We start from the raw sequence: 56,539 nt of genomic DNA, 5'->3' as shown, positions 1-56,539 counted from the left end.
AGCGCGATATCGGCCCAACCGAGCTTGGCCAGATGATAAAGGACCGAGCAACCGACAACACCGCCGCCGATGACGACCACCCGATAATGCGACTTCATGGCGCGTCCTTCCCAGGGTCCGGACCAGCGTGCCGGCAATCTACCCTAACCGACGAGGCTGAATGGACAGGCAAATCGACAGAGCTGCCGAGACCCGCCCAGCGATGGTCAGAAATCCGTTCCGGGTCGAGATTGCCAGCGCGCGTTCACGCCTTCACCCGATCCCCAAGTGCTTGCCTTCATGCGCAAACGGCTCGATGACTTTCTGGGGATTGCCGAACAGCATCTGCTCGAGCGCCTCGTCGGCGAGCGCAGATGCGGCCAGGAGCATCAGGCCGCCATAACGGATACGGGGGCGGCGTATGGCACAATTGCCAATGCAAAGAGCGTGGCGGCAGCTAACTTGTCAAGCCCATCAACGGGAGAACGCCAACGCCCCGGCTGTGAAGCCGCGCGGATAGTCGTTGATCCCAAACGGCTCGGCCTTGACATGGGTATCGTCCAGCATCTGAACGAGCAAGTAACCGAGCGGCGCGCCCACAGCAGGCAAATTCGTTCGGGCGCTGGTGAGCGTATAGACAATCGGCCCGGAAGCCGCCGATATGTCGCTTGGCTGCGGATCGCCGGGATCTACGGAGGCAACGCCACCCTCGACGCCGGGTTTCATGCCAAAGGGAACAGACAAGCGTATCTGTGTCGGGTCGTAGGTGTCGCCGACAAAGGAGAGCGTCGTAGTGCCGGAAATCGTGTACCAGTTTCCGCTCAGCCGCCCGGCGATATCGTAGTTGATCTTACCGTCGCATTCCGGCTGGAGGCGGTGGGTCTTCAGATAAAGCAGGCTTTGAAGCACGCCGCCGTAATATTTCAAAGGGCCGTCCGCATGCAGGGTATTGTCGATATAGCGCGACGGATTCACAAAACTCTGCGTCACGTTCCGATTGATCACACCTAGGTCCATCGCATAAGCGGTGCCCGTGGTGCCGATGTGTTGTCCAGCCTGCAGGACGGTGCCGATGGCGATCTGAATATCGGGTATCACATGGCCGAGATAATAGGTGATGTCGGCACTGACGGAGACATAGATCCCGGTATCGGGCACGCCCGAAAGGTCCCGGATGATTGCGCTCACGGTACCGGCACCAGGGGCCACGACCTCAGTGCGCAAATCGATCGGAGATTCCCGCTCGTCGGGATCGGCGATATAGAAATAGATATGATCCGTCGGCAAGGCATGGTGGGGCGGATTGAGATTGCCGAGCGGCGTGATCCATCGAATCGCATTCGGGTTGATCGGCGAAGCGGTGAGGACCGTCGGAGCGGCGGCGATCTGAGGGGCGGCGCAGAAAACCGCCAGCGGCCCATCGCCAAATTGCAGTGGAGCGATGGTCCATTGCTTCGTTGCTCCGTTCAGCGTCGATATGAGCGTCGCTTGATCGTGGCTGGCGTCGACCGTGACATTGCCGACCATCGACGAGGTAGCCCCGCTCGAATCGAACGGCGAGCTGGGAACATAAGGCCCGCCCGAGAAATAGAGCGGCACCGAAAAACTGCTCCCTCCGGAAAGGGCCGCACCGGGAAAGAAATACCAGTCCGGGCTGCCATAGGCGCCGTAGCTGTACCAGACGCCGAAGACTGCGTCGCCGTGCTGAGCCAGCGCAATTCCCCAGTCCGACCGAGTTTGGCTGCTCCACAGGTCGGTATAGTCTGAACCCCAATTCGCGGGCGCGTTGCCGAATGGGAAGCGCTGAACCGTTTTCGTATAGTTGATTCCCGACAGCGTGATGTTGAAGAGCGCCGTCCCTGGCGGCAAACCGGGCGGCATGAAATCCAGGGTCACGGAGCCGTATCTAAAGATCGACGCCTGATTGGGATTGCGCGGTGCGGTTAATGGCGATCCCCAGGTGTAGTAGATATCGCCGGAGAAAAAGCGCTTATCCTGGCTGAACGTTCCAGCCGGAATCAGGTACCAGGTGGCCCGACCGTTGGGGCCGTAAGCATACAAGACACCCGAAAGCTGCGTCCCGTGATCCGCCAGGCTCAAGCCCCAGCCGCCTTCGGAAGGATCCCACCATATGTCGGAATAATTCTGAGCCAGCACGGCACGCGGAAAGGCCGCGAGGACGAGTAGCATGTGAACCACGACGACCAGGCATGAACGCCGCCGCAGCCACGCCATTGCATGATCAATATGCCGCGCCGCTGCCGCTCCGGTTTTCGATTGAGCTATGCCGGCCAATGAACACCTGAAGGAACGCGACCAATTGCTAAATTTTAATATGGTTTGTTTGAAATGCGTTGTGACGAGGATCACACTGCAGAGCGAATTCGCCTCAACGTTCCGCTCTACGAACCGCCCCACGAAAGCGCCTATGGACGGATGTCGGCGTCTGAGGCTGCGTCGGATGGGTTACCCGACCGGCCTAATGACCGCTTCGGGTAATGAGCGTTGATCGACCGACATTTCTGGTTTGACTGCTTGACTCCAAAAAGCGGAAAAACCCTCATTCCGGCAGTTCTCCAGCCTCGTGCCATCAGAAGCGGACATTCACGGAGCGCTTGTTGGAGGCCGGCGCAGATTCTAGCTCGGCGTCCGTCAAGATTTTCGCGGGCATGCCGGGTGCCGGCGCGGATCCGGAACCGCACGCCACGTCACGGATCGCGGCCGTGCCAATGGCGGCTGGTGCGCCGCGGCAGAGGAGGAAACATGCCATCGACACACCGCGTGATCGACATCCCGGTTGCCAACGGCCGGCTGGACGCACTGGTGCTGGCCGAGCGGCCGATGCCGCTTCCGGCGGCCCATGAGGTGCTGATCGAGGTCCACGCGGCCGGGGTCAACCGCGCCGACGTGATGCAGCGCTACGGGACCTATCCGATGCCGCCGACAGCCACCACGGTGCCCGGGCTCGAGGTCGCCGGCGTGGTCGCCGGCTGCGGGGCCGGGGTTGCGCGCTGGCAGGTCGGCGACCGTGTCTGCGCGCTGGTGTTCGACGGCGGCTATGCCGAGTACTGCATCGCCCCGGCGGTCCAGTGCCTACCGGTGCCGGCGCAGCTCAGCCTGGTCGAGGCGGCGGCTCTGCCCGAGGTCGTGCTGACCGTCTGGATCTCGGTCATCGAGCAGGCCCAGCTTCTAACCGGCGAGACGCTGCTGGTCCACGGCGGCGCCAGCGGCGTCGGCAGCATGGCGATCCAGATCGCGTCGGCCTATGGCTCGCCGGTAATCGCGACTGCCGGCTCGGCCGAACGCTGCGCCGCCTGCCTCGGCTTCGGGGCGGAGCTCGCCATCAACTACCATGCCGAGGAATTCGTGGCGGCGGTCCGGGCTCACACCGCGGGCCAGGGCGTCGACGTCATCCTTGACATGGTCGGCGCCAGCTACGCCGCGCGTAACATCGCGCTCTTAAAGATCGCCGGGCGCCTGTGCTACGTCGCCTTCCCCGAGGGTCATGCGGCGACCGTCGACTTGCGCGAAGTGACAATGCGCCGCCTCAAGATCACCGGCGTCAATCTGCGTCACCAGCCGATCGCCGAAAAGGGCCGGCTGATCGAGGCGGTCGAGAAGCGCGTCTGGCCGTTGATCGAGCGCGGCCGCGTCAAGCCCGTGGTCGGCGTGACCGTACCATTCACCGAAGCGGCGCGCGCCCACCAGATGCTGGAGGCCAGCCAGGTGATCGGCAAGGCGATCCCGGTGATGCGCTAGGTTGCGGCGATCCCCGATAGGAGATCGATCATCGCGACCGATCGATCGTGCGTGATGACCGCTCTCTGAGTTGTTTGAGAATCCAGGTTCCAGGAAAGGACGGCTCCCGTATTCCGGGCATTAGGACGCGTTCCTCCCCTCCATCGCTCTTGACCGCATAACGATCGAATGGCTCGCGCCGGCGCAAATTGCTGCCTGCTGGCTGATATCCAGCGGTGAGTATTGATTGCGAATAAGCCAGCGCGCGAGTCTCTAAGGAGTGGTTTTCTGCGCTCCATGGTATCCGCGCCGAGCCAATCACCACATCACATCGCCGCCATTGGGCGAGACGCTCTGGCCGATCATGTAGGAGGCCTGCTCGGATGCGAGGAAGGCGTAGGCGGCAGCAACTTCCTCGGGCCTGCCGACACGCTTGATCGGGAGCTGCGCCTCTTTCCACGCATTCCACGCTGGATCGCTCGCGCGCCACATCGCCGTGTCGGTGGGGCCGGGGCACACACAGTTGACGGCAATGCCCTTCTCGGCGACCTCCATGGCGACCGAGACGGTGAGCGCCACGACCGCGGCTTTCGAGGCGCAATACGCGCCGCAGAACGGCGCGGGCTTGTGGGCGAGCTGGGAGGCGGTGTTGACGATCCGGCCGTAGCCTCGTTGGAGCATCGGCGGCAGGCCATGCTTCATTCCGTAGGCCACACCTTTGAGGTTGATGTCGAAGATTCGATCCCAGCCACCCCAGTCCTGCTCGTAGAACGGCTGCGCGGCGCTGCCGACGCCGGCATTGTTGACGAGGATATCGAGCTTGCCGAAGCGTTCGAGCGTTGCATGGATCGCCGCCGCCACCAGGGCTTCTTCGCGCACATCGCATTCTATGTCGATTGCATCGGCCCCGCGCTCTCGCAAGCGTGCAACCAGCCGGGCCCGCTCATCCTCATGCCCATGATCCGCCACCACGACCGCGGCACCCTCGGCAGCGAAGATCTCCGATACAGCGCGACCAATTCCGGTGGCGGCGCCGATGACGAGTGCGGTTCTCCCGGCAAGGGATGGCATGGGATCCGGCTCCATTCATTGGTTCAGGGGGCGTCGGGCGGCCTATTCCTCCGGCTCGGTCGTAAACAGGAGCGGATAGCCCTTGCTCCGACCCGCCTCCGTTGCTCTCGTCGCCTTGGTCTCGGCAACCTCCCTCGTGTAGACGGCAACAACACAGGTGCCGCGCTTGTGCGCCGTTATCATCACGCGATAGGCTTGATCCTCATTCATTCGGAATTCCGCCTTCAGGACCGTGACGACGAACTCCCGGGGCGTATAATCGTCATTGACCAGAATGACCTTGTGCAGGCGCGGCCGTTCCGTTTTCGGCCGAACCTTGGTGCGTGGCGCGGAAACGATGTCGCTCATCCGAGGTGCTACTCCCACCCGCCGAGCGCTAATAGGCGAGCGCCCAGCCGTCGCGGCGCGGATCGGATCCGGCCATGCGCACGCCGTTCTCCAGCACGCAGATCGCCTCGACGCTGCAGGGGCCGTCCAGATCGCCCACCACGCGCACGGGATGGCCTTTCGTCTTGAGCGCCTCGATCGTCTCCTTGGCGAAGCGGCCTTCCATCACCAACGCATCCTCGCCGGTGTGCGGATAATTGGCGGCCTGTCCCGGCTGCATCGAGGTCCAGCGCGGCATCTCGAGGGCCTGCTGGGGATCGTAGCCATGCTCGATCATGGCGATCAGCACCTGAAAATTCACCTGCACCTGATTGTCGGCCCCAGGTGTGCCGAAGACGCACCAAGTCTTGCCGTCCTTGACCACCAAAGGCGCGTTCATGGTGTGGCGCACACGCTTGCCCGGCTGCAGCCGGTTGGCGTGGCCTTCCTCCAGATGCCAATAGGCCATGCGGTTGTTCAAGAGGATGCCGGTGTCGCCCGCGGTGACCCCGGAGCCGAAGGCGGAATTGATGCTCTGAATCGCCGAGACGGCGTTGCCCTCGCCATCGACGACACAATAGTAGGTGGTATCGCCGCCGGCGGCAGCGAAGCGGAGCGTCGGCTCGGCGCGGTTCCTGTCGATCGCCGCGGCGCATTCATCGGCATAGGCATCCGACAGCAGCCGGTCGAGCGGCACATCTCCGTGGCGCGGATCGGTGCCGTAGCGCTCGCGATCGAGGAACGCGCGTTTTCGCGCTTCCACCATGATGTGGACGAGCTCGGCTGAACCCGGCCGCAAGCTCTTCAGATCGAAGCGCTCGGCGATCTTCAGCTCCTGCAGCAGCACAAAGCCGGTCGAATTGGGCGGGGTCTGCCTGACCTCGTAGCCGCGATAGGCGATGGCGACCGGCGCTTGCCTCTCGGCCTGGCAGGAGGCGAGGTCGCGCTCCGACAAGAGCACGCCTCGGGCCTGGCAAGCGGCGGCCAGACGCTTGGCGAGCCGGCCGCGATACATCGTCTCGGCGCCGTCGGCGGCGATCTCTTCCAGGCTGCGGGCCAAATCCGGCTGCACGACAACGGCGCCCGGCGCCGGCGCATCGCCGGACTTTGCGTCAAGGAAAACCTTCCGGCTTCTGGGATCGTCGGAGAGGATCTTGCGGTTATCGCCGGCGGAGCTCGCGTAGGCATGGGTCACGGCGAAGCCGTTGCGGGCATGCTCGATCGCCGCATCGAGCAGCTTCGACCACGGACGCTTGCCATGCGCCCGGTGCATCATGCCCACGCCAGCGACCGTGCAAGGGATGGAGGTGCTGAGCGGCCCATGCTCGGGGATGCCGCCCTCCTTGCGGTAGCGCTCGACGGTCGCTCCCTCCGGCGCAGCACCGGTGCCGTTGTAGACGATGCTCTGGGAAGAACCGGCGAGGGCGACATGGTAGAAGCCATCGCCGCCGATGCCGGAGCTCATTGGCTCGACCACCCCCAGGGCGAACGAGATCGCCACCGCGGCATCGATCGCATTGCCACCGTCGCGCAGCACGTCGAAACCAGCCTGGGTGGCGAGCGGATGGTTGGTCGCAACCGCACCGCGACGTCCCATGATGAGCGGACGATAGGATCGGGGAGAGGATCGCATGGGGCCTCGGATCGGGTCGATGGGGTGGGCGGGTCCATCCTAACCCGCAATATATGCGTCCGTGCAGGGGATTCGCGCCGCTGTCCACGCAATCCCAGCGCCGGATGCGCCCTGTGATAAGCTATTTCCGACGTGTCTGGCGACTTGCCCAATCAAAATAGAAATAGGGAGGAAACAATGGTGCGCCGACGTCGTTGTTGGTTGCGGTTTCCGGCCGTCGCTGTCGCCTCGATCGCCGCCGCCCTGGCCGCGGCCACGGATGCTAAAGCGCAGCGGCAGGGTGGCGATCTCGTCTACCTGCAGCAATCGACCCCGCCGACGCTGGATGCGATGACCTCGACCCAGCAGGCCACGCGCAACATCGCGATGAACGTCTTCGAGATGCTGGTGGCCCGCGACGAGGGTGCCAATCCCGTACCGGATCTCGCGACGAGCTTCAGCGAAAGCGGCGACGGCCTGGTTTACGAGTTTCGCCTGCGCTCAGGCGTCAAGTTCCACAACGGCAAGACGATGACAGCCGCGGATGCGAAGGGCACCTTCGAGCGCTATGGCCGCGTCGGCTTCGACCGCCAGGATTTCTCCACGATCGCGGAGGTCACGGCGACGGACCCGCAAACCCTTCGCGTGACGCTCAGACGCCGCGTGCCGAGCTTCATCGAGCAGATCAGCTCGCCCAGGGCACCGATGGTGGTCATTCCGGCCGAGCAGGCAGGCAGCGACACGGGCAAGCTCGAGATCATCGGCACCGGGCCGTTCCAGCTCGTCGAGTGGTTGCCGGATTCCCACGTCAAGCTCAAGCGTTTCGATGGCTACGTGCCGAATCCCGCCTATCAAGGCATCGACGGACTCGCGGGAAAGAAAGTCGCCTATGTCGACAGCGTGACATTCCGCACCATGCCGGAAGCGAATGCCAGGGTGGCCGCGCTGGAGACCAAGGCGGCGCATTTCTCCGAGCAGATTCCGAACCAGGCGGCCAAGCGGCTCAAGGACAGCCGGGACGTCAAGATCATGCCGATGGTTCCCTGGAGCATGGCCATCATGATCCTCAATGCCGGCCATGGTGCGACCGCAAACCTCGCCGTGCGCCGCGCCGTCCAGATCGCCATCGACGCCGATGAGGTGATGGATATCAGCACCGACGGCGTCTATCGCCTGGACCACGGCTTCAACTATCCCGAAAGCCAGTATTGGAACGGCGACATCGGCAAGGATCGCTACAACCGAGCCGACCGGGCCAAGGCGAAGGCGCTCTTGGCCGAGGCCGGCTATAAGGGCGAGGAGATCGTCATCCTGTCGAATTCGCAGGAAGCCCAAATCAATCCTCAGGCCGTCATCGTCTCCCAGCAGCTCAAGGCCGCCGGCATCAATGCGCGCGTCGAGGTCTCCGACACGCCGACCTACATCGCGCGCGCCGAGCAAAGCGAAGGCTGGGGCATCTATGTCGGCGAGTTCGGCCTCGCCCCTTGGCTCGGACCCTATGGTCTGCCCAACTTCTGGACCGGCGCGAAGAACTGGCAGAAGAAGAGCGATCCCGAGCTGGATGCGATTTTTACCGACCTCAAGTCGAAGTCGTCGCTTAAGGAGCGCCAGGAGGCCGGCAACCGGTTCTATGCGCGCGTGTATGACCAGGTGTATGCGGTGAAGCTCGGAGACAATGGGATGCTGCAGGCGGCGCGAAGCGAGCTTGCGGGCTTCAAGCCCTACCGTGTGCCGCGCGCCTGGGGCGTGTCGTTGCAGTAGCGCGAGCCCCGGAGGAGCGCCCCCCCGTGACCAAGCCGAACATCATCCTCATCATGGCCGACCAGCAGCGCGCCGACTCGCTCGCCTGCTACGGGAATATGTTCACGGTAACCCCGCATCTCGACCGGTTGGCACGAGGAGGCGTGCGCTTCACGCGCGCCTTCACCAACTGGCCGGTGTGCACGCCCGCTCGCGGCACCATGTGGACCGGCGTCTATCCGCATGCCCACGGACTCATCGAAAATGTCTACGGCATCCCCGATGCCTTCCAGTCCGTGGCCAAGGTCCGCACTACGCTCTTTCATCATTTGAAGCGCTTGGGCTATGTGACGGCGCATTTCGGCAAGTGGCATTTGGGCGAGGCCAAACCCGACTATTTCGATGTCTGGGAAGCCTCGTTCAACTCGCGGGTGCATCATTGGGTGGGTGGGCTCGACAGCGGCAAGTACCGGCCGGAGCTGCAGACCGATCGCGCCATCGAGTTCTTGCGTGGGCGCAAGCCCGGGGATGCGCCATTCCTCATCGTCCAGGGCTTCTACCCGCCGCACGATCCCTATACCGCGCCGCAACGTTTCTACGCACCCTATCGCGGCCGCGGCATCCACTGCGCCGGCTACTACGCCGCGGTCACCGCGCTCGACCATGAAGTCGGACGCTTGCTGGCGGCACTCGAGGACACCCAGCAAGCCGATGACACCGCGATCCTCTATTTTGCCGACCACGGCGACACCTTCTTCTATCGCGAAGACGGCGAGCACAAGTTCGTGTGCTTCGAGGAAGCGATCCTCATCCCGTTCCTCATGACCTGGCCGAAGCACTTGCCGGAGGGCCGCGTCGTCAGCCAGCCAATCACGCTTGCCGACCTCCTGCCGACCGTCGTTCAGCTTGCAGGCGGCACGGTGCCGGAATCGGCGCATGGCCGTAGCGCCTTGGGGCTGGCCCGAGGCGAGGCCGTCGCTTGGCCGGATCATGTTTATATTCAGAACACCACGCACAAGCGCCGGCTCCAGCAGCGTTGCTACCGCACCGAACGCTGGAAGCTCATCGCCAGCCTCAACGGGCCGCATAGCCTCTACGATCTAGCGCGCGATCCGGAGGAGGAATTGGACCTGTTCGAATTGCCGCGCGAGGATGAATACAGCCGGTTCAAGAACGAGCCCAGTCACGCGGTCGTCGCCCGGGACTATGCTCACAAATTGCAGGAGGCAGCCGCCGCCATCGACGATCGCCAAGGCATCGCCATTGGCGATCAAGTCATCGCGTCGCTCGCCCGGCCATAACGTCGATTAGGGAGGTCAGAATGAAAATCCGTGACTTGCTTTTCCTCGCGGCCACGAGTGTGGCGCTGGCCCTCGCCGCGTTTGCGGCTGCGGCGCAAGGCTATCCCCAGCCGAAGGAAGGCGATTGGGTCGCGCGGAACTTCAAGTTTCACACCGGCGAGACCTTGGCCGAGTTGCGCCTGCACTACACCACGCTCGGCGATCCCTCGAGCCAACCCGTGCTGATCCTGCACGGCACGACGGGTTCGGCCGCCAGCATGCTGACGCCCGCCTTCGCGGGCGAGCTGTTCGGCCCCGGCCAGCCGCTGGATGCGAGCAAGTACTTCATCATCCTGCCGGACGCCGTCGGCCACGGAAAGTCATCCAAGCCTTCCGACGGCATGCGCGCCAAGTTCCCGCAATACAATTACGACGACATGGTCGCGGCCCAGCACATGCTGGTAACCGAGGGCCTCGGCGTCCGCCACGTGCGTCTGGTGCTGGGCAACTCGATGGGCGGCATGCACACCTGGATCTGGGGTGTCGCCTATCCGGATTTCATGGACGCCTTGGTGCCCATGGCCGCGCAACCCACCGCCATGTCCAGCCGCAACTGGATGATGCGGCGCCTGATCATCGATGCGATCCGCACCGATCCGGAGTGGAACAACGGCAACTATGCCGCACAGCCCCGGGGGTTGCGGGCGGCCAACGTGTTCTACGGCATCGCCAGCAGCGGCGGCACGCTGGCCTACCAGAAGCTGGCTCCGACGCGCGAGCTGGCGGACAAGCTGCTCGACGACCGCCTGGCGCCGCCGTTCACCGCCGATGCCAACGACACCCTCTATCAGTGGGATTCCTCGCGCGACTACAACGCCGCCCCTGGCCTCGAGCGCATCCAGGCGGCGCTGCTGGCGATCAATTCGGCGGACGACGAGCGCAATCCGCCGGAAACCGGCATCATGGAGCGCGAGCTCAAGCGGGTGAAGAGCGGCAAGCTGTACCTGATCCAAGCCAGCGAGGAGACCCGCGGCCACGGCACCACCGGCATGGCGAAGTTCTGGAAGCAGCAGGTGCAGGACCTTCTGCAGACGGTCCCTCGGCGCGCGATGTAGGCGGCCGGCGCCCGGCGGACGAACAGGCCGATCGCGATGACAATTTCCTTGTTTCTCGTATTTCGGCACCCCACAAGGCCCGCGGCGCGCCTCAGCGAGACCGAGATTGCACACGCGGCTGAGATCGTCGGATCCGCATCGGGTTTGCGGAAGGCACTGATCTTCACCCCCGAACGAGCGCACGACCCTTACCTCGATGACGGGCCGCCGCCTCTCCTCGCCCTGCAACTCTATTTCGATGAGATCGCCGACCTCGAAGCAACGCTGGTTCCATCCGGTTCTCTGCAGCATCTCACCTCGGCGCGAGACTTGCCCAGTCTCCTCGATGCCGAGGCTAGCCAGCAGGCGATGTTGACCCGCATCCTCCCCGTTCCCGATCCAGAGTTTCGCACGCCGCCGGCGGCATCGCCCTGCACTTATCTAGTCGCCTATGATGGGCCGGCAGACGACCTCAATGCCTGGCTTGGCTACTACATCCGGCATCACCCCCCGATCATGGCGCGGTTCCCAGGGATCCGGCAGATCGAGATCTACACTCGGATCGACTGGTGCAGCGCTCTGCCGTGGCGTCGCGCCGATTGCATGCAGCGGAATAAGGTGGTCTTCGATGATGCAGCCGCACTCACGGCGGCGCTCAACTCGCCGGTGCGGCACGAGATGCGGGCGGATTTTCACAACTTGCCGCCATTCAGCGGACCCGTATCCCACTACCCGATGTCGACGATGACCCTCGGAGGCAACCAACCGAGATAGTTCGTTGTCGATTTGGGACCGCCTGGGTCCGAAATGTGCCGGTTCCGGACATCGGGATCATGCCCGCACGTAGGCATCGGCTCTTAACCGCGATCGGTGGCTCGGGGCCATCATCCGTGCGCCACCGGCTCGGGCGAGTTCTCACAGCGATCAGCAAACAGAGCATTAGATCTTAGTGTGCGGCATGCGCAGCTCCGGCGGCAGCGCGCCACCTTCGACCAGCAACCCGATGTACCGCGCGCCGATTTCGCGATGATGCCGGATCGCGCGGTAGGCCGGGCTGTCGTACCACGCTTTGGCGACCTCAACCGATGGAAACTCGACAACGGCGACGCCTTCCACTTTGTCGCCTTCGAGCTGCTCGAAAGGCGTATAGGCAGCGAGCTTCTTGGGTTGATAGCCTTCCAACGTCGGACCGACTTTCGACCAGTAGGTTTCGAGCTCCTTCCGGTCGACAACTTCCTGACACACGTAGACGAAATAAGCGGGCATGGCTTTCTCCGTTTGGGCAGACTAGGCGAGCGCTAGGTCGCCGGTTTGTTGTGAACAATGATGAGCTGGACGATTCGCTCGCCGCTGACCGAGAAGTAGAACGTCAGCACAAGCGGGTGGGGCAGACCGGTCTTGTCGAAATTGCCGTCGATGTTGGCGGTGATCGCCGCGGTATCGCCGCGACAGGTCGAGCCGGTGACTTGCATGGTCACACGGTCGTCAACGATCTCGCGCTGGGCCCAATTGCGAATCGCGTCCCGGCTGTCGAATTCGTCGCGATGATCGTTGACGAGCGCGTCGTCGGCGAAGGTCGCCATGAGCGCTTCGATATCGAAATTGTTGGTTGCAGCGATAAAGGCCGACACGGGCTGGGAAAGCTTGGACAGGGTCACTGGCTTGCCTCCTTGATTGGTGGCGCTAGACCTATCAATTCTCCGCAGCGGCTAGTAGACAACCAGTCGGAATACAATCTATTCCTGTAAGCGGCATAATGCGCTGATGGGTACGCCCGAGGAGCCGATCCATGGACCAGATCGCCGCGATCCGAATGTTTGTAAGGGTGGTCGAAAGCGGCAGCTTTTCTGCCGTCGCGCGTGAGGCCGGCGTTGGCCAGCCCGCCGTCAGCAAGCAGATCACGGCGCTCGAAGCGCATCTCGGCGCCCAGCTTCTGAGGCGAACCTCCCGCAGCCTCAGCCTTACGGAAGCGGGGCAGGACTTCTATGAATCGGCGGTGCGATTGATCGACGATCTGGAAGCCGCCGAGTCCCGGGTGGGGCGTGGCCAGACGTCGCCATCGGGATTGATCCGCGTGACCGTGGCACCCGTGTTCGGTCGGCTTTATCTGGTGCCACGGCTCCAGGAATTCTTCGCGCACTACCCGGATCTCATCGTCGAACTCGTGGTGGCTGATCGCATCGTCAATCTCGTCGAGGAGGGCATTGATCTCGCCATCCATAATGGTGAGTTGAAGGATTCGACCCTGATCGTCAAAAAGATCGCGACCACGCCGATCATCACGGTCGCCAGCCCCTCCTATCTGAAGAAGCATGGCGAGCCGGCGAGCCCGAGCGAACTGGACGAACATCGCTGTGTGGTCTTCGCGCCGCAAGGCGTGCCCAGAGCGTGGGGGTTCAAAGGCAAGTTCGGAGACATCGACTATCCGCCGAAAGGCAATTTCCGGACCAACGACGCGGATCAGATCCGCGTGGCCGTCCTCTCCGATCTTGGATTGGCGCACACGCCCGGCTGGCTTTTCGCGCCGGAGATCGCGTCCGGTGCCGTGCGTCTCGTGCTGCGTGACTACGAGCCGGCGCCGCTCTCGATCAGCGCGGTCCATTCTGCAGGGCGGCGGCTGGCGACCAAGGTTCGGGTCTTCATTGATTTTCTAGCCGAAATTTTTGCCTAACAACCGAGCTTGGCGATCTGCCAGCCGGCCTAACCCTGAAATTGCGGACACCCGGAAGTTCCGCCTTGGGTCAGAGCAGCATTCGCGACCCTATTGAAGCTTGGTCCGCTCTGCCCGGGATAGCCGACATCGAGAGTCCCGCTTCTTACGGCGGCTCTGTGCCATGGGACTGTTGCGACCACAAGCAGAAGGTCTCGTTTCGACCCGATCCGGACCTTGTCCGGATGCGCCTCTCATCGCCGCATTGACGCGTAGGCCGGTTCCTGAACTACGATCTTTGCTGTAAAGAATGCGCGCAACGGACCGGTGGAAACGTATCCGAAGGGAGGGGCCATGACTGCAGCCCAGACCAAGATCAATCTTCTGGAACTGCCTCTCGAGCACTCGCAAGCGGGCTCGAGATTTGAGGTGAGTACGACAATATTCGGCGTGCAGCTGGGTCTCTTTGGGCTGGGCGCGACTCTCCATGAAGTGCCGCCAGGCAAGACGGCGTCGCCCTTCCACCGGCATCACACCTCCGACGAGATGTTCTTGGTGCTGTCGGGCACCGGTATCTACCGTTACGGCGATGCCCGACTTCCCATCAAAGAGTGGGACTGCCTCGGGGCTCCTGCTCCGGGCGAGGGTCACCAGATCATCAACACCGGTGACGTTCCGCTCCGGTATCTTGGATTCTCCAACAACACCAATGCCGACGTGGTGGAGTATCCCGACAGCGGCCGCATCCGCATCGACATCGGCGCGACCGGCCACCATCGAGAGAATGCGACCTTTGGCGCAGGAGGTCGCTTGGTACCGATGGGCTTCTGGGAAGGCGAGCAGCTCGACTGATTGCAGGCGATGTCTGCGTGATCATCGGTACGATATGGCAGCTCCCCACCCAAGACGGTCATTGCCGCACCGGAGGGACAAGTCCGCAATGGGTAACGGTCATACGCTCCCGAATACCCGCAGATGGTGCTGCAGCACCTATTCCACCAGAAACACCGCTTCGACCGAGCAGGCGAAGTCCATGGGGCCGATGGTGCCGATGGCGAAGCGGGGCGCCGGCCGGCGGCAGCGTGAGCCCCAGCTCGGCCAGCCTCGTCTCGATCCGTCCCGCCATTGTTGCCTCCTTAGCGTTATCCGGAACACTAATCGCCGAGCGCCACGCCGTCGCGCCGGGGATCGGCCCAGCCTTCGAGGCCGTTGGCGGTGATGTGGATCGCCTGCACGCCGGCATTCATCTCCAGGATCTTGGGCGTGTGCCCCATCGTGCGGAGTGCGTCCGCCAGAGATGCCGCCTGCGTGCCGGCCTCCAACTCCTCCTCGCGGTTCTGCCCGCCGATGCGCGGCTGCTCGATCGCGGTGGCGACGTCCATGTTCCAGACGATGACGCCGAGGATGGTGAGCGCCACCGAATCGATGATCCGGGCGCCGCCGCCCGCACCCACGACCAGGAGCGGCGCGTCGCCTTCGCCGAAGACGATGGTGGGTGCCATGGCGGTGATCGGCCGCTTCCCCGGCGCAATCGCGTTGGCGACGCGCTTGCCGTCCACCTCGCTCTTCTCGGCGAAGTTGGTGAGCGCGTTGTTCAAGACCACGCCGCCGGCCAAGATGTCCGAGCCGAAGTTGAGGTTGATCGTGGTGGTGAAAGAGACGGCGTTGCCCCAATCGTCGACCACCGAGACATGGGTGGTGGCGGGCAGCGCGATCGGATCGGAGACGGGCAAGGCCCCTTGGCGTCTTGCCGGTGACCCCGGCTCGACCTTGGCGATTGCGTGTCCGGGCTCGATGAGCCGGGCGCGCGCGGCGATATAGTCCGCCTCGATCAGGCCGGCCACCGGGATCGACACCTGGTCCGGATCGCCGAGCCAGCTTCGCCGATCGGCTTGCGACAGCCTTGCCGCCTCGATGAAGAGATGCGCGGAGCCGGCGCTCTCCGGGGCAAGATCGGCATAGCCGGCGCGCTCCAGGATCATCAGCTGCTGCAGCAAGGCGATGCCGCCGGAGACCGGAGGCGGCGCCGTGCAGATCCGGTGCTGGAAGACGGTCGCGCAAACCGGCTCGCGCCGCTTGGCCTCGTATCTCGCCAGATCGCTGTAGGTGATGCTGCCGGGATAGGCCGAGCCGCCGATGGCGCCGACGATGTGCTCGGCTTGGCGGCCGGTATAGAAGGCGCCGACGCCCTCGCCGGCAAGGCCACGCAAGGCGATCGCCAGCACCGGATTGCGGACGGTGGCACCGACCGCCAGCGGCTTGCCATTGGCGAAGTAGAGCACCGCCAAGGAGCGCTTCTCCGCCAGCTCCGGCCGGGCCGCCAGGACGCCGTGGAGATAGGGCGGCATCGGAAATCCGTCCTCGGCCAGCCGGATGCCGTCCCGGAACAGCCGCGCCCAGGGCAGCTTTCCATGCGCCGCATGCGCCATCGCCAGCACCCGAGGCGTGCCGGGCACGGCGACGGCGCGGGCGCTGCGCTCGAGCGCCTTCAGCGGAATGGTGCTGCCATCCGCCGCCCGGCCGAGCTCCGCCGGGACCGCGGCCGGCGCGCTGGCGAGCCCCTCATAGAAAAGCAGCGCCTTCCTAGCGGCGTCCCAAACCATGAGCAGCGAGCCGCCGCCCAAGCCGGAGGATTGCGGCTCCACCGCCGCCAGAACCATCTGCGCCGCGATCGCCGCATCGACGGCGCTGCCGCCGTCGCGGAGCACGGAGAGCGCGGCCTCGCTCGCCATCGGGTTGGCGGTCGCCACCATGTGCTTCTTCGCGGTAACCGGCTGGGCTCCCGCCGACGCCGGGAGGAGAAGAAAAAGCGCCAGCAGCAGCCGAAGCAAGGTCATCGCAGCATCCGATCTTCGGAGGGCTCTTTAGCCTAACGATCTCCCAATGAGGAGGGAACCGCTGCAACCACACAGCGTCATGCCCGGCAATGACGATTTAGGAGTTTCGCCACGGAGACACAGAGGACACGGAGAAGATGCTGATTGTGGTGCGCTCCGCGCGAATGGTTTGTCTCTTCTCCGTGCCCTCTGTGTTTCCGTGGTGCGCCTCTCTTTTCCGTCAAGCCCGGCCGTGACGATGAGATGCGTTCGAGCGACGCGTCGCCTACAGATGAATCGTCCGCCCATCGACGGCGAGCGCCGCTTCCTTGACCGCCTCGTTCAAGGTCGGATGGCCGTGGCAGGTCCGCGCGATGTCTTCAGCCGAGCCGCCGAACTCGATCGCGATGACGCATTCATGGATGAGGGTGCCGGCATCGGGCCCGAGGATGTGCACGCCCAGCACGCGGTCGGTCTTGGCGTCGGCCAGGATCTTCACGAACCCGTCGGTGTTGGCGTTGGCCCGCGCCCTGGCATTGGCGGTGAAGGGGAACTTGCCGACCTTGTAGGCGGTTCCGGCGTTCTTCAGCTCTTCCTCGGTCTTGCCGACCGCGGCCACCTCCGGCCAGGTGTAGACGATGCCGGGGATGGCCTCATAGTTCACGTGCCCGGCCTGGCCCGCCAGGAGCTCGGCCAAGGCGACACCTTCGTCTTCGGCCTTGTGCGCCAGCATGGCTCCGGCGATGACGTCGCCGATGGCATAGATGCCCGGCACGCTGGTGGTGAAATGCGGATCGGTCTTGATGCGGCCCTTCTCGTCGAGCGCCACGCCGGCCTCTTTGAGGCCGAGGCCCTCGATGTAAGGCCGCCTGCCCACCGCCACCAGCACCACCTCGGCTTCCATGGATTCCGCGTTGCCGCCGGCGGCGGGCTCGAGGGTGAGGCTGACGCCCTTCTTGTTCGCTTTCGCTTGCGTCACCTTGGTCGAGAGCTTGAAGGTCATGCCCTGGCGCCCGAGGATGCGCTGGAACTGCTTGCCGATCTCGCCATCCATGCCCGGCACGATGCGGTCGAGGAACTCCACCACCGTCACCTCGGATCCCAGCCGCCGCCACACCGAGCCCATCTCCAGGCCGATATAGCCGCCGCCGATCACCACCATGGATTTCGGCACCTTGGCCAAGGTGAGCGCCCCGGTGGACGACACGATCTGCTTCTCGTCGATAGCGATGCCGGGCAATGGCATCACATCCGAGCCGGTGGCGATGATGATGTGCTTTGCCGCCAGCGTCTGGCTGCCGCCGGCCGCCAGCGCCACTTCGACCGTGCCTGCCGCCTTGATCCGTGCCGCGCCGGCGATCCAGGCGACCTTGTTCTTCTTGAACAGGAACTCGACACCCTTGGTGTTCTGGTCGACGACCTTGTCCTTGCGCGCCAGCATCCGGGTGAGGTCGAGCCTGACCTCGCCCGGCTCGACGCCGTGCTCGGAGAGCGAATGGCGCGCCTCGTCGTATTTCTCCGAGGACTGCAGCAGCGCCTTCGAAGGGATGCAGCCGATGTTGAGGCAGGTGCCGCCCAAGCGCTCGCGCTTCTCCACGCAAGCGACCTTCATGCCGAGCTGGGCGGCGCGGATGGCGCAGACATAGCCGCCGGGCCCGCTGCCGATGACGACGACGTCGTAGGATTCCGCGCTTGCCATCGTCATCTAGATCTCCAAGAGGAGCCGGCCGGGGTTTTCGATCGCCTCCTTCACGTGCACGAGGAACATCACCGCCTCGCGGCCGTCGATGATGCGGTGGTCGTAGCTGAGCGCGAGATACATCATCGGCCTTACTTCCACCGTGTCGCCGACCGCCATCGGCCGCTTCTGGATCTTGTGCATGCCGAGGATGGCCGATTGCGGTGGGTTCAGGATCGGCGTCGACAGCAGCGAGCCGTAGATGCCGCCATTGGAGATGGTGAAGGTGCCGCCGGTGAGGTCTTCCAGCGTGAGCTTGCCGTCCCGCGCCTTGCGGCCGAGCTCGTTGATCGCCTTCTCGATGCCGGCGAAGCCGAGCTGGTCGGCATCGCGCACCACCGGCACCACCAAGCCCTGCTCGGTGCCGACGGCGACACCGATGTCGTAGTGGTTCTTGTAGATGATGTCGTCGCCGTCGATCTCGCCATTGACAGCCGGTATCTCCTTGAGCCCGGCGATGCAGGCTTTCACGAAGAAGGACATGAAGCCGAGCTTGACTCCGTGGCGCTTGTCGAAGGCCTCCTTGTGCGACTCGCGGATCGCCATCACCCGGCTCATATCCGCCTCGTTGAAGGTGGAGAGCATGGCGGCGGTGTTCTGTGCAGCCTTGAGCCGCTCGGCGATGCGCTTCCTGAGGCGTGTCATCCTGACCCGCTCCTCGCGGGCCCCGAGCGCGCGGGGCGCATGCGGGCCAGCGGGGGCGGCAGGCGGGCTCGGCTGCGGCTTTTCGAGCGCCGTCAGCACATCGCCTTTGGTCACCCGCCCGTCCTTGCCGGTGCCGGGGAGCTTGGAGACGTCGAGCTTCGTCTCCTCGGCGAGCTTGCGCACCGCGGGCGAGAGCGATTGCTGGGCGGGAGCCTGCTGCGCGGGCCTGGGCGGGGCGGCCGGTTTCGCCGGCGCGGCGGCGGCCGCTTGCCTCGCCGCGGCGGCCGGCTTCGCTGCGCCGGCACCGCCGCCATCGGCGATCGAGCCCAAGAGCCCGCCCACCGCGACATTGCTGCCGACGGGTGCGGCGATCTCGGCCAAGGTGCCGGCGCTCGCCGCATTCACCTCGAGGGTTACCTTATCGGTCTCGAGCTCGACCAAAGGCTCGTCCTGGGCGACGGCATCGCCCACTCCCTTCAGCCATTTGGCGACGGTCGCCTCGCTCACGGACTCGCCGAGGGCCGGAACCCTGATCTCGCTCGCCATGCTGTCTCCCCTAGCTCATTCGCACAGGTCAGTAACGGCGGGTTCGCGACATTCCGACCCTCACCCGCCTCGCTGACGCTCGGCACCCTCTCCCGCATTGCGGGAGAGGGAGGGACCCGCGCATCGCGCGGGAGGGTGAGGGTCTGCGTGCCACGACCTTTCCAAGTCGGCCTCTGGTCTCAATCCACGGTCAGCGCTTCGCCGACGATTTTCGCTTGCTCGCGATTGTGCCGGCGCAAGAGCCCGGTCGCGGTCGCCGCCGCTTCCGGCCGGCCGACATAGCGCACGCGCTTCGACTTCGAGCCGGCGGTCGCCATCGACTCCTCGATGCGGCGGTCGATGAAGTTCCAGGCGCCGGTATTCTGCGGCTCCTCCTGGCACCAGACGATCTCCGCCTTCGGGAAGCGCTTCAGCTCCTTCGCCATGACGTTGAACGGGAACGGATAGAGCTGTTCGACGCGCATCAGGTATACGTCCTTGATGCCGCGCTTCGCCCGCTCTTCAAAGAGATCGAAGTAGATCTTGCCCGAGCACAGGACCACCCGCTTGATCTTCTCGTCGGGTAGCTGCTGCGCGTCGTCCCAGAGCACCCGGTGGAAGGTGGTGCCGGTCTGCATCTCGGCCAGCTTCGAGACCGCGAGCTTGTGCCGCAAGAGCGACTTCGGCGCCATCACGATGAGCGGCTTGCGGAACGCGCGGCGAAGCTGGCGGCGGAGCGCATGGAAATAGTTGGCGGGGGTGGTGATATTCACCACTTGCATGTTGTCCTCGCCGCAGAGCTGCAGATAGCGCTCGAGCCGGGCCGAGGAGTGCTCGGGCCCGGCGCCCTCATAGCCGTGCGGCAACAGCATGACCAGGCCCGACATGCGCAGCCACTTGATCTCGCCGCAGGCGATGAACTGATCGATGATCATCTGCGCGCCATTGGCGAAGTCGCCGAACTGCGCCTCCCAGAGGACGAGCGCGTTGGGCTCGGCCAGGGTGTAGCCGTATTCGAAGCCGAGCACGCCCGCTTCCGAGAGCGGGCTGTCGATGACCTCGAACTTCGCCTGGTCCGGCTTGAGATCGGCGAGCGGCACGTAGCGGTCCTCGGTCACCTGGTCGACGAGGATGGCGTGGCGCTGGCTGAAGGTGCCGCGGCCGGAATCCTGGCCCGAGAGCCGGACCGGATTGCCTTCGATGAGGAGCGCACCGAAGGCCAAGGCTTCGCCGGTCGCCCAGTCGATCCCTTCGCCGGTCTCGAACATGCGCCGCTTCGCCTCGAGCTGGCGCACCAGCTTCGGGTGGATGTGGAAGCCTTCGGGATAGTGCGCGAGCTTGCTGCCGATCTCCTTCAGGGTCTCGATCTTGACCGCGGTCTCGCCGCGGCGCTCGTCGCCCGAGGCGACCTCGAAGCCCGCCCACTTGCCCTCGAGCCAATCGGCCTTGTTGGGTTTGTAGCTGGTGGCGGCCTCGAATTCGAGCTCGAGGGAGTGGCGGAAGTCGGCGGACATCTTGTCCGCCTCCTCCTGGGTCATGGTGCCTTCATCGACCAGCCGCTTGGCGTAGATCTCGCGCGTGGTCGGGTGACCCGCGATCGCCCGGTACATCAGAGGCTGGGTGAAGGAGGGCTCGTCGCCCTCGTTGTGGCCGAAGCGGCGATAGCAGAACATGTCGATGACCACATCGGAGCCGAATTGCTGGCGATACTCGGTGGCGATGCGGGCGACATGGACGACAGATTCCGGATCATCGCCGTTCACGTGGAGAATCGGCGCATCGACCATCTTCGCCACATCGGAAGGGTAGGGGGAAGAGCGCGAGAAGCGGGGCGAGGTGGTGAAGCCGATCTGGTTGTTGACGATGAAGTGCATGGTGCCGCCGGTTTTGTAGCCGCGCAGCTCGGAGAGCCCGATGGTCTCCGGCACCAGACCCTGGCCGGCGAAGGCGGCATCGCCGTGCATCAGGAGCGGCATCACCGCCTTCCGCTCGCTGTCGCCCAATTGCTGCTGCTTGGCCCTGACCTTGCCCTCGACCACCGGGTTGACCGCCTCCAGATGCGAGGGATTGGCGGTCAAGGAGAGGTGCACGGTGTTGCCGTCGAACTCCCGGTCCGACGAGGTGCCGAGATGGTATTTGACGTCGCCAGAACCCTGCACCTCCTCGGGCGTGGCCGGGTTGCCCTGGAATTCCGAAAACAGCGCCTTGAACGGCTTCTTCATGAAGTTGGTGAGCACGTTCAAGCGGCCGCGATGCGGCATGCCGAGCACCACCTCTCTGAGACCGAGCTGGCTGCCGCGCTTGAGGATCTGCTCGAGCGCCGGGATCAGGCTCTCGGCGCCGTCGAGCCCGAAGCGCTTGGTGCCGACATATTTGATGCCGAGGAACTTCTCGAACATCTCGGCCGCGGTCAGCCGCTCCAGGATCGCCCGCTTGCCCCTGGAGGTGAAATCGGTGTGGTTGCGCTCGCCCTCGATGCGGTCCTGGATCCAGTTGCGGCGAGCGGGGTCGGTGATGTGCATGTATTCCACGCCGACATGGCCGCAATAGGTGGCCCGGCCAGCGGCGAAGATCTCCGCCACGGTGCCGACCTCGATGCCGAGCGGACCGCCGATGAAGATCCGCCGGTCCATGTCTTCCGGCCCGAAGCCGTAGGTCGAGGGTTCCAGCTCGGGGTGCGGGGTCGGCTTCTCCAGCCCCAAGGGGTCGAGATTGGCGAGGAAATGCCCGCGCTCCCGGTGCGCCCGCACGATCAGGCGGCCGCGCACGGTGTCGAGGGCCGCCCGGCGGATCTCGGCCTCGCTGGCGCCGGCGCCGATCACGCCCGCCTCCTGCTGCGCCCTGCCGTTGATGATCCGCTCGGTGCGCGGCCGCCAGCTGGCGCCCTGGAGATCGCCCTCGACCGCGCCCTTCTCGTCGCTCAAGCCCCGGAAGAACTCCTGCCAGCTCGGATCGACCGCACCTGGATTCTCCAGGTAGCGGTAGTAGAGCTCGGCGATGAAGGGCGCGTTGGCGCCGTTAAGGAAGGTCGGTTCGCTTGGAGCGGCCATGATCGTCATCGGCGTGGGGTTCGCCCGCGCCGCCCTGGTGATGCATTGCTAATATATCGCCTCGCCGGCGACTTTCACGCTTACATGCACTGGCCGCATGCCGGCTTCCCGACCGTCCCCCCGCGTCCCGGGCAGGGCCACCGGAGCGGCTAGCCCTTCATCACCTTCAGCATGGACGAGCCGAGGGTCGCCGGGGAGTCGGCAACGGTGATGCCGGCCGAGCGCATCGCCTCGATCTTGTCGCCGGCCCCGCCCTTGCCGCCGGAGATGATGGCGCCGGCATGGCCCATGCGCCGTCCCGGCGGTGCGGTCAGCCCGGCGATGAAGCCAACGACCGGCTTCTTGACCTTGCTCTTCTTGAGGAAGAGGGCGGCATCCTCCTCGGCCGAGCCGCCGATCTCGCCGATCATGACGATGCCCTGGGTCTCCTTGTCGCCGAGAAAGAGATCCAGGCAATCGATGAAATTCGTGCCGTTGACCGGATCGCCGCCGATGCCGATGCAGGTGGTCTGGCCGAGGCCGGCAGCGGTGGTCTGCGCCACCGCCTCGTATGTCAGCGTGCCCGAGCGCGAGACGATGCCGATCTTGCCGCGGCGATGGATGTGGCCGGGCATGATGCCGATCTTGCACTCCTCGGGGGTGATCACCCCCGGGCAATTCGGTCCGACGAGCCGGGTCTTGGAGCCGGCGAGCACGCGCTTGACCGGCAGCATGTCCAGAACCGGGATGCCCTCGGTGATGCAGACGACGAGCCGGATCCCGGCGTCGATCGCCTCCAGGATGGCATCGCCGGCAAAGGGCGGCGGCACGTAGATGACCGAGACGTCGGCCTCGGTCTTGGCAACCGCGTCGGCCACGGTGTCGAACACCGGCAGGCCCAGATGCTTGGTGCCGCCTTTGCCGGGGGTGACACCCCCCACCATCTTGGTGCCGTAGGCGATCGCCTGCTCGGAGTGGAAGGTGCCCTGGGCGCCGGTGAAGCCCTGGCAGATGACCTTGGTGTTCTTGTCGACCAGGACCGCCATCAGGCCGCCTCCTTCACCGCCTTCACCATCTTCTCCGCGGCGTCCGCAAGATTCTCGCCGGAGATGATGGGAAGGCCGGAGTTCGCCAGGATCTTCTTGCCGAGATCGACATTGGTACCTTCGAGCCGCACCACCAGCGGCACGTGCAGGCTGACCTCGCGGGCCGCCGCAACCACGCCCTCGGCGATGACATCGCAGCGCATGATGCCGCCGAAGATGTTGACGAGGATGCCTTCGACGTTCGGGTCGGAGAGGATGAGCTTGAAGGCGGTGGTCACCCGCTCCTTGGTGGCGCCGCCGCCGACATCGAGGAAGTTCGCCGGCTCGCCGCCATAGAGCTTGATGATGTCCATGGTCGCCATGGCGAGACCGGCGCCGTTGACCATGCAGCCGATATTGCCGTTGAGCTTGATGTAGTTGAGCCCGTGCTTGGCGGCTTCGCGCTCGGAGGGGTCTTCCTCGTCCTCGTCGCGGAGCTCGGCCACGTCCTTATGACGGTCAAGCGCGTTGTCGTCGAAGTTCATCTTCGCATCGAGCGCCAGCACCGCGCCGGCGCCGGTCACCACCAAGGGGTTGATCTCGACGATGGAGCAGTCGAGCTTGGTGTAGGCCTGGTACATGCCGAGCATGAACTTGACCGCCGCGCCCACCTGGTTGCCCTGGAGCCCAAGGCCGAAGGCGAGCTTGCGGGCATGGAAGGGCTCGATGCCCGACGCGGGATCGATGGCGACGCGCAGGATCTTCTCCGGCTGCTTGGCGGCGACTTCCTCGATCTCCATGCCGCCTTCGGTGGACGCCATCATCACCAGGCGGGAGACGGCACGGTCGAGCAGCATGCCGAGATAGAGCTCGCGCTTGATGTCGCAGCCCTCCTCGACATAGACCCGCTTTACTTCCTTGCCGGCGGGTCCGGTCTGCTTGGTGACCAAGGTGGCACCCAGGAGCTTGGCGGCGGTGGTGCGCACATCCTCGACCGACTTCACCACCTTGACGCCGCCGGCCTTGCCGCGGCCGCCGGCATGGATCTGCGCCTTCACCACCCAGACCGGCCCGCCCAGCTCGCGGGCGACCTTCTCCGCCTCCTCGGGCGTGTAGGCGACACCGCCCCGGGGCACCGCCACGCCGAACTTCGCCAAGAGCTGCTTTGCCTGGTACTCGTGAATGTTCATGGAGTGCCTTTGCCCCCTCCCTCACCCTCCCCCAGCCTTGCTGGGGGAGGGAAGGGGTGGGGGCTTTGCTGGGGAGAGCAAAGGAGAGAGGACATCGTGCACGCGCGTGCCGAATGATTTCTTAAGACGCCGAGGCGGGCAGCTTCTTGACGACGTCGATCAGCCCTTTCACGGCATTGATCGAGTGATCGAACATCTTGCGCTCCTCGGCGTTGAGCTCGATCTCGACCACGCGTTCGACGCCGCCGGCACCGATCACCACCGGCACGCCCACATAGAGATCCTTGATGCCGTACTGTCCGGTCAGATTGGCCGCACAGGGCAGCACCCGCTTCTTGTCCTTGAGGTAGCTCTCCGCCATCTGGATCGCGGCCGCGGCCGGGGCATAGAAGGCCGAGCCGGTCTTGAGCAAGCCCACGATCTCCGCACCGCCGTCGCGGGTGCGCTGCACGATCTTGTCGATGCGCTCCTGGGTGCTCCAGCCCATCTTGATGAGGTCGGGCACGGGGATGCCGGCGACCGTCGAGTAGCGCACCAGCGGCACCATGGTGTCGCCATGGCCGCCCAAGACGAAGGCGGTCACGTCCTCGACCGAGACCTTGAACTCCTCGGCCAGGAACGCGCGGAAGCGGGCGGAGTCGAGCACGCCGGCCATGCCGACCACCCGGGCATGGGGCAGCCCGCTCTGCTCGCGCATGACCCAGACCATCACGTCCAAGGGATTGGTGATGACGATGACGAAGGCATTCGGGCAGTGCTGCTTGATGCCCTGGGCCACTTGGGTCACGACCTTGGTGTTGACGCCGATGAGATCGTCGCGGCTCATGCCGGGCTTGCGGGCGATGCCGGCCGTCACGATGACCACGTCCGCACCCTTGATGTCGGCATAGCTCTGGGTGCCGGTGATGGCGGCGTCGAAGTCCTCGATCGGTCCGGCCTGGCGGATGTCGAGCGCCTTGCCCTGGGGAATGCCCTCGACCACGTCGAACATGACGACGTCGCCCAGATCCTTGAGCCCGGCCAGGAGCGCCAGTGTGCCGCCGATGTTGCCGGCGCCGACAAGCGCAATTTTCTTGCGTGCCATGATGCTCACCTTGACTGGAGTTGGCCTGGGAAGCGCCCCCGGAGACGTTCGCGTTCGTACCCCGATTTGCCGGGAAGGGCAAGGGTTTGGGCCGGTGCGGAGGCCCTCTTGCGGCGGTTAGCGATTGGCGAACATGGTCTTGAGGGCAGCCGCGATCAGCACCATTCCCAGCAGAAGCTTGAGAAACCCGATCGGCGCATAGGCGACGGCCAAGCCGCCGATGAGGGCGCCCAGGATCGAGCCGGCACTCATGGCCAGGGTCATGCGCTGGGCACCCCGGGAGCGGGGAATGGCGTCCAAGCGCCAATAGCGCCACAAGCCCATGGCCACCACCCCAAGGGAGATGAGGATGCTGGCCGAGCCCGCGGTCTTGATGTCGGCGCCGAAGAGGAAGATCAGCGTCGGGATCAGCAATTCGCCGCCGGCGACACCCAGCATGCTGCTGACGAGGCCGATGGCAAGGCCGATGCCGGCACCCGCCCCAAGGCGGACGGCCGGGCTTTCCGGCAGCAGGTCCAGGCGCTGGAAGGGCGAGGCCGCTTCCGTCATCAAGAGGGCACCAAGGACCGCCAGCAGGATCGCGATCACGAGCACCAGGCGCTTGGAGCTGATGGATCTGACCAGGCCCGCGCCATAGAAGGCGCTGGCCGCGCCGCCGAGCGCCAGCCCCACCACCTCCGGCAGATAGGGGACGATCTGGACGACCGCGATGCTTTGGCTCCTGACGATCATGGCGAAGGCGAGCGTGATCAGGCTCACCAGGAGGTTGAGGGGAATGGCGGCCTTGGCCTCGAAGCCGATCGCCTGCATCAGCACCGGCAGGCGAAACTCGCCGCCGCCGAGCCCGATGAGCCCGCCCAAGCCGCCGATGGGAATGCACCAAAGAACGGCCTTGCGGAAATACGGGCAGGACAGCGTGCGCGGCATCGGTGACCCCAAGCGATATGTCATATTGGATATATCGCGTGATCCGTGGGCCGGCAATCGCCATGGCGCCGCGGCCGGCGATTGTCGCGTAGGATGCGAACAGCCATGACCACACTCGGCCTCTATCTCTTCGCAGCGCTGGCCGAGATCAGCGGCTGCTTTGCCTTCTGGGCCTGGCTCCGCCTCGACCGCTCGCCCTTCTGGGCCGCCGCCGGCGTCGTGGTATTGGTGCTGTTCGCGTTCACCTTGACCCGGAGCGAGGTGGCGTTCGCCGGCCGCGCCTTTGCTGCCTATGGCGGCATCTATATCGGCGCCTCGCTGGTCTGGCTGTGGCTCGTCGAAGACACGGTGCCGGACCGGTGGGACCTGGCCGGCGTGAGCCTGTCCATCATCGGGGCGGCCGTCATCGTGCTCGGGCATCGCACCGGCTGACCGCTGAAAGGGCGGCAATTGTCATTGTCCTGCAATATATTTTGATTATTATCGAAAGATGGAAATAGAAAACGCGGTCGCCGCCTTGGCATCCCTCGCCCAGGAGACGCGTCTCGGCGTCTTCCGGCTTCTGGTGAAGCAAGGGCCGGCCGGTTTGGCCGCGGGCGCGATCGCCGAGCGGCTCGGCACCCCGCCGGCGACCTTGTCGTTTCATCTGACCCAGCTTCGCCATGCCGGGCTGGTCAGCTTTCGGCGCGAATCCCGCAGGCTCATCTATGTCGCCGATTTTGACGGCATGCGGGCGCTGCTCGGCTTCCTCACCCGGGACTGCTGCCAAGGGCGTCCCGAGATCTGCGGCTCGCTGGTCGCCTCGCTGGCTTGCCCTCCTCCCGATCGCCCGTGCCCATGAGCAGCAAGATCTACAACGCGCTGTTTCTCTGCACCGGCAATTCCGCGCGCAGCATCATGGCCGAGGTTCTGCTGAACCATTGGGGCAAGGGGCGGTTTCAGGGCTACAGCGCCGGCAGCCATCCACGCGGCGCGGTGCATCCCATGGCCTTGGCGCAGATCCGGCGGATGGGGCTTTCCGGCGACGGATTGCGCAGCAAGCCCTGGGATGAGTTCGCCGCACCAGATGCGCCGGTAATGGATTTCGTCTTCACCGTCTGCGATCAGGCCGCAGGCGAGGTTTGCCCAATCTGGCCGGGTCAGCCGATGACCGCCCATTGGGGCATGCCGGATCCGGCCGCGGTCGCCGGAAGCGACGAGCAGAAGCGGAAGGCATTCCATCGGGCCTGGCTCGAGCTCGACGCGCGCATCAAGATCTTCACCAGCCTCCGCGTCGACTCCCTCGATCGCCTCAAGCTCAAGCGCGAGCTGGACGCCATCGGCAAGAACCGCATAGAGGCTTGAGCGGCATCCATGAGCGAGCTCAGCCTGAGAATCCGTGTCCTTGCCGAGGGCGTCGGCACGGCCTTTTTGCTCGCGGCCATCGTCGGCTCCGGGATCATGGGCGAGCGCCTGGCGGCGGGAAATGCGGCGGTGGCGCTGCTCGCCAACACGGCGGCGACGGCGGCGGCGCTGTTTGCGCTCATCGTCTGCCTCGGGCCGGTGTCGGGTGCGCATTTCAACCCCGCCGTCACCTGCTTCATGGCGGTGCGCCGCGAGCTCCCCTGGAGCGAGGTGCCGGCCTATGTGCTGGCGCAGATCGTGGGCGCGCTGATCGGTGTGGCCGCAGCCCATCTCATGTTCGAGCTGCCCGTCTTCGTCCCCTCGACCCATGATCGCGGCGGGCTTGCGATGATGGGGAGCGAGATCGTGGCCACGGTCGGGCTCCTGGCGGCCATCTGTCTTTCCGCGCGATACCGGCCGCCTTCGGTTCCCGCCGTCGTCGCCTGCACCATCGCGGCAGCTTATTGGTTCACCGCCTCCACCTCTTTCGCAAACCCGGCGGTGACCATTGGCCGCTCCCTCACCGACACCTTCTCCGGCATCCGTCCGGCCGACGCTCCGGGCTTCATCGCCGCGCAAATCCTGGCGACGCTCATCGTGATCTTCTTGTCGAAGCGGCTTTCCGCCGATGCCGCGGCGAGCGAACCGCGGGGATCTATGCCGCAGGCCTCGCGTTCGCCGACGAGCGATGGCGCCACCATAGGCTCACGACCAGCGCAACCTTGAAGACCGCCAGAGCGGTCAGGGCCGCCAGCAGCACGTCCGCGCCTTCCTGCTGCAGCAGGAAGGCGCCGATAGTCGGCGAGATCGACTGGGCAATCAGGCTTGGCATTGCCAGCCGACCCATGAGGCCCGCATATCCTTCCGCGCCGAAGAGCGCCAGCGGCACGGTACCGCGCGCGATTGACTCGATGCCGATGCCGGCGCCGTAGATCACCAACCCCAAGGCCAGGAGGGGCAGGCCGAGGGCCAGAATCGCCAGGCCAGTGGACATGAAGAGGGCGGATGCGATCATGGTCCAGATCGGGTGATGGTAGCGGCCGATCAGCATCTCGATGAGCCGCGCGCCAACCTGCGCGGGCCCCACGATCGCGCCCAGCGCCACCGCGGCAGAGAACGCGATGCCGCTTCCTTCGAGGATCGTGAGCAGATGCACGCTGATGACCGAGGAGATCGTGTAGCTGAGCGTGAGCGATAGGGCGAGCAGCACGAACAGCACGGCTGCATCGGCGCCACTCGCCCTCGCACCGGGCGGTGTGTCGCCGGCAATGGCTGATGCCTTTGCCACGGGCCGGTTCGGGCGTTCCGCTTCGCGCGGCAGCAGGAAGAGGTAGGACGGCATCACCAAGAAGAAAAGCAGCGCCGCGTAGACGAGGCAGGCGCCGCGCCAGCCAAAGTGATTGGCGAGGAACGCGCTCAGAGGCCAGCACACCGTGCTGGCGAAGCCGCCCCACAGGGTCAAGGCGGCGATCGCACTCCGTGCGGTCTCGCCATAGATCCGGCCGAGGGTCGCAAAAGCGGCATCGTAGAGGCCGGCGCCCATGCCCAGACCCACGACAAGCCAAGCGCCGACGTAGAAAGCGATATGCGTCGAAAGCGACAGGCCGACAAGACCGATCGCGAGCAGAAGGGCGCTGAACGCGAGTACCGGCCGGCCGCCCCATCGCTCGATGGTGCGGCCGACGCGGGGCGAGATCAGTCCGGAGGTCAACAGGCCGAGGGAGAGACCTCCGACGATCCAGCCAGGTGGCCAGCCCATCGTCTCTCCGATCGGCTTCGCCAAGACCGCCACGAGATAGTAGGAGGAGCCCCAGGCCAGGATCTGGCCGGCGCCGAGAACGGAGACGACACGGATTCGGTGCGGCTCCTTCGGCTGAGGCCCGTGGATCGAAGCGGCGCCGGAAACCACCCGCCCGGCTCAGGCTGCCCGAGCGGTCGTGCCGTCCGTGGGCGTGTCGTCGGCGAAGGGCGCGAGATAGCGCTGGAGCTCGGCGAAGGCCGCGCGCGACAGGCTGTAATACATCCAGCGGCCGGACTTCTTGGCCGCAACCAGGCCGGCCTGCTGCAGGCATTTCATGTGATGGCTCACCGTCGGCTGCGACAGTTGGGCGATCTTCTCGATGTCGCAGGCGCAGACATGGCCGGGAACGGCGCAGCAGCTACGATCGGCGGTCATCAGATAGTCGAGGATCTTGAGCCGGATCGGATCCGACAGCGCCTTGAAGGCGAGATCGGCGGCGGCGTGCGGGCCGGTCATTGCGCCGGCTCCAGCACCTTCGACGGCGTGGCCTCGACCGCGGCGCCGGCATCGCAGCAGCTGGGCGCGCAGCAGCCCGCCGCCTCCGCCTTCGGCGCCGGGCCGGAGCAGACGCCGGTCGCCGGCAAGGTGAGCTCCACGCGCCGGGCGGCTTCGTGGTCGCCCATGATATGCGCCACCACCGAGCGCACCTGCTCATAGCCCGTGCGCATGAGGAAGGTCGGCGCCCGGCCATAGCTCTTCATGCCGACGACGAAGAAGCCCGGCTCCGGATGGCCGAGCACGTCGGCGCCGTGCGGCGGCACGGTGCCGCAGCTATGGACATTGGGATCGATGAGCGGCGCCAACGCCGACGGGCATTCCAGGGCCGGATCGAGCGCCAGGCGCAGCTCGGAGAGGAAGGACAAGGCCGGGCGAAAGCCGGTCGCGACCACCACGCGATCGGCGTCGATGCGCCGGCCGTCGGCGCTTGTCAGCGCCAGACCATCGCCCGCCGCGTCGACCTTCTCGACCCGGAACGACGGCACCAGCTCGACCTGACCTGCCTCGACCAGAAGACGGATCTGGCTGCCCAGCGCGCCCCGCTCTGGGAGCGCGTCGGCGTCGCCGCCGCCATAGGCGCGCGTCGGATTGGCGCTGCGGATGAGCCAGCGAATGCGTCCGCTGCCCTCCTCCTTGGCGAGCGTTGCCAGATCGACCAGCGTGCCGATAGCCGAATGTCCGGCGCCGGCAACGGCAACGGATTTGCCGGCATAGCGCCGGCGATCGGCGCCGAGCACATCGGGAATGCCGTAGCTGAGCCGCTGCTTCAGCCGATCCTCGCCGATCGCGGGCAAACCGTCGCCGCCGAGCGGGCTGGGCTCGGTCCAGGTGCCGCTGGCATCGATGACGGCGTCCGCCTCGATCTCTTCCTCGGCCCCATCTTGCCGCCGCACGCGCAACGTGAACGGGCGTTCGCCGCGGCCCTGCGTCTTCAGCTTATCGACGCCCCGGCGGGCGACGGCGGTGACCTCATGGCCGAAGCGGAGATGGGTTGCCAGCGCCGGCAGCTTCGACAGCGGCTCGAGATAGTGCCGCACCAGCTCGCCGCCGGTCGGAAAATCCTCGGCATGCGGCTCCCGCCAACCCGAGGCGAGGAGCAGGCGACGCGCCACCGGATCGATGTTGTAGGACCAGGGCGAGAAGATGCGGACATGACTCCAATCCCTGACCGAGGCGCCACTCGCTCGCCCGCGCTCCAGCACGATCGGCCGGCCGCCCGTGGCGAGCACATGCGCGGCCGCAGCCAGACCGATGGGACCGGCGCCGATGATGGCGATGCGCGAAGCGGGCGTAGTCACTGGGAAACTCCTCGGTGTTATGCATCCAACAATACATCGATGGATTTCGATTTGTCAATGCATAAGTTTGAGCTCACTGTATGCATGTATGCATACAGACCAGCAAATTCTCGACACCTTCCGGCTGGAGAGCAGCGGCGTGCCGATCTATGTGCAGATCCGCGAGCAGATGCTGCGGGCGATCGGCGCCGGCCGCATGCAGCCGGGCCAGCAGATGCCGACCATGCGCCAGGTCGCCGTCGCACTCCGGGTCGATCTCAACACGGTGCGCCACGCCTATGACGAGCTCGAGCGGGCGGGTGCCATCACCATCTTGCGGGCGCGGGGAAGCTTCGTCGCCGAGCGACCGCCGCCGCTCGATCCGATCCGGGAAGCCGCAAGGCTGAACGACCTTGCCCATCAAGCGATCGCCGGCGCCGCCGCCCTGGGCGTCGATCCGGCCAGGCTCGGGCGGCGCATCATCGACATCGCAGCGAAAAAGGCAGGTGGACAATGAGAGGATTGATCCCACGGGGGACGAACCCGCTGGCCCGCGTGCTCGCCTCCCTCTTGCTGCTGGCGGCCCCGGCCGCGGGCGGTCTCGGCTACTATCTGGGCGCTTCGTCGGCCTATGTCCTGGCCGGGCTTCTGCTGGTGCTGGCCTGGCTCGTCCCGCTCTCGCTGATGATCGCCAACCAATGGGAGAAGGCGATCGTCTTGCGCTTGGGCAAGCTCTACGCGATCCGCGGACCCGGGCTCTTCCTCATCGTGCCCTTCGTCGATGCGGTGGCGATCAGGATCGACCAGCGCATCCAAACCATCGAGTTCAACGCCGAGCAGACGCTGACCAAGGACACGGTGCCGGTCAATGTCGATGCCATCGTCTTCTGGCAGGTGCACGACGCCGAACGCGCCGCCCTCGAGATCGCGGACTATGCCGGCGCCATCATCAGGGTCTCGCAGACGTCGCTGCGCGAGATGATCGGCGCCTCGCCGCTTTCGGCGCTGTTGTCCGAGCGCAAGCAGGCGGATGAGCAGCTGAAGGAGGTGATCGGCCACAAGATCGCCGAATGGGGTGTCGCGGTGATCTCGGTCGAGATCCGCGACGTGCGCATCCCGGCCGGGCTGCAGGACGCCATGAGCCGCCAGGCGCAAGCCGAGCGGGAAAAGGAGGCCCGCGTCATCCTCGGTTCCTCGGAGGTGCTGGTGGCGCAGAAATTCGTCGATGCGGCGGTGCTCTACGGCAGCAATCCGATCGCGCTCCAGCTCCGCGCCATGAACATCATCTACGAAACCACCAAGGAGCGCGGCGCCACCATCCTCATCCCCTCATCCATGGTCGACAGCATGAACCCCGGCTCGGTCCTGGGCTTGGTCGCCGCCACCGCACCGAAGGCTGCGACCGTGGCAGGGTGAGAGAAGCCTCACAGGAACCGCTGCGATGGACACGGTCTATCTCGTCGGCTTCCTAGTCCTCATTGCCCTTCTGTTGATCCGGCTCGGGGGCAGCAAGTTCCGACGCCGCCTCGACGACAACGATCCGTCCTACGACCGGCGTAGAAGTCCCTGGACCGATGTGCATTGATGCAAGCCTGAGACCGATGCCACCCACGCTGGTTTCGCGCGACTAATCCTGGGCTAGAATGACCCAGCCACTGCATCGATCGAGGGACACGGGATGTTCGCGCTGAAAGCATCCGAGGCCGGCAACAAGACGTCGCTCTATGGCGATCTCGCCCGCCAGCTTGCCGCGGTGATGGAAGGCGAGGGCGATGCCATCGCCAATGCGGCGAACATGGCGGCACTCGTCTATCATGGGCTGCCGGAGCTCAACTGGGCCGGGTTCTATTTCATGAAGGCAGGCACGCTGGTGCTCGGGCCCTTCCAGGGCAAGCCTGCCTGCATCCGCATCGCCCTCGGCAAGGGCGTGTGCGGCACGGCAGCGGAGCGCCGGCGTTCGGTCATGGTCGAGGACGTGCATGCCTTCCCCGGCCACATCGCTTGCGATTCCGCTTCCAATGCCGAGCTGGTCGTGCCGCTGATCGAGGCGGGCGAGCTCATCGGCGTGCTCGACCTCGACAGTCCGCGGACGGCGCGCTTCGATGCCGTGGATCAGGCCGGTTGCGAGCGTTTGGTCGAAGTGTTTCTGCAGCATCACCGGCGCCATCCCGGCGCGTTGGCGCAGCTCACCCGTTAGCTCAGGCCAGGTGCGGCAGCTCGAGGTAATCCGCCGATTGCATTTCGTTGAGGCGCGAGACGGTGCGGCGGAACTCGAAGGTGCCATCGCCTAAGGGATAGAGCGCGTCGGGCGGCACGGCGGCCGACGCGATCAGCTTGGCGCGGCGCTCATAGAGCGTGTCGATGAGGGTGACGAAGCGTTTTGCTTCGTCGCGCTTCTCCGGCGACAGCAGCGGGATGTCGGCGAGCACGACGGTGTGATAGTGCCTTGCGATGGCGAGGTAGTCGCCGGGGCCGAGGGCTGCGCCGCAGAGATCCTGGAAGCCGAAGCGGGCGACGCCGCGCGCCGCCAGCGGCACCGCCAGCGCCCGGCCCATGACGGTAAGCGTCTCCGGGCCGGGGCGCTGGCCGTCGGCCATCGTCTGGAAGGCACGATCCAAGGCTTGGGCGGAGTCGGCCCCCAAGGGCGTGTGGAAGACGCGCTGGCCGGCGATGCGCTGGAGGCGGTAGTCGCGCCCGTCATCGAGGCCGAAGACTTCCAGTCGTTGCTTCAATAGGCCGATGAAAGGTAGGAACAGCTCGCGCTGCAGGCCATCCTTGTAGAGATCGTCCGGCTGCAGATTGGAGGTGGCGACCACCACCACGCCCACTTCGAAGAGAGCATAGAAGAGCCGGCCGAGGATCATCGCATCGGCGATGTCCTGCACCTGGAACTCATCGAAGCAGAGCAGCGAGGCCTCGTCGGCGATGGTGCGGGCCAAGGGCCGGATCGGCTCGGAGGTCTTGCTCACCTTGTTGGTCTGGCGCCAGGCGTGGATGCGCTGATGCGCCTCCTGCATGAATTCGTGGAAATGCACCCGCCGCTTCTTGGCCACGGTGGCGCCGGCGAAGAACAGATCCATGAGCATGGATTTGCCGCGGCCGACGCCGCCATGGAGATAGACGCCGGACGGCACGCTCGCCGGACGCTTGCCGAGATGGAGGCTTTGACGCCAGCCCGATTGGGCGGCGGCGGGCGTGTAGCCGATGAGGTTCTGGTGCAGCCGGTCGAGGCGACGGGCGGCCTCTTCCTGCGCCGTGTCGGCGTGGAGCCCACCCGCCCTTACCTGCGCCTGCCAGACGGCGAACGGTCCGGCGGCGTGGTCATTGGTTGCTTGCATCGGGCTCGCCTATAGCGGAAAGCCGGGCATTGGTGAAGGGCCGCTCGTGTCCCACCCCCGAAAATCGTCAGCGAATTTCAGGGATAGGCGGGCCACCAATCGATTGAATCTAGCGCCCGCCGGACACGTCGATGAGCGCGCCGGTCAGGTAGGAGGAGGCCGGCGACAGCAGCCAGACGATGGTTTCCGCCACCTCCTCGGGCGTTCCGGCGCGGCGCATCGGCACCAGGGGCGCCAGCCGCTGGAGCCGGTTCGGGTCGCCGGCGCTGGCATGGATTTCGGTCTCGATCAGCCCGGGGCGGACCGCGTTCACGCGGATGCCCTCGGCGGCCACCTCCTTGGCCAGCCCGATTGTGAAGGTATCGATGGCGCCTTTCGAGGCGGCGTAGTGCACCCATTCACCCGGGCCGCCGAGCCGGGCGGCGGCCGAGGACACATTCACGATTGCTCCGCCCTTGCCGCCCTTTGCCGTCGACAGCCGACGCACCGCTTCGCCGGCGGCGAGAAAGGGGGCGACCACGTTGATCGCCATGAGCTCTGCCAGCATGGCTCCGTCGACTCCATCCACGCGGCTCATGGGGCCGGTGACCCCGGCATTGTTGACGAGCCCGCCCAGCGGACCGAGCCCGCGTTCGGCCGTCTCGAAGAGGGAGACGATGTCGGCCTCCCGCGCCATGTCGGCCTTGACCGCGAGCGCCCGGCCGCCCTCCTCCTTGATGCGGAGCACCAAGGTCTCGGCGGCGTTGGCGCTCGCATTGTAGTTGACGGCGACCGCCCAGCCCTGCTTGGCGGCGATCAGCGCGGTGGCGGCGCCGATGCCGCGGCTGCCGCCGGTGACGACCAGGGTTCCGGTCATTCCGCGGCGCGTGCCGTGGTCGAGGAGAGGCGGGCCTCCTCCTCCATGGCGCGGCGAAAGGCGATGGCGGCGGCGAGCGGTGCCTTCGCTTCGCCGACGGCGACATCGGCCCAGGCGAGGGTGCTGCCGGCGGCGACCGGCCGGGTCAGCTTGAGGCCATGGGCGAGCCCGATCGGCAGCGCGCCCAAGGCGAGCGAGCGGGACGCCGGCATGAGCTTGCCCCAGACCGTGTAGCCGCCCTCGCCGTCAAGCGTGTCGCCGGCCTTGAGGTCGCGCTTGGCAGTGGCCACCGCATCGGCGCGGAACCCCGTGGGCTGGCCGGTGGGTTCGCCGCGCAAGCCGGCCGAGGCGACGCTGATGGCGAGCTCGAGACCAATGAGATGGAAGGGCTTGTAGAGCGCGGTGTAGCGCCCGGAGCTGTCGGTCACCAGCCCGTACTGCTTGAAGCAGTCCTGCACATAAGCGCTGGCACCCTCGAAGACGACATAGACGCCCCAGCGGAGATCGCGCTCAACCGGCCTGCCGTCGCGCTCGAGCGAGGAGATGACCTCGACCTGGCCGTCATGCTCGAGGCTGCCTCCGGCCGCGCGCGGGCGCAGCACTTGCGCCAGCGCATCGACGCCGCAGGGCGGGAAGCCCAAGCCTTCCTCGGGTGCGGCCAAGCCGGTTGAATTTGCTACTGCCGCCATCTCGATCGCCGACTTGGTGCCGTCGAGGAAGGAGTTGAACATCTGCGCGTTGAAGTCGCCGGCGGCCACCTGCTCGGGGGTGAATCCATAGTGGCCCCACACCGTGTCGGGCGTGGAGGCGTGATAGGCGGGGAGATACTTGGTGCCCTTGCCGGCGGCCACCACGCGGAAGCCCGACGCTCTGGCCCAGTCCACCATCTCGGCGATGAGGGCGGGCTGGTCGCCATAGGCGAGGCTGTAGACGATTCCGGCGCGCCTGGCTGCCTCGGCCAGCTTCGGCCCGGCCAGCGCATCGGCTTCGACATTGACCATGACGATATGCTTGCCGGCGCCGGCGCAGGCCAGCGCATGGCGAATGCCGGCGGGCGGGCTGCCGGTCGCATCGATCACGATCTCGATGGGCTCGGCCTTGATGAGCGCATCGGCGTCCTCGCAGAGATGCGTGGTGCCGTGGGCGAGCGCATCGGCAAAGCTCTTGGCCTGGGTGCGCTCCTTCGGCCAGCCCACCCGCGCCAGCGCCGCCGCGGCCCGGCTGCTGCTCAAATCGGCGATGCCGACGAGGTGCAGGCCGGGCGTGGTCAGCACCTGGGCCAGGAACATCGAGCCGAACTTGCCGGCGCCGATGAGGCCGACGCGCAGCTTCCGCTTCGCCGCGTCGCGCTCCATGAGCATGCGATGGAGGTTCATGGCCTTACTCCGCCGCGGCGGGCTTGGCCGCAAATTGCGTCAAGCAATCGTCTCCCAAGGCCAGGATCGGCCGGAAGTCGCGATGGGCGATGTGCTCCGGCCGCTTGAAGCGGCGGATCGCGTTGTCGGTGCGGTTGGCGGAGATGTAGACGATCAGCCGATCCCAGGGGCTCATATTGCTGGTCGAGCCATGCACCAGATTGCAATGGAAGAAGAGGCCGGACCCGGCGGGGCCCTTGGGGGCGACGATGCCGCCCTCGGCGACGAGACGGCGAATGGTCGCCTGCTCGATGGTCCATAAGGGATAGCTGGTGGTGGTGACGTCGTGGCCCGCCGGCAGCTTGCCGACCCGGTGGCTCTTCGGGATGAACATGAGCGGGCCGTTGAACTCGTTCACCTCGTCCAGGAAGAGTGCGAGGTTCATCGCCCGCGGCGCCGGCATGTCGTCGTCGGCGGCCCAGGTGCCGTAATCCTGGTGCCACTGCCAGACGTCGCCGTCGAAGGCGGCCTTGCCGTTGATCTTGAACTGATGGATGTAGATCGGACCGGCCAGCATCTGCATGGCTGGACCGACGAGGCGCGGATGGCGGGCGAGCGCGCCGTAGACCGGGTTGTAGGTGTGGGCGGCGAAGCTGGTGCGCACCACGTCGCCGGTCCGCTCCCGCACATTCTCCTGCCGGCGCTCGGCAAACAGCGCCGGCACCTCGGCTTTGAGGATCGCCACCTCCTCCGGCCGGAACAGGTTCGCCAGGAAGACGTAGCCTTCCTCGTCGAATTGCTTCAATTGGGCATCGCTGAGCTGCATGGGGTGCCGCTCCCGGATTTGCGCTGTTCGTCTATAGCTTAGCGCCGCACGGAGGGGGCGGGGAAGCGGCGGATGAATGCTGGTAGAATGTCGTCGGAGACCAGGACGATGGCTGACCTGAGACCGATTCGCGCGAAGTCGCAGTATGAAAGGGCGCTGGCTGAGGCCGGGCGCCTTTGGGGAAGCAAGAGCGGAACGCCAGACGGCGATCGCTTGAACGCCTTGGCGACGCTCATCGACGCCTATGAGGCGGAGCACTATCCGATGGATCCGCCCGAGCCTGTCGAGTAGCCCGTCAGGCTGGCGGCTAACGCGGCTGCCATCTATGCTTGTATCGCGGCATGGGGGGTTGGTTGGATCTCGAAGAATTCATCGAGAAGTGGCGGCTATCTGAACTCAAGGAGACGGCCGCCTACCAGTCGCACTTCATTGATCTGTGCGCCGTTCTTGGCGAGAAGGCCCCGACCGAGGTCGATGCCGACGGGGTCGACTACTGCTTCCAGAAGCATGTGACCAAGACCGTCGGCAGCGCCGGCTTCGTCGACGTCTGGAAGCGCGGGCATTTCGCCGTCGAATACAAGGGGCCCGGCGCCGATCTCACCAAGGCCTATGCGCAGCTCGCGGAGTATGCGCCGGATCTCGACAATCCGCCGCTGCTCATCGTCTGCGATACCAAACGATTCGCCATCTACACCAGCTTCACCAACACGCCGCGGGTCGTCCAGCGCTTCCGCTTGGCCGAAATGCGCGCGCCGGAGAATCTCCGCTGGCTTCGGCTCGCCTTCAAGGATCCGAACTCGCTCAAGCCGGACCTGACACGGGAAACGCTGACCGAGGCCGCCGCCACGCGCTTTGCCGAGCTCGCCGAGCAGCTTCGCGAGCGCGGTTACGATGCGGAGCGCGTAGCGCATTTCGTCCATCGGCTGCTGTTCTGCATGTTCGCCGAGGACATCGGCTTGCTGCCGGGCAAGCTCGTGTCCCGGCTCCTGGAGAGCTGCCGCTACGAGGCCGAGCAGTTCGAGGGCCGGGCGCGCGAGCTGTTCAAGGCCATGGGCACCCAGGGCGGCGGCTGGTTCGGCACCGACCGCATCAAATGGTTCAACGGCAAGCTATTCGACGACGATGAGGCGCTGCCGCTGCGGCTCGCGGACATCAAGCTCGTCCTCGACGCTTCGGATCTCGACTGGAGCCATATCGAGCCGTCGATCTTCGGCACCTTGTTCGAGCGTGGCCTCAATCCCAATAAGCGCAAGGAGCTGGGCAAGTTCTATACCGATCCCGGCACGATCATGAAGATCGTCGAGCCGGTGATTTTGCGTCCGCTCCACGCAGAGTGGGAGGTCGTCAAGGCGGAGATCGAGGATCTTCAGCGCAAGACGAAAGCGGCGAAAAGCTCCGGAGCTGCGACAAAGCTCGTGAGCCAAGCCCGAGACGTGTTCGCGAAGTTCCGTGACCGCTTGGCCCGTGTGCGCGTGCTCGACCCCGCCTGCGGCTCCGGCAATTTCCTCTATTTGGCTCTCCGCGGCCTCAAGGAGCTGGAGCACAAGGTCATCAACGAGGCGCGTGCGCTCGCCATGCCGCATCAGGAACCGAGAATCGGCCCCGAGGCTCTGTTTGGAATCGAGATCAATCCATTCGCAGCAGAGCTCGCACGAGTTGCCGTGTGGATCGGCGAGATCCAGTGGATGCTCGACCACTTCTATGGCCTCAACCGCACGCCGATCCTCCGGCCGCTCGATCAGATCGCGTGCCGAGACGCGCTCGTCAGCGGGGACGGCAGCGAAGCCGAATGGCCGGAAGCGGAGTTCATCGTCGGCAACCCGCCCTTCGTCGGCAACAAGCGGATGATCGCGGCGATGGGAGAGGCTGCGGCTACACGGGTGCGAGAAGCCTTCGACGGGCGCGTACCGGCCGGTGTGGATCTCGTCTGCTATTGGTTCGAGAAGGCGCGAAGCGCGATTGAGTCGGGCGTAACTAAGCGCGCTGGTCTTGTCGCAACTCAAGCAATCCGTCAGGGAGCCAACCGCAAGGTACTTGAGCGTGTTCGCGACACGGGCTTCATCTTCGAGGCGTGGTCAGATGAGCCTTGGGTGCTGGACGGGGCTGCTGTTCGTGTCTCAATGATTTGCGTTGCGCCAAAGCAATGCGGGGATCAAGCGCACGTCGACGGTAAGCTCGTGGACGAAATCTATGCTGATTTGTCGAGTTCTGCCGGCGGCAATGCAATAGATCTTACGATGACGGTACCCATCGATGGAAATGACAAGTTTATTTTCATGGGAACGACGAAAGGCGGGGCATTTGATGTGCCCGGAGATATAGCGCGCCGTTGGCTTCTTCTCCCAAAAAACCCAAATGCCCGGCCGAACAGTGATGTGGTGAGACCGTGGGTGAACGGAATGGATTTAGTTCGTCGGCCATCAGACAAATGGATTGTCGACTTTGGCACTGACATGGCCGAATCGACAGCGGCACTCTACGAAGCGCCCTTTGAACATGTACGGCGTGAGGTTCAGCCAGAGCGCGCGCAAAACCGTCGAGAAGCATATCGACAGGTGTGGTGGCGATTCGTCGAAGCTCGGACTGGTATGCGACAATCGCTAAGATCACTCACTCGCTTCATCCTCACGCCCCGCGTATCCAAACACCGGATATTTGTTTGGCAAGATAGATCGGTTATGCCCGACAGTCGTCTTTACGCAATTGCAAAAGATGACGATACGACATTTGGTGTTCTGCACTCCCAATTGCATGAGATTTGGAGCCTCGCGACATGCTCATGGCACGGCAAAGGGAATGACCCGACGTACAACGCTCAATCGTGTTTTGGTACATTTCCTTTCCCAGAAGGATTGACCCCGAACGTCCCCGCAGTCGCATACGCTGACGACCCACGCGCGAAGCGCATCGCCGAAGCGGCACGCGCCCTCGTGGAAAAACCTGACCTCTGGCTGAATCCGCCCGAGCTGGTGCGGCGCGAGCCCGAAGTGGTGCCGGGATTTCCCGATCGGATTCTGCCGGTCGATACGAAGGCGGCGGCCGAGCTCAAAAAACGGACCCTGACCAATCTCTACAACCAGCGCCCGACATGGCTTGCGAACCTGCACCGCGCGCTGGACGAAGCGGTGGCGTCCGCCTATGGCTGGCCGGCCGATCTCTCCGAGGACGAGATCCTGGCGCGTCTCTTCGCCCTCAACCAGGCGCGCGCCGGCAAGGCAACCTGACTACGCCTTGAACGCCTCGCGCGCCGCTTCGACCAGAAAAGGAACTGCATCGCGGTTGAACCGGTCAGCCATGATCCGGTCGAGCGTGCTCGCCTCGGGCAAGGCCTCTCCATCGGCGAGCATGCCTTCAACATGAAAGGCGAGCGCCTCGGCAGCCATCGTTCGCGCCTGCTCGAGCGTCGACCCTGCGGTGATGCATCCAGGAAAGTCCGGGAAGTCCACGCCGTAGTCGGTATCAGGATCTTTCCGCAAGAGGGCGATGTAGGCGGTCATCGGCACGCACCTCCCTCTCAGGCAGCATCGATCATTTGCAGGCGAATCTTCTTGCCGACGACGCGCGCAGCCCGTGCGATCGTTTCCAGGTGAACCGCCGGGTTCTCCGGATCGAGAAGGCGGTCGAGCTGCGAACGGCTCGTGCGCATCAGCCGGGCCATTCGAGTCTTGGTAATGTGCTGTGCCCGCATCGCCTCGATCAGCTGCCAAGCGATCACCCGCTTGATGGCAGCGGCCTCGACCTCCTCGAGGATGCCTTCCTCGGCGAGCAGGCTGTCCAGGGAAGAACCACTAAAGTTCTTCGCTCGCGCTTTCTGCTTCGTTCTCATGCGAGGCTCCTTGCGTGCTTGCGCTGATTCGATCGCGTAAGGCTCAAATCTGCCGTCATCGTCCGTCTCGTCTTTTTAACCATGCCGTGCAGCAGCACCAAGCGCTGACGTCGATCGATGTAGAAGAACACGCGCGCAATCCGGTTGCCGGAAAGAACCGTCCGCACCTCATGCAATCCGGCGCCCATCGGTCGACACAGCGGCATACCGATCGGCCAGCCGAACTCCGCCGTCTTGATGTCCTCGCCGATGCGCCGCCGATCTTCCGCACTCATCGCCTTCAGCCAATCGCGGACCGGCTCGTTTCCGGCCTCCGTCCGATAGAAGATTGCGGGGACCCGTTTCATCGGGGGAGCCAGCGTTCGCGGCGATTATTCGGCAATGTCGGAATGAACGTACCATCTGTGGTACGTTCGAGTCAACCGATGCCACAGGCGCGGCTGAGGACTCAATGGGTCCTCCCCGGAGCATTCTCCAGCCGCCGGAGCGCCAGCGCGAAGAGGATCGAGACGGCGGCGCTGGCGATCAGCACGGCGGGCGACCAGGTCCAGCTTCCCGTCGCCGTCGCCAGGGCGGCCACCGCGGGCGGACCCAGGGACTGGCCCAGATTCGAGCCTTGCATGATGAGCCCGTTGGTGGTGGCGACGAGATTGGGCCGGGGCGCGTGCGGGGCCGAGCCGGAGAGGACTGCCGTCGGCAGCACGCCGCCGATGGCGGAGAAGGCAAGGCAGGCGAGATAACGCCAGGTGACCGAGAGGAAGGGTGAGTAGATCGCCAGGGCGGCAACCGCCATCAGCACCGACGTGCCGGCGATCAGCTGCCAACGCGGCCAGTGATGGTAGAGGAGCCAGCCGCCCAGCAAGGTGCCGATCACGTTGACGGCGACCGCGAGCGCGGTCAGCGCCGCGGCGAGAGCCGGTGAGGCGCCGGCCTCGTCGGCGAGGATGATCGGAAGGAAGCCCATGACGGCGAGGAATTGCAGGGTATAGGCGGCAAAGCCGAGGGCCAGAAGCCAGGGCCCGCGCGCCTTCAAGGTGAGCGCCAGGCCGGACCAATCCGCCGTACTGCCGCCGCGGCCGAGGCCGCGAGTCGAGGCCGCAAGCACGATGGCAAAGATCGTCATCAGCGCGGCATTGACGAGCCACAGGCCGCGCCAGCCGATAAGGTCGATGAGGGCGGGCGAGGCCACCAGCATGCTCGCCATGCCCGTCGGCATGTAGCTGCCCCAGAGGCCGAAGGCGAGGCGGAGGTCGCGGGGCGTGGCCGCGCGCACCAGCACGCCCGGACCGCCGACGACGACAATGGTGAAGCCGAGCCCTTCGAGGCAGCGGCCGGCGAACAAGAGCGGCGCAGCCGGGGCCAGCGCGCCCAAGACGCCGGCGAGCGCGATGAGCAGGAGGCCGGCGATGATCATGCGGCGGTGGCCGGCGCGGTCGATGAAGGCCCCCAGCACCATGCCGCCGAAGACGCCGATGACATTGAAGATCGACAGCACCCAGCCGGCGCCGACGAGACCGAGGGCGAATTCCTCGCGGAGGACCGGCAACGCCGCCGGCACCTTGCCGATCTGAAAGGCGGCGACCACGCCGGCGGCGACCGTGAGCCAGACGATGCGCCAATCGGTGGCGGATGGCGGTGAGGCGGGAGTCATCTCACAGCGGTATCGGTGGATCGAGGCCCCCACCCCGGCCCTCCCCCGCTTTCGCGAGGGAGGGAGCACGAGCACGAAGCTTCGGTTCCCTCCCCCACGCATGTGGGGGAGGGTTAGGGTGGGGGCAAATCACGGGAGGCAGATCGCGCGCCTAGGCCTGCCGCGCCACCATCAGCTTCTTGATCTCGGCGATGGCGCGGGCGGGGTTGAGGCCTTTGGGGCAGGTCTTGGTGCAGTTCATGATGGTGTGGCAGCGATAGAGGCGGAACGGATCCTCGAGCGCGTCCAGGCGTTCGCCGGTCGCCTCGTCGCGGGAATCGGCGATCCAGCGATAGGCCTGCAGCAGCACCGCGGGGCCGAGATAACGATCGCCGTTCCACCAGTAGCTGGGGCACGAGGTGGTGCAGCAGAAGCAGAGGACGCACTCCCACAACCCGTCGAGCTTGGCCCGCTCCTCGACGCTCTGCCGGCGCTCGCGGTCGGGCGGCGGCGGCGATTCCGTCGTGAGCCACGGTTTGATGGACGTGTACTGGGCGTAGACGGTGGTGAGATCGGGCACCAGATCCTTGATCACCGGCATGTGGGGCAGCGGATAGACCCTGACGTCGCCCTTCACCTCATCGATCGGCTTCAGGCAGGCCAGCGTGTTGGTGCCGTCGATGTTCATCGAGCAGCTGCCGCAGATGCCCTCGCGGCAGGAGCGGCGGAAGGTGAGCGTGGTGTCGATCTCGGTTTTGATCTTGATGAGCGCGTCCAGCACCATCGGCGCGCAATCGGCGAGGTCGATCTCGTAGCTGTCGAGCCTGGGGTTGGCGCCGGCCTCCGGGTCCCAGCGATAGATGCGGAAGGTCTTCGGCCGCTTGGCGCCGGCAAGCGCCTTGTAGGCCTTGCCCTCGGTCACCCGGGAATTCTGCGGCAGCGTGAATTCGGCCATGTTGCTAAGGATCCTGACCCCTGATTTCTGACATCTGATCCCTGATCAGTACACCCGCGCCTTCGGCGGGAAGACCTGCACCTCGTTCGACAGCGTGTACATGTGCACCGGGCGGTAATCGAGCCGGACCTTGCCGCTCGCATCCTGCCAGGACAGAGTGTGCTTCATCCAATTGACGTCGTCGCGGCTGGGAAAATCCTCGCGCGCATGGGCGCCGCGGCTCTCGTGGCGGGCCTCCGCGGACACTAGCGCCACCATGGCTTGCGCCATGAGGTTCTCGAGCTCGAGGGTCTCGACCAGGTCGGAGTTCCAGATCATCGAGCGGTCGCCGACGCCGAGATCGGCCATGCTGGCGGCGACCTCGCCGACCTTGGCGATGCCGGCGCGGAGCGTCTTTTCGTCGCGGAAGACGGCGGCGTGGGTCTGCATGGCGCGCTGCATGTCGAGGCGGATCTTGCCGGATTTGAGCGGGCCTTTGGCGTTGCGCAAGCGGTCGAGCCGGGCCAGACCCGCATCGCCGGCGCCCGCCGGCAACGGCTTGTGCTGGGTCCCGGGCTTCACCAGCTCGGCGGCGCGATAGGCCGCCGCGCGGCCGAAGACGACGATGTCGAGGAGCGAGTTGGTGCCGAGCCGGTTGGCGCCGTGCACCGACACGCTAGCCCCCTCGCCGATCGCCATCAGCCCTGGACAGACCGCATCGGGATTGTCCTTGGTCGGGCGCAGAGCCTCGCCGTGATAGTTGGTGGGGATGCCGCCCATGTTGTAATGCGCGGTCGGCAGGACCGGGATCGGCTCCTTGGTCACATCGACGCCGGAGAAGATGCGCGAGGTTTCGGAGATGCCGGGCAGCCGCTCATGCAGCACCTTCGGATCCAAGTGCTCCAGATGCAGGAGGATGTGGTCCTTCTCGGGCCCGCAGCCGCGGCCTTCATTGATCTCGACGGTCATCGAGCGGCTGACCACGTCGCGCGACGCCAGATCCTTGGCCGTGGGCGCGTAGCGCTCCATGAAGCGCTCGCCCTCGGAGTTGGTGAGATAGCCGCCCTCGCCGCGCGCACCCTCGGTGATGAGGCAGCCGGCGCCGTAGATCCCGGTCGGGTGGAACTGGATGAACTCCATGTCCTGCAGCGGCAGCCCGGCACGGAGCACCATGGCGTTGCCGTCGCCGGTGCAGGTATGCGCCGAGGTGCAGGAGAAATAGGTGCGGCCGTAGCCGCCGGTGGCGAGCACGGTCTGGTGCGCGCGGAAGCGGTGGATGCTGCCGTCCTCCAGGTTCCAGGCGATCACGCCGCGGCAGGCGCCGTCCTCGTCCATGATGAGGTCGAGGGCGAAATACTCGACGAAGAACTCGGCGCCGTGCTTCAGGCTCTGCTGGTAGAGCGTGTGCAGGATGGCATGGCCGGTGCGGTCGGCGGCTGCGCAGGCGCGCTTGGCGAGAGCGGCACCGTAGTTGAGCGTGTGGCCGCCGAAGGGCCGCTGGTAGATCTTGCCCGCCTCGGTGCGGCTGAACGGCACGCCGTAATGCTCCAGCTCGATCACCGCTGGGATGGCGTTCCTGCACATGTACTCGATCGCGTCCTGGTCGCCGAGCCAGTCCGAGCCCTTGACCGTGTCGTACATGTGATAGCGCCAGTCGTCGGCATCCATGTTGCCGAGCGCGGCGCCGACGCCGCCCTGGGCGGCGACCGTGTGGCTGCGGGTCGGAAACACCTTGGAGATGCAGGCGGTCTTCAGGCCCTCGATGGTCATGCCGAGAGTGGCGCGCAAGCCGGCGCCGCCGGCGCCGACCACGACCACGTCGTAGTCGTGCTCGATGATGTTGTAGGAAGGCGCCATGTCTCAGCCTCCGAACGCGATCTTGAGCACTGCGTAGAGCGCCGTGACGGCGAGCGCCACGCAGGCGTATTTCTCGATGACGACGAGCGCCAGCTTGGTACCCTCGTGGTGCACGTAGTCCTCGATCACCACCTGGAGCCCGAGGGCGGCATGATAGAAGGTGGCGCCGATCAGCAGCACCATGGCGACCGCGACGAAGGGCTGCGACAGCCAGTCGACGGTGGCGTCATGGCCGGCGCCGGCGAGCGAGACCACGCCCGCCACGAACCAGAGGGTGAGCGGCACCAGGGCGACGGCGGTCAGGCGCTGCGCCCACCAATGCTCGAAGCCGCGCTTGGCGGAACCCAGGCCGCGCGCGCGGCCGAGCGGGGTGCGCATGCTCATGCGTTGCCTCTGCTCATAGATTGCCTCCGAGGGCGACGAGCCCGACCACCCAGGCGAGCACGGTCAAGCCGACCGCCGCACCCACCACCACCCAGCCCGAGGCGTAGACCTGATCCAGCTCGAAGCCGAAGCCCGCATCCCAGAACAGATGGCGGATGCCGTTCGCCAGGTGGAAGAACAACGAGAGGGACCAGCCGAACAGCACGAGATAGCCGAACCACGAGCCGATCAGCGCCTGGGCGTCGGCGAAGCTCTCCGGACCGAGTGCGGCCGCCAGCAGCCAATAGACCAGGAGCAGCGTTCCAGCGGTCAAGGCGATGCCGGTCCCACGATGGATGATGGAGAGCACCGAAGTGAGCTGCGGCTTGTAGATCTGCAAATGGGGCGACAGCGGCCGCTGGGCGGGAGGCATGGCCGTTTACCTTATGGAATTGCGCAGGAATTCGGCTCGGGATGGGCGGACCGGCTCAGAGTTAGACCCGGGCCGGCGCCAAGTCAACGCCGGCAATGCAGAGCCGATCGAGGCCGTCGCCGTCGCCGCCGACAGGCGGTCGCACCGGCGCTTCGACCGCCGCCGCTGCCGAGGACGGACACGGAGGTGAGCGCGCCGTGAGCCTCGTTGGGTCATCCGAGCTGGGCGTCCAGCCATGAATATGGATATCTAGCCCATAAGATCGTAGGCTGAACACATCAAACGGCTTCGACCAAGCATGATAAGTGCCGGTCAATTACGTGCCGCTCGAGCCTTGCTGAGCATCGACCAGCGAGAACTGGCAGAGTTGTCGCGCCTTTCGGTGCCGACGATTCAACGCATGGAAGCCAGCAACGGCGTGATCCGCGGCAACGTCGACTCGCTGATGAAGCTGGTCGCCGCACTCGATGCCGCCGGGATCGAGCTCATCAACGAAGGGGCCGCGAGCCAGGGCGGCGGCCGCGGAGTGCGGCTGCAGTCGCCGGCTCCGGGCCGGAAGACCAACAAACCTAAAAGCAAGAAGGTGCCGGTGCATCGAGCGGCCTAGCCGGTATTTCTCCCACGGATCGGGGCAGCGATGGGACTCATGAGCTCACAGGCGAGGAAAGCCGCGAAGAGCGATGCCCAGCATCGGGGGTGGGATTTAGGAGGGGGTGGAGACCACCCCCTCCTCGCTCCTCCCCCGGCGAGCGGCTTGACGCGGCATGTGAGCTCAGGAGCCCATCCCTTCGGGTCGCGCCGCGCGGGGCGCCCGACATCGTCGCGGGTCTCAACCGTAGCTCTGCTACGCTTTTCGACCCGCTCCTTGCGGGGCGCCTCGCGCAGCGCGACGCTGCTCCCGATCCGTGGGAGAAATACTGGCTAGGGTGGGGCGCGATGTCGGCCGTGGTCGTATTGTCGTGCGTGGCGGTCATGCTGGGCGTTGCGGCATCGGCCGTGGCGATCGGGCGATCGGCCGTTGCGAGGCCGATCGTCTATGGGGCGAGCTTCCTTGCCTGCGCGCTCGCCGGCACCGCGGCACTCGCTCACCTCCTCGGCGATGCGCCTGAGGCAGGGCTGGTCCTGCCGCTGGGCCTCCCCTGGCAGGGCGCGCATTTCCGTCTGGACGCGCTCGCCGCCTTCTTCCTGATCGTGGTCGATCTCGGCAGCGCCGCGGCCAGCCTCTACGGGCTCGGCTACGGGCGCCACGAGACCGCTCCGCACCGGGTGCTGCCGTTCTTTCCGGCATTCCTCGCGGGCATGAACCTCGTCGTCCTGGCCGACGATGCGTTCACGTTCCTCATGTCCTGGGAGTTCATGTCGCTCACGTCCTGGGCCTTGGTGATGACCCACCACCGCGTCAGCGAGAACGCGCGGGCCGGCTACATCTATCTCCTCATGGCGAGCTTCGGCACGCTCTGCCTCCTGCTCGCCTTCGGGCTCCTGGCCGGCCCGGAAGGCGCCTACGACTTCACCCAGATGCGCGCCAACCATCTCGCCCCGGCGTTCTCGGGGCTGGTGCTGGCGCTGGTCCTCCTCGGCGCCGGCTCCAAGGCGGGCCTGGTGCCCCTCCATGTCTGGCTGCCGCTCGCCCATCCGGCCGCACCCAGCCACGTCTCGGCCTTGATGAGCGGCGTCATGACCAAGGTCGCGGTCTACGGGTTCGTGCGCATCGTCCTCGACCTTCTCGGACCGCCGGAATGGTGGTGGGCGATGGTCGTGCTGGCGCTCGGCGGTGCCACCTCGGCGCTGGGCGTTCTCTACGCCCTCATGCAGCACGACCTGAAGCGCCTGCTCGCCTACCATACGGTCGAGAACATCGGCATCATCTATATCGGCCTCGGTCTCACCTTGGCCTTCGAGGCAAACCACGTGGGCTGGGCGGCGGCCCTCGCTCTGACCGCGGCACTCTTCCACGTATTCAACCACTCGATCTTCAAGAGCCTGCTCTTCTTCGGCTCGGGTGCGGTGCTGACGGCAACCGGCGAGCGCGACATGGAGCATCTCGGCGGCCTCATCCACCGGATGCCACACACGGCCTTCGCGTTTCTGGTCGGCTGCGTGGCCATTTCAGCCCTGCCGCCGCTCAACGGTTTCGTCTCGGAATGGCTGACGTTCCAGGCGATCCTGCAGAGTCCCGATCTGCCGCAGTGGGGCCTCAAGGTGCTGGTCCCCGCCGTCGGCGCGCTGTTGGCGCTGTCGGCCGCCTTGGCCGCGGCCTGCTTCGTCAAGGCGTTCGGCGTCACCTTTCTCGGCCGGCCGCGAACGCCGGCAGCCGCCGAGGCACATGAGGTCGACCGGTTCTCGCTCGCCGCCATGTACGCGTTTGCGGCACTCTGCCTCTTTGCCGGCGTTCTGCCGGGCCTCGTCATCGACGGCCTGAGGCCGGTCATCCAGGCCCTCGTCGGCGATCAGATGCCGGTCCAGAGCGTGGTGCCGTGGCTCTCGATCGTGCCGATCGCCGAGGCCCGCAGCTCCTACAACGGCTTGCTCGTCTTTGTGTTCATCGCCGTGTCGGCTTCGTTCGCGATCTATGCCATCCACCGCATCGCCTCGCACGCGCTCCGCCGTGGTGCTGCGTGGGGTTGCGGTTATCCAGGGACCGGCCCAATCACGCAGTACACCTCGGGCAGCTTCGCCCAGCCGATCCGGCGCGTGTTCGGCACGGTCGTCTTTCGGGCCCGCGAGCACGTGGAAATGGCGCCCCCCGGCGATCGCCGGCCGGCGCGGATGCATGTCGATCTGAGAGACCTCGTCTGGGACGCGCTCTACGCGCCGGTGGCGACCGGCGTCAGCGCCATCGCCGATCGCCTCAACTACCTGCAGTTCCAGACCATCCGCCGCTACCTCAGCCTCGTCTTCGCCGCCCTCATCGTGCTCCTCCTGGTGGTCGGGCTATGGCCGTGATCGTCGACCTCGCCGTCCAGGGCGCCCAGATGTTCCTGGTGCTCCTGCTGGCGCCGCTGCTCACCGGCTTTATCCGCAAGGTCAAGGCGCGTCTCTTGCGCCGGCAGGGCCCGCCGATGGTTCAGCCCTATCTGGATCTCGTGCGGCTGCTCAACAAAGAGGTCGTGCTCGCCGACAACGCTTCATGGCTCTTCCGGGTGACACCCTACCTGATCTTCGCTGCGACCTGGGTGGCGGCGGCTCTGGTGCCGACCTTCGCCAGAGGCCTCATGTTCAGCTGGGCCGCCGACCTCATCGCCATCGCCGCCCTCCTTGGCAGCGTTCGCTTTTTCCTGGCGCTCGCCGGCATGGACGTGGGCACGAGCTTCGGCGGCATCGGCTCCAGCCGCGAGATGATGATCGCCTCGCTGGCCGAGCCGGCGATGCTGATGATCATCTTCACCCTGGCGCTGATCGCCCGGTCGACGCAGCTCTCCACCATTTCGACCGTGATGCTGTCGGCGCATGTGGGCTTGCGCATCTCGCTCGGCCTGGTGCTGGTCGGCCTGATCATCGTCGCCATCGCCGAGAACGCCCGCATTCCCGTCGACAATCCGGCCACGCATCTCGAGCTCACAATGGTGCACGAAGCCATGGTGCTGGAGTATTCCGGTCGGCATCTGGCGGTGATCGAGCTCGCGGCCTCGCTGAAGCTGCTCCTGTATCTTTCGCTCATATCCTGCATCTTCGCGCCTTGGGGCTTGGTTGAGGCCGGCGCCGAACCGGCAGCCTATCTCTTCGGTGTCGCCGCCTTTGTGGCCAAGCTCGCGGTCGGCGGCGCGCTCTTGGCGCTGTTTGAGACCGTGATTGCCAAGATGCGGGTGTTCAGGGTCGCGAATTTCCTCAGCGTCGCCTTGATGCTCGGCTTGCTTGGGGCGCTGCTCATGTTCATCTCGAGGAGCCTCTAGGTGGACGGGCTCGTCTACGATATCGCGCATCTCTTCGCCGGCGGACTGGTGCTGGTCAGCTTCATGATGCTCTACCAGGACCGTCTCTACGCCCTCCTCAACGTCTTTGCGCTGCACGCCGTCGTCCTGGCGTTCTCGGTGGGATGGCAGGCCTATATCCAGGATGCGCCTCACCTCTACATCACGGCGACGATCGCCATCGTCTTCAAAGGCGTGATCATTCCGGTGGCGCTCCATCGCATCATCCAGCGCCTCGGCATCCATCGCGAGATCGAGACCGTCGTCGGCGTCGGGCTCACCATGCTGTTCGGCATCGGTCTGGTGGCGCTGGCGATGGTGGTCATGCTGCGCGTCACCGCCGAGGCCGACCGCCTCGCGCGCGAGGACGTGGCGCTGGCGCTCTCCGTGGTTCTCCTCGGGCTCTTGATGATGGTGACCCGGCGCAATGCGGTGAGCCAGGTCATCGGCTTCATGTCGCTGGAGAACGGGCTGGTCTTGGCCGCCACCGGCGCCAAGGGCATGCCGCTGGTGGTCGAGATCAGCGTCGCCTTCTCGATCCTCATCGCGTTCATCGTGATTGGCATCTTCCTGTTCCGCATCCGCGAGCGCTTCGACACGGTCGACGTGCACGCGCTCGATCTCTTCCGCGGAGATCGACGATGAGCATTCCGGCATTCGACGCGGTGGGCGCCATCTTGCTGATCCCGGTGGGGACCGCCGTACTTCTGGCGCTGCTGCCGGGCTATCGGATCACCGCGCGGCTCAACGTGCTGGCGACCTTGCTCACGCTGTCGGCGGCGCTGTCGCTGCTCGTCTCCGAGCGGCCGGAACCGGGACAATACCTGCTGGTCGACGATCTCAACGTGGTCTTCATCGTCATCACCACGTTCGTCGCCTTCACCACCAGCGTGTTCAGCGCCACCTACATCGGCCATGAGCTGGAGATCGGCCGCCTCACTCCCGCCCATCTCCGCTTCTACCATGCGATGTACCAGGTGCTGATGTTCGCCATGAATCTGGCGCTCGCGGCCAACAACATCGGGCTCATGTGGGTCGCGATAGAGCTGGCGACGCTGACCACGATCCTCATGGTCGGCATCTATCGGACCCACGAGGCGATCGAAGCCGCGTGGAAGTATTTCATCCTCGGCAGCGTCGGCATCGCGCTGGCGCTGTTCGGCACGATCCTGATCTACCTCTCCGCGCAACCTGTCATGGGCGGCGGCCTCGATGCCATGCTGTGGACGCTTCTCGTCGAGCGCGCCGCCCGCTTCGATCCAGCGCTCCTCAACGTCGCCTTCATCTTCCTCCTGCTCGGATACGGGACCAAGGTCGGCTTGGCGCCGCTGCACGCCTGGCTCCCGGACGCCCACGCCGAAGGCCCGACGCCGATCTCCGCCGTGCTGTCCGGGCTGCTCCTCAACGTGGCGCTCTACGCCGTGTTGCGGTTCAAGATATTGCTGGCCGCGAACGCCGAGGCGATCGCGCCCGGCCCGCTCATGGCGGCGATGGGCCTGGGCTCGCTGATCTTCGCCGCGTTCATGCTGTACCGCCGCCGCGACATCAAGCGCCTGTTCGCGTACTCCTCGATCGAGCATATGGGCATCGTCACCTTCGCCTTCGGCATGGGCGGCCCGCTCGCCAATTTCGCCGGCCTCCTGCACATGACCATGCACAGCCTAACGAAGTCGGCGATCTTCTTCGCCGTCGGCCACATCGCCCAGGTCAAAGGCTCGCAGCGGATGGCCGACATCCGCGGGTTGACCGAGACGCATCCGATGCTCGGCTGGGGCCTCATCCTCGGCGTGTTCGCGATCGCGGGAATGCCGCCGCTCGGGATCTTCATGAGCGAGTTCCTGGTCGTGAGCTCGACCTTCGCGCGCCAGCCGCTGTTGGCGATTCCGCTCGTCGGCGGGCTCCTGGTGGCGTTCGGCGCGCTTCTGCTCCGCGTCAACAGTATCGCCTTCGGCGATCCCGTCGGCAGCACCCAGCCGGCCAAGGCCTCGTACGTGCCCCTCTATGCGCATCTGGCGCTCGTGCTCGGCGCCGGCCTCTACCTGCCGCTGCCGCTGGTGGCGTGGTTCCAGCATGTTGCCCGGCTGCTTGGATAGACGATGCCGACCCTGATCGACCTCACCGCGATGATGGGCCAGGGAAGCAGGGTCCGGGATCACCATCCCTGGCCGCGCGCGGTCGTCAGCGCCGAGCAATGGCAGTTCGCCGGGATGCACTTGGCGGCGCGGCGCTGGCTCCTCATCGGCCTCTGGGGCGACAAGGACGCCGTCCATATGGCGCTCGCCGACGACGCGGCGGCGGCGAGCGGCATCCTCAGCCTGGAATGCGCCGATCGGCAGTTCCCGTCGGTGGCGCAGCTGCATCCGCCGGCTCTTCATCTGGAGGCGGCCATCCGCGACCTGTTCGGGCTGCAGCCGATCGCCTCGCCGGACCTGCGGCCGTGGCTCGACCACGGGCAGTGGGGCATCCGCTATCCGCTCGGCCGAAGCGAGCCGTCGGCGCCGGCGCCGCCTTACCTATTTCTGCCGGCGGAAGGGGAGAGCCTGCACGAGATCGCGGTCGGTCCGGTGCATGCCGGCATCATCGAGCCCGGACATTTCCGCTTCACCGCGAACGGCGAGACCGTGGTCCGGCTGGAGGAGCGGCTGGGCTATGTTCACAAGGGCATTGAAGGTTTGATGGCCGGCGCCGATCCGGCACGCGCGGCGCGGCTGGCCGGGCGTACCTCGGGCGACAGCACCGTCGCCTACGCCTATGCCTTCGCCCGCGCCGCCGAGGCCGCTCTGGCCGTCGAGGTGCCGCCCCGCGCCGTCTGGCTGCGGGCACTGATGGCGGAGCTGGAGCGCCTGGCCAATCACTTCGGCGACATCGGGGCGATCTGCAACGATGCGGCGTTCTCCCTCATGCATACCCATTGCGGCGTGCTCCGCGAGCTTGTGCTGCGTGCCGCCGATACAAGCTTCGGCCATCGCCTGATGCGCGATCGCATCGTGCCCGGCGGTGTTGGCGTGGATCTCGACGAGCAGCGCATCGCCTGCTTGCGGTCGCTCATCGAGGAGGTGCGGCGCCGGTTTCCCGCCTTGGTCGGGCTCTATGACAACACCGCTTCGCTGCAGGACCGCACCGTGGGCACGGGCGTGCTCAACCCGGCGCTGGCGCGCCAATATGCCGCGGGCGGCTATGTCGGCCGAGCCTCGGGCCGCGACGTCGACGCCCGCCGGCTGCCGGGATATCCGCCCTACGACCAGCTCGCCTTCGAGATCCCGGTGCTCGAGGCCGGAGACGTCAACGCACGCGTGTGGATACGGATCCGCGAAGTCGAGCAGAGCCTGTCGCTGGTCGAGCAGATCCTGGACCGGCTGCCCGCCGGGCCGATCTCAGCCGATGTTCCCGCGAGCGCCGGCGGCGTGCGCGAAGGCGTTGCGCTCATTGAAGGCTTCCGCGGCGACATCCTGGTTTGGCTCAGGCTCGGCGGCGACGGGCGGGTCGAGCGCTGCCATCTGCGCGATCCGTCCTGGTTCCAATGGCCGCTCCTCGAGGCGGCGATCGAGGGGAACATCGTCGCCGATTTCCCGCTTTGCAACAAATCCTTCAACTGCTCCTATTCGGGGCACGATCTGTAGAGGCGATCGGCATGTGGAAGCTCATCGTGGAAAGCCTGGTGCACGGCCCCCTGACGGAGCCGGCACCCGCCGCCGACGAGGCGGCTCTGGCCGAGGTCGGGGCGGCGCTCGATCGGGTGGCGCGTCGACGTTTCGGACGGACCTTGTCCATCCGTCAGGTCGATGCCGGTTCATGCAACGGTTGCGAGCTGGAGATCCACGCGCTCAACAACGCCTTCTATGACGTCGAGCGGTTCGGGCTGCGCTTCGTCGCCTCGCCGCGCCATGCCGACGTGCTCCTGGTGACCGGTCCCGTCACCAAGAACATGCGTGAAGCGCTCGAACGCACCTATCTGGCGACACCCGCTCCGAAGTGGGTCGTTGCCGTGGGCGACTGCGGCGTCGACGGCGGCATGTTCGCCGGCAGCTATGCCTGCGTCGGCGGCGTCTCCGCGGTCGTGCCGGTCGACCTGCATATCCGCGGCTGCCCCCCCAGCCCGCTCGACTTGCTCAAGGGCTTGCTCGCCCTGCTGCAAGACCCGCCTCTTGGCAATCCAAGATAGGGAGATTCCACGGGCGAGCGATGATCGTTCCGCACGCAACGTCCGACCGTTCAATGCCTCAGGGGTTTCCGAAGGGGGCGGAACGGTCGGCAAAGGAGGAACCGATGGTGGACAAGACGCATCTGGCGGTGCTCTTGGAAAGTATCAGCGCATGGAATGCGTGGCGGGAGACCCACAAGGAGACGCGGCCGGAGCTCTCGCATGCGAGCTTGTGTGGATTGGACCTCATCGACGCGAATCTTTCCGGGGCCGATCTCAGCAATGCGGATTTGCGCGGCGCGGTTCTCACCGGCGCCTCCTTGATCGGCGCCAACCTCGAGGGAGCCGACTGCTTCCGGGCGGTCTTGGCCGGCGCCGATCTCGACGGCGCCAATCTCCACGGCGCCAAGTTTCTGAGCTGTCCGCAGCTTGCGGAAGCGCGGAACTGGCAAAAGGCAATCCGGGACTTGGACCACGCCTGCGGCGCTCCCATTCCCTCGCATCGTACCCACCATTGAGACCGGCGCGCGAGCAGCCGCACGGGCCCGGCTCACGCGCCTGGCTTGCGGGCGAAAGCGCAGCGAACGCTGCCGCCGGGATCGTCCAGTCGCCCCGGGGATGGACTTTGGAAGGGGCGATTCATCCCCTCCCCGACCCTCGCCGGGCGCCGGATTGATTGCGCGTGCGCATCCATGCGATGCCGGCCCGCCGTTTCGCCGACATTGAGACCGCTATTGTAGCGGTCCGGCGCGTATCCGACGGCGATGGCGGCCCGCGCCCGGTCGAGCAAGGCATCGCTCGGCTGGCACAGCTCGCAGCGCGCCTCCAGCATGTCCAGCTCTCCACCTCGGCACCGCCATGCCGACGCGGCGACCCTCGGCTTTCGGGCATGGGCCGGGGCGCCGTCGCGGTGCCCAATCGGAGCCCGTGCAAGGGAGATCGTAGCGCCGTCGAGTCCACAAGAAATTGTCGCCCCGCGCTATCCGGGTTCCTTCCTATTGACGGCTCTTGGCACCGGCCACAGATATATCTCAACGCAGCAGCAAGGCGGGGACAGCGCCATCGCGTCAGAGAAGCATCGAGCCCCGTCGCGCCGGGGTCTTGGCATGCGGTTGATGGGTTTGGTGATCCTGGCTCTTCTGAGCATTGGTTCGGAGCCGGGTTGGGCGCAGCTCACGAAGAACATGACCGTCGCGCTCAACGGCACCGGTACCGGCTCGGTGACCAGTGTGCCGGTTGGCATCAATTGTCCCGCTTCCGCCTGCAGTGCGTCCTTCCCCACGCTGACTAGCCTGGTGCTGGTGTTTACCCCGGCAGCCGGCTCGTCCTGGGCGGCAGCGACCGGCGACTGCTCCTCGACCGGGTTCCAAACGGTGGCGGTGAACTACACCCTCGTCCTCGACACGGACAAGGCCTGCACCATCACCTTTGCCGTGGTGCAGAATAGTCTCTCGGTGACACTCGCCGGCAGCGGCTCGGGCACGGTGACGAGCAGTCCGGCGGGCATCAATTGCAGCGCCGGCACCTGCTCGGCGTCGTTCAACCAGGGCACGGCGGTCACGCTCACGGCCAGTCCGGGCGCCGGATCGACCTTCGCCGGC

Annotated in this window: 55 protein-coding genes and 1 pseudogene (1 of these 56 cut by a window edge); 26 read left to right on the top strand and 30 right to left on the bottom strand. The window is 65.7% G+C overall.

Translation table 11 applies throughout. From position 1 onward, the window contains the following. On the bottom strand, positions 1 to 98 hold the 5' portion of the coding sequence (locus HY058_18165; GenBank protein MBI3499224.1) for a GcvT family protein. It extends 2,323 nt beyond the left edge of the window; 98 of the gene's 2,421 nt are visible here — the first part of the coding sequence; it begins with the start codon at positions 96 to 98; its stop codon lies beyond the left edge, outside the window. Between the two features lie 355 nt (positions 99 to 453). After that, positions 454 to 2,214, bottom strand: a complete 1,761-nt coding sequence (locus HY058_18160; GenBank protein MBI3499223.1) for a hypothetical protein — start codon at positions 2,212 to 2,214, stop codon at positions 454 to 456. Between the two features lie 528 nt (positions 2,215 to 2,742). Here HY058_18160 and HY058_18155 point away from each other — a divergent pair. Then, positions 2,743 to 3,738, top strand: coding sequence for an NAD(P)H-quinone oxidoreductase (locus tag HY058_18155; GenBank protein MBI3499222.1), 996 nt, complete (start codon positions 2,743 to 2,745; stop codon positions 3,736 to 3,738). Between the two features lie 297 nt (positions 3,739 to 4,035). Here the strand turns inward: HY058_18155 and HY058_18150 are convergent, their stop codons facing one another. Genes HY058_18150 through ggt (HY058_18140) form a run of 3 tightly spaced genes read right to left on the bottom strand, consistent with a single transcriptional unit; the run spans position 4,036 to position 6,787 of the window. Then, positions 4,036 to 4,788 carry an SDR family oxidoreductase gene (locus HY058_18150; GenBank protein ID MBI3499221.1) on the bottom strand — a complete coding sequence of 251 codons (753 nt, stop codon included), beginning with the start codon at positions 4,786 to 4,788 and terminating at the stop codon, positions 4,036 to 4,038. A gap of 42 nt (positions 4,789 to 4,830) precedes the next feature. Further along, positions 4,831 to 5,136, bottom strand: coding sequence for an ATP-dependent Clp protease adapter ClpS (gene clpS / locus HY058_18145; GenBank protein MBI3499220.1), 306 nt, complete (start codon positions 5,134 to 5,136; stop codon positions 4,831 to 4,833). 28 nt (positions 5,137 to 5,164) lie between these two features. Then, complete coding sequence (gene ggt / locus HY058_18140; protein ID MBI3499219.1) at positions 5,165 to 6,787, bottom strand: gamma-glutamyltransferase; 1,623 nt, start codon at positions 6,785 to 6,787, stop codon at positions 5,165 to 5,167. A gap of 180 nt (positions 6,788 to 6,967) precedes the next feature. Here ggt (HY058_18140) and HY058_18135 point away from each other — a divergent pair, with 180 nt between their 5' ends. The 4 genes from HY058_18135 (at position 6,968) to HY058_18120 (ending at position 11,654) form a co-directional block, all read left to right on the top strand. After that, a complete protein-coding gene (locus tag HY058_18135) occupies positions 6,968 to 8,527 on the top strand; it encodes an ABC transporter substrate-binding protein (protein MBI3499218.1) in 1,560 nt (519 codons plus the stop codon). A 26-nt stretch (positions 8,528 to 8,553) separates the two neighbouring features. Continuing rightward, on the top strand, positions 8,554 to 9,807 hold the full coding sequence (locus HY058_18130; protein MBI3499217.1) for a sulfatase-like hydrolase/transferase: 1,254 nt from the start codon (positions 8,554 to 8,556) through the stop codon (positions 9,805 to 9,807). Between the two features lie 20 nt (positions 9,808 to 9,827). Then, on the top strand, positions 9,828 to 10,901 hold the full coding sequence (locus HY058_18125; GenBank protein ID MBI3499216.1) for an alpha/beta fold hydrolase: 1,074 nt from the start codon (positions 9,828 to 9,830) through the stop codon (positions 10,899 to 10,901). Between the two features lie 144 nt (positions 10,902 to 11,045). Next, complete coding sequence (locus HY058_18120) at positions 11,046 to 11,654, top strand: hypothetical protein (GenBank protein ID MBI3499215.1); 609 nt, start codon at positions 11,046 to 11,048, stop codon at positions 11,652 to 11,654. Between the two features lie 165 nt (positions 11,655 to 11,819). Here the strand turns inward: HY058_18120 and HY058_18115 are convergent, their stop codons facing one another. Further along, a complete protein-coding gene (locus tag HY058_18115; protein ID MBI3499214.1) occupies positions 11,820 to 12,146 on the bottom strand; it encodes a DUF1330 domain-containing protein in 327 nt (108 codons plus the stop codon). A gap of 32 nt (positions 12,147 to 12,178) precedes the next feature. Then, positions 12,179 to 12,538 carry a nuclear transport factor 2 family protein gene (locus HY058_18110; protein MBI3499213.1) on the bottom strand — a complete coding sequence of 120 codons (360 nt, stop codon included), beginning with the start codon at positions 12,536 to 12,538 and terminating at the stop codon, positions 12,179 to 12,181. 131 nt (positions 12,539 to 12,669) lie between these two features. On the opposite strand from HY058_18110, the gene HY058_18105 reads away from it, so the two are divergent. Then, positions 12,670 to 13,551 carry a LysR family transcriptional regulator gene (locus HY058_18105; protein ID MBI3499212.1) on the top strand — a complete coding sequence of 294 codons (882 nt, stop codon included), beginning with the start codon at positions 12,670 to 12,672 and terminating at the stop codon, positions 13,549 to 13,551. 333 nt (positions 13,552 to 13,884) lie between these two features. Beyond that, positions 13,885 to 14,382, top strand: a complete 498-nt coding sequence (locus tag HY058_18100; protein MBI3499211.1) for a cupin domain-containing protein — start codon at positions 13,885 to 13,887, stop codon at positions 14,380 to 14,382. 302 nt (positions 14,383 to 14,684) lie between these two features. Here the strand turns inward: HY058_18100 and ggt (HY058_18095) are convergent, their stop codons facing one another. From ggt (HY058_18095) to HY058_18060, 8 genes are all read right to left on the bottom strand, one after another. After that, the gene (gene ggt / locus HY058_18095; protein ID MBI3499210.1) at positions 14,685 to 16,367 is read right to left on the bottom strand and encodes a gamma-glutamyltransferase; all 1,683 of its coding nucleotides are present in this window, start codon (positions 16,365 to 16,367) and stop codon (positions 14,685 to 14,687) included. A 265-nt stretch (positions 16,368 to 16,632) separates the two neighbouring features. Further along, on the bottom strand, positions 16,633 to 18,051 hold the full coding sequence (locus HY058_18090; GenBank protein ID MBI3499209.1) for a dihydrolipoyl dehydrogenase: 1,419 nt from the start codon (positions 18,049 to 18,051) through the stop codon (positions 16,633 to 16,635). Next, a complete protein-coding gene (gene odhB, locus HY058_18085; GenBank protein MBI3499208.1) occupies positions 18,052 to 19,275 on the bottom strand; it encodes a 2-oxoglutarate dehydrogenase complex dihydrolipoyllysine-residue succinyltransferase in 1,224 nt (407 codons plus the stop codon). A gap of 179 nt (positions 19,276 to 19,454) precedes the next feature. Next, positions 19,455 to 22,304: a 2-oxoglutarate dehydrogenase E1 component gene (locus tag HY058_18080; protein MBI3499207.1), complete on the bottom strand. Its 2,850-nt coding sequence runs from the start codon at positions 22,302 to 22,304 to the stop codon at positions 19,455 to 19,457. 149 nt (positions 22,305 to 22,453) lie between these two features. Continuing rightward, on the bottom strand, positions 22,454 to 23,329 hold the full coding sequence (gene sucD, locus HY058_18075; protein ID MBI3499206.1) for a succinate--CoA ligase subunit alpha: 876 nt from the start codon (positions 23,327 to 23,329) through the stop codon (positions 22,454 to 22,456). Further along, the gene (sucC, locus tag HY058_18070; protein MBI3499205.1) at positions 23,329 to 24,498 is read right to left on the bottom strand and encodes an ADP-forming succinate--CoA ligase subunit beta; all 1,170 of its coding nucleotides are present in this window, start codon (positions 24,496 to 24,498) and stop codon (positions 23,329 to 23,331) included. The genes sucD and sucC overlap by 1 nt, the downstream gene beginning before the upstream one ends. Positions 24,499 to 24,619: 121 nt before the next feature. Next, positions 24,620 to 25,582, bottom strand: coding sequence for a malate dehydrogenase (gene mdh / locus HY058_18065; GenBank protein ID MBI3499204.1), 963 nt, complete (start codon positions 25,580 to 25,582; stop codon positions 24,620 to 24,622). A gap of 117 nt (positions 25,583 to 25,699) precedes the next feature. Next, positions 25,700 to 26,509 carry a sulfite exporter TauE/SafE family protein gene (locus HY058_18060; protein ID MBI3499203.1) on the bottom strand — a complete coding sequence of 270 codons (810 nt, stop codon included), beginning with the start codon at positions 26,507 to 26,509 and terminating at the stop codon, positions 25,700 to 25,702. Between the two features lie 105 nt (positions 26,510 to 26,614). On the opposite strand from HY058_18060, the gene HY058_18055 reads away from it, so the two are divergent. From HY058_18055 to HY058_18040, 4 genes are read left to right on the top strand one after another with little or no spacing between them, the layout of a single operon-like run. After that, positions 26,615 to 26,941, top strand: a complete 327-nt coding sequence (locus tag HY058_18055; protein ID MBI3499202.1) for a YnfA family protein — start codon at positions 26,615 to 26,617, stop codon at positions 26,939 to 26,941. Positions 26,942 to 26,999: 58 nt separating this feature from the next. After that, positions 27,000 to 27,350, top strand: coding sequence for a helix-turn-helix transcriptional regulator (locus HY058_18050; protein ID MBI3499201.1), 351 nt, complete (start codon positions 27,000 to 27,002; stop codon positions 27,348 to 27,350). Next, entirely contained in the window at positions 27,347 to 27,853 is a 507-nt protein-coding gene (locus HY058_18045) for an arsenate reductase ArsC (protein ID MBI3499200.1), read from the top strand. The genes HY058_18050 and HY058_18045 overlap by 4 nt, the downstream gene beginning before the upstream one ends. 9 nt (positions 27,854 to 27,862) lie before the next feature. Further along, entirely contained in the window at positions 27,863 to 28,618 is a 756-nt protein-coding gene (locus tag HY058_18040) for an aquaporin family protein (protein ID MBI3499199.1), read from the top strand. Here HY058_18040 and HY058_18035 read toward each other — a convergent pair. Genes HY058_18035 through HY058_18025 form a run of 3 tightly spaced genes read right to left on the bottom strand, consistent with a single transcriptional unit; the run spans position 28,548 to position 31,468 of the window. Then, a complete protein-coding gene (locus HY058_18035) occupies positions 28,548 to 29,780 on the bottom strand; it encodes an MFS transporter (protein MBI3499198.1) in 1,233 nt (410 codons plus the stop codon). The genes HY058_18040 and HY058_18035 overlap by 71 nt on opposite strands. Positions 29,781 to 29,810: 30 nt before the next feature. Next, entirely contained in the window at positions 29,811 to 30,149 is a 339-nt protein-coding gene (locus HY058_18030) for a winged helix-turn-helix transcriptional regulator (GenBank protein ID MBI3499197.1), read from the bottom strand. After that, on the bottom strand, positions 30,146 to 31,468 hold the full coding sequence (locus HY058_18025; GenBank protein MBI3499196.1) for an NAD(P)-binding domain-containing protein: 1,323 nt from the start codon (positions 31,466 to 31,468) through the stop codon (positions 30,146 to 30,148). The genes HY058_18030 and HY058_18025 overlap by 4 nt, the downstream gene beginning before the upstream one ends. A 109-nt stretch (positions 31,469 to 31,577) precedes the next feature. Here HY058_18025 and HY058_18020 point away from each other — a divergent pair, with 109 nt between their 5' ends. The 4 genes from HY058_18020 to HY058_18005 all read left to right on the top strand — a co-directional run bounded on the left by HY058_18020 (position 31,578) and on the right by HY058_18005 (position 33,665). Then, the gene (locus HY058_18020) at positions 31,578 to 31,985 is read left to right on the top strand and encodes a GntR family transcriptional regulator (GenBank protein ID MBI3499195.1); all 408 of its coding nucleotides are present in this window, start codon (positions 31,578 to 31,580) and stop codon (positions 31,983 to 31,985) included. Further along, complete coding sequence (locus HY058_18015) at positions 31,982 to 32,884, top strand: slipin family protein (protein ID MBI3499194.1); 903 nt, start codon at positions 31,982 to 31,984, stop codon at positions 32,882 to 32,884. Before HY058_18020 ends, HY058_18015 begins: the two co-directional genes overlap by 4 nt. 25 nt (positions 32,885 to 32,909) lie before the next feature. Continuing rightward, the gene (locus tag HY058_18010; protein ID MBI3499193.1) at positions 32,910 to 33,053 is read left to right on the top strand and encodes a hypothetical protein; all 144 of its coding nucleotides are present in this window, start codon (positions 32,910 to 32,912) and stop codon (positions 33,051 to 33,053) included. Between the two features lie 93 nt (positions 33,054 to 33,146). Further along, positions 33,147 to 33,665 carry a GAF domain-containing protein gene (locus HY058_18005; protein MBI3499192.1) on the top strand — a complete coding sequence of 173 codons (519 nt, stop codon included), beginning with the start codon at positions 33,147 to 33,149 and terminating at the stop codon, positions 33,663 to 33,665. Position 33,666: 1 nt separating this feature from the next. Here HY058_18005 and HY058_18000 read toward each other — a convergent pair whose 3' ends face one another. From HY058_18000 to HY058_17985, 4 genes are all read right to left on the bottom strand, one after another. Further along, complete coding sequence (locus HY058_18000; protein ID MBI3499191.1) at positions 33,667 to 34,806, bottom strand: cell division protein ZapE; 1,140 nt, start codon at positions 34,804 to 34,806, stop codon at positions 33,667 to 33,669. A gap of 109 nt (positions 34,807 to 34,915) precedes the next feature. After that, complete coding sequence (locus HY058_17995; GenBank protein ID MBI3499190.1) at positions 34,916 to 35,662, bottom strand: SDR family oxidoreductase; 747 nt, start codon at positions 35,660 to 35,662, stop codon at positions 34,916 to 34,918. Then, entirely contained in the window at positions 35,659 to 37,038 is a 1,380-nt protein-coding gene (locus HY058_17990; GenBank protein MBI3499189.1) for a Gfo/Idh/MocA family oxidoreductase, read from the bottom strand. The genes HY058_17995 and HY058_17990 overlap by 4 nt, the downstream gene beginning before the upstream one ends. A 4-nt stretch (positions 37,039 to 37,042) precedes the next feature. After that, positions 37,043 to 37,843, bottom strand: a complete 801-nt coding sequence (locus HY058_17985; protein ID MBI3499188.1) for a phytanoyl-CoA dioxygenase family protein — start codon at positions 37,841 to 37,843, stop codon at positions 37,043 to 37,045. 108 nt (positions 37,844 to 37,951) lie between these two features. Between HY058_17985 and HY058_17980 the strand changes: the two are divergent. Both HY058_17980 and HY058_17975 read left to right on the top strand, forming a co-directional pair. Beyond that, a pseudogene (locus tag HY058_17980) lies at positions 37,952 to 38,131 on the top strand (transcriptional regulator). Between the two features lie 65 nt (positions 38,132 to 38,196). Then, on the top strand, positions 38,197 to 41,067 hold the full coding sequence (locus tag HY058_17975; GenBank protein ID MBI3499187.1) for a class I SAM-dependent DNA methyltransferase: 2,871 nt from the start codon (positions 38,197 to 38,199) through the stop codon (positions 41,065 to 41,067). Here the strand turns inward: HY058_17975 and HY058_17970 are convergent, their stop codons facing one another. The 8 genes from HY058_17970 to sdhC all read right to left on the bottom strand — a co-directional run bounded on the left by HY058_17970 (position 41,068) and on the right by sdhC (position 46,886). Next, positions 41,068 to 41,340 (bottom strand): type II toxin-antitoxin system HicB family antitoxin, encoded by a 273-nt coding sequence (locus HY058_17970; GenBank protein MBI3499186.1) that lies wholly within the window; start codon positions 41,338 to 41,340, stop codon positions 41,068 to 41,070. Positions 41,341 to 41,357: 17 nt separating this feature from the next. After that, positions 41,358 to 41,669: an XRE family transcriptional regulator gene (locus HY058_17965; GenBank protein MBI3499185.1), complete on the bottom strand. Its 312-nt coding sequence runs from the start codon at positions 41,667 to 41,669 to the stop codon at positions 41,358 to 41,360. Next, the gene (locus tag HY058_17960; protein ID MBI3499184.1) at positions 41,666 to 42,016 is read right to left on the bottom strand and encodes a type II toxin-antitoxin system RelE/ParE family toxin; all 351 of its coding nucleotides are present in this window, start codon (positions 42,014 to 42,016) and stop codon (positions 41,666 to 41,668) included. The genes HY058_17965 and HY058_17960 overlap by 4 nt, the downstream gene beginning before the upstream one ends. A 101-nt stretch (positions 42,017 to 42,117) precedes the next feature. Beyond that, positions 42,118 to 43,320 carry an MFS transporter gene (locus tag HY058_17955; GenBank protein MBI3499183.1) on the bottom strand — a complete coding sequence of 401 codons (1,203 nt, stop codon included), beginning with the start codon at positions 43,318 to 43,320 and terminating at the stop codon, positions 42,118 to 42,120. Between the two features lie 151 nt (positions 43,321 to 43,471). Continuing rightward, a complete protein-coding gene (locus tag HY058_17950; protein ID MBI3499182.1) occupies positions 43,472 to 44,254 on the bottom strand; it encodes a succinate dehydrogenase iron-sulfur subunit in 783 nt (260 codons plus the stop codon). A 45-nt stretch (positions 44,255 to 44,299) separates the two neighbouring features. After that, the gene (locus tag HY058_17945) at positions 44,300 to 46,090 is read right to left on the bottom strand and encodes a succinate dehydrogenase flavoprotein subunit (GenBank protein MBI3499181.1); all 1,791 of its coding nucleotides are present in this window, start codon (positions 46,088 to 46,090) and stop codon (positions 44,300 to 44,302) included. Positions 46,091 to 46,093: 3 nt separating this feature from the next. Next, positions 46,094 to 46,474: a succinate dehydrogenase, hydrophobic membrane anchor protein gene (gene sdhD, locus HY058_17940; GenBank protein ID MBI3499180.1), complete on the bottom strand. Its 381-nt coding sequence runs from the start codon at positions 46,472 to 46,474 to the stop codon at positions 46,094 to 46,096. 13 nt (positions 46,475 to 46,487) lie between these two features. Next, a complete protein-coding gene (sdhC, locus tag HY058_17935; GenBank protein MBI3499179.1) occupies positions 46,488 to 46,886 on the bottom strand; it encodes a succinate dehydrogenase, cytochrome b556 subunit in 399 nt (132 codons plus the stop codon). Between the two features lie 298 nt (positions 46,887 to 47,184). Here sdhC and HY058_17930 point away from each other — a divergent pair, with 298 nt between their 5' ends. The 9 genes from HY058_17930 to HY058_17890 all read left to right on the top strand — a co-directional run. Continuing rightward, on the top strand, positions 47,185 to 47,493 hold the full coding sequence (locus tag HY058_17930) for a helix-turn-helix transcriptional regulator (protein ID MBI3499178.1): 309 nt from the start codon (positions 47,185 to 47,187) through the stop codon (positions 47,491 to 47,493). A gap of 329 nt (positions 47,494 to 47,822) precedes the next feature. Next, positions 47,823 to 49,832, top strand: coding sequence for a hydrogenase 4 subunit B (gene hyfB / locus HY058_17925; GenBank protein MBI3499177.1), 2,010 nt, complete (start codon positions 47,823 to 47,825; stop codon positions 49,830 to 49,832). Next, positions 49,823 to 50,779, top strand: a complete 957-nt coding sequence (locus tag HY058_17920; protein MBI3499176.1) for an NADH-quinone oxidoreductase subunit H — start codon at positions 49,823 to 49,825, stop codon at positions 50,777 to 50,779. The genes hyfB and HY058_17920 overlap by 10 nt, the downstream gene beginning before the upstream one ends. Beyond that, positions 50,780 to 51,442, top strand: a complete 663-nt coding sequence (locus HY058_17915) for a hydrogenase-4 component E (GenBank protein MBI3499175.1) — start codon at positions 50,780 to 50,782, stop codon at positions 51,440 to 51,442. Further along, a complete protein-coding gene (locus tag HY058_17910; GenBank protein ID MBI3499174.1) occupies positions 51,439 to 52,890 on the top strand; it encodes a hydrogenase 4 subunit F in 1,452 nt (483 codons plus the stop codon). The genes HY058_17915 and HY058_17910 overlap by 4 nt, the downstream gene beginning before the upstream one ends. Before the next feature lie 3 nt (positions 52,891 to 52,893). After that, a complete protein-coding gene (locus HY058_17905; GenBank protein ID MBI3499173.1) occupies positions 52,894 to 54,417 on the top strand; it encodes an NADH-quinone oxidoreductase subunit C in 1,524 nt (507 codons plus the stop codon). Between the two features lie 11 nt (positions 54,418 to 54,428). Beyond that, positions 54,429 to 54,959 (top strand): NADH-quinone oxidoreductase subunit NuoB, encoded by a 531-nt coding sequence (gene nuoB / locus HY058_17900; protein ID MBI3499172.1) that lies wholly within the window; start codon positions 54,429 to 54,431, stop codon positions 54,957 to 54,959. A 53-nt stretch (positions 54,960 to 55,012) separates the two neighbouring features. After that, a complete protein-coding gene (locus HY058_17895) occupies positions 55,013 to 55,456 on the top strand; it encodes a pentapeptide repeat-containing protein (protein MBI3499171.1) in 444 nt (147 codons plus the stop codon). A 597-nt stretch (positions 55,457 to 56,053) separates the two neighbouring features. Further along, positions 56,054 to 56,539, top strand: a 486-nt coding sequence (locus HY058_17890; GenBank protein MBI3499170.1) for a hypothetical protein, incomplete at its 3' end; no start/stop codon positions are given.

It is taken from the genome of Pseudomonadota bacterium (genome assembly GCA_016195085.1).
Taxonomy (GTDB): Bacteria; Pseudomonadota; Alphaproteobacteria; order SHVZ01; family SHVZ01; genus JACQAG01.
The sequence above is the reverse complement of the archived record's forward strand: the minus strand, read 5'-3'. Positions and strand labels throughout refer to the sequence as shown.

Coding starts and splice junctions, on each gene's coding strand:
- HY058_17930 (MBI3499178.1), top strand. CDS start 47,185: ATGATAAGTGCCGGTCAATTACGTGCCGCTCGAGCCTTGCTGAGCATC.
- HY058_17985 (MBI3499188.1), bottom strand. CDS start 37,843: ATGCAGCTCAGCGATGCCCAATTGAAGCAATTCGACGAGGAAGGCTAC.
- HY058_18090 (MBI3499209.1), bottom strand. CDS start 18,051: ATGACGATGGCAAGCGCGGAATCCTACGACGTCGTCGTCATCGGCAGC.
- HY058_18045 (MBI3499200.1), top strand. CDS start 27,347: ATGAGCAGCAAGATCTACAACGCGCTGTTTCTCTGCACCGGCAATTCC.
- ggt (MBI3499219.1), bottom strand. CDS start 6,787: ATGCGATCCTCTCCCCGATCCTATCGTCCGCTCATCATGGGACGTCGC.
- mdh (MBI3499204.1), bottom strand. CDS start 25,582: ATGGCACGCAAGAAAATTGCGCTTGTCGGCGCCGGCAACATCGGCGGC.
- HY058_18155 (MBI3499222.1), top strand. CDS start 2,743: ATGCCATCGACACACCGCGTGATCGACATCCCGGTTGCCAACGGCCGG.
- HY058_17950 (MBI3499182.1), bottom strand. CDS start 44,254: ATGGCCGAATTCACGCTGCCGCAGAATTCCCGGGTGACCGAGGGCAAG.
- HY058_17920 (MBI3499176.1), top strand. CDS start 49,823: ATGGCCGTGATCGTCGACCTCGCCGTCCAGGGCGCCCAGATGTTCCTG.
- HY058_17895 (MBI3499171.1), top strand. CDS start 55,013: ATGCCTCAGGGGTTTCCGAAGGGGGCGGAACGGTCGGCAAAGGAGGAA.
- HY058_18005 (MBI3499192.1), top strand. CDS start 33,147: ATGTTCGCGCTGAAAGCATCCGAGGCCGGCAACAAGACGTCGCTCTAT.
- HY058_18125 (MBI3499216.1), top strand. CDS start 9,828: ATGAAAATCCGTGACTTGCTTTTCCTCGCGGCCACGAGTGTGGCGCTG.
- HY058_18010 (MBI3499193.1), top strand. CDS start 32,910: ATGGACACGGTCTATCTCGTCGGCTTCCTAGTCCTCATTGCCCTTCTG.
- HY058_17965 (MBI3499185.1), bottom strand. CDS start 41,669: ATGAGAACGAAGCAGAAAGCGCGAGCGAAGAACTTTAGTGGTTCTTCC.
- HY058_17990 (MBI3499189.1), bottom strand. CDS start 37,038: ATGAACCTCCATCGCATGCTCATGGAGCGCGACGCGGCGAAGCGGAAG.
- odhB (MBI3499208.1), bottom strand. CDS start 19,275: ATGGCGAGCGAGATCAGGGTTCCGGCCCTCGGCGAGTCCGTGAGCGAG.
- HY058_18015 (MBI3499194.1), top strand. CDS start 31,982: ATGAGAGGATTGATCCCACGGGGGACGAACCCGCTGGCCCGCGTGCTC.
- sdhD (MBI3499180.1), bottom strand. CDS start 46,474: ATGAGCATGCGCACCCCGCTCGGCCGCGCGCGCGGCCTGGGTTCCGCC.
- HY058_18100 (MBI3499211.1), top strand. CDS start 13,885: ATGACTGCAGCCCAGACCAAGATCAATCTTCTGGAACTGCCTCTCGAG.
- HY058_18105 (MBI3499212.1), top strand. CDS start 12,670: ATGGACCAGATCGCCGCGATCCGAATGTTTGTAAGGGTGGTCGAAAGC.
- HY058_17970 (MBI3499186.1), bottom strand. CDS start 41,340: ATGACCGCCTACATCGCCCTCTTGCGGAAAGATCCTGATACCGACTAC.
- HY058_18020 (MBI3499195.1), top strand. CDS start 31,578: ATGCATACAGACCAGCAAATTCTCGACACCTTCCGGCTGGAGAGCAGC.
- sucC (MBI3499205.1), bottom strand. CDS start 24,498: ATGAACATTCACGAGTACCAGGCAAAGCAGCTCTTGGCGAAGTTCGGC.
- clpS (MBI3499220.1), bottom strand. CDS start 5,136: ATGAGCGACATCGTTTCCGCGCCACGCACCAAGGTTCGGCCGAAAACG.
- HY058_18080 (MBI3499207.1), bottom strand. CDS start 22,304: ATGGCCGCTCCAAGCGAACCGACCTTCCTTAACGGCGCCAACGCGCCC.
- HY058_18150 (MBI3499221.1), bottom strand. CDS start 4,788: ATGCCATCCCTTGCCGGGAGAACCGCACTCGTCATCGGCGCCGCCACC.
- HY058_18160 (MBI3499223.1), bottom strand. CDS start 2,214: ATGGCGTGGCTGCGGCGGCGTTCATGCCTGGTCGTCGTGGTTCACATG.
- HY058_18060 (MBI3499203.1), bottom strand. CDS start 26,509: ATGCCGCGCACGCTGTCCTGCCCGTATTTCCGCAAGGCCGTTCTTTGG.
- HY058_18115 (MBI3499214.1), bottom strand. CDS start 12,146: ATGCCCGCTTATTTCGTCTACGTGTGTCAGGAAGTTGTCGACCGGAAG.
- HY058_17955 (MBI3499183.1), bottom strand. CDS start 43,320: ATGACTCCCGCCTCACCGCCATCCGCCACCGATTGGCGCATCGTCTGG.
- HY058_17995 (MBI3499190.1), bottom strand. CDS start 35,662: ATGACCGGAACCCTGGTCGTCACCGGCGGCAGCCGCGGCATCGGCGCC.
- HY058_17945 (MBI3499181.1), bottom strand. CDS start 46,090: ATGGCGCCTTCCTACAACATCATCGAGCACGACTACGACGTGGTCGTG.
- nuoB (MBI3499172.1), top strand. CDS start 54,429: ATGTGGAAGCTCATCGTGGAAAGCCTGGTGCACGGCCCCCTGACGGAG.
- HY058_18050 (MBI3499201.1), top strand. CDS start 27,000: ATGGAAATAGAAAACGCGGTCGCCGCCTTGGCATCCCTCGCCCAGGAG.
- HY058_18030 (MBI3499197.1), bottom strand. CDS start 30,149: ATGACCGGCCCGCACGCCGCCGCCGATCTCGCCTTCAAGGCGCTGTCG.
- HY058_18055 (MBI3499202.1), top strand. CDS start 26,615: ATGACCACACTCGGCCTCTATCTCTTCGCAGCGCTGGCCGAGATCAGC.
- sdhC (MBI3499179.1), bottom strand. CDS start 46,886: ATGCCTCCCGCCCAGCGGCCGCTGTCGCCCCATTTGCAGATCTACAAG.
- ggt (MBI3499210.1), bottom strand. CDS start 16,367: ATGACCTTGCTTCGGCTGCTGCTGGCGCTTTTTCTTCTCCTCCCGGCG.
- HY058_17960 (MBI3499184.1), bottom strand. CDS start 42,016: ATGAAACGGGTCCCCGCAATCTTCTATCGGACGGAGGCCGGAAACGAG.
- HY058_17910 (MBI3499174.1), top strand. CDS start 51,439: ATGAGCATTCCGGCATTCGACGCGGTGGGCGCCATCTTGCTGATCCCG.
- sucD (MBI3499206.1), bottom strand. CDS start 23,329: ATGGCGGTCCTGGTCGACAAGAACACCAAGGTCATCTGCCAGGGCTTC.
- hyfB (MBI3499177.1), top strand. CDS start 47,823: ATGTCGGCCGTGGTCGTATTGTCGTGCGTGGCGGTCATGCTGGGCGTT.
- HY058_17905 (MBI3499173.1), top strand. CDS start 52,894: ATGCCGACCCTGATCGACCTCACCGCGATGATGGGCCAGGGAAGCAGG.
- HY058_18040 (MBI3499199.1), top strand. CDS start 27,863: ATGAGCGAGCTCAGCCTGAGAATCCGTGTCCTTGCCGAGGGCGTCGGC.
- HY058_18000 (MBI3499191.1), bottom strand. CDS start 34,806: ATGCAAGCAACCAATGACCACGCCGCCGGACCGTTCGCCGTCTGGCAG.